This window comes from Pseudomonas sp. SST3 (assembly GCF_003325755.1).
In genome coordinates, this window is sequence record NZ_QORI02000011.1 from 56,700 (window position 1) to 110,911 (window position 54,212).

The 54,212-nt window shown below is 59.9% G+C and carries 61 protein-coding genes, 4 tRNA genes, 2 pseudogenes and 1 riboswitch (2 of these 68 cut by a window edge); of the genes and pseudogenes, 35 read left to right on the top strand and 32 right to left on the bottom strand.

What is annotated here, in order from left to right; all coding sequences use genetic code 11:
- A protein-coding gene (locus DQ405_RS12990) for a metallophosphoesterase family protein (RefSeq protein WP_168424600.1) crosses the window boundary here: on the bottom strand, nt 1–598 show its 5' portion. 206 nt of this gene lie to the left of the window's left edge; the window shows 598 of its 804 coding nt (coding positions 1–598); its start codon is at nt 596–598; the stop codon falls past the left edge of the window.
- A 222-nt stretch (nt 599–820) separates the two neighbouring features.
- A riboswitch (cobalamin riboswitch) is annotated at nt 821–1,032 on the top strand.
- A 118-nt stretch (nt 1,033–1,150) separates the two neighbouring features.
- Here DQ405_RS12990 and btuB point away from each other — a divergent pair.
- The 12 genes and pseudogenes from btuB to DQ405_RS13050 all read left to right on the top strand — a co-directional run bounded on the left by btuB (nt 1,151) and on the right by DQ405_RS13050 (nt 12,568).
- Entirely contained in the window at nt 1,151–3,022 is a 1,872-nt protein-coding gene (gene btuB, locus DQ405_RS12995; RefSeq protein ID WP_342030418.1) for a TonB-dependent vitamin B12 receptor, read from the top strand.
- A gap of 38 nt (nt 3,023–3,060) precedes the next feature.
- Nucleotides 3,061–3,630 (top strand): hypothetical protein, encoded by a 570-nt coding sequence (locus tag DQ405_RS13000; protein WP_168424602.1) that lies wholly within the window; start codon nt 3,061–3,063, stop codon nt 3,628–3,630.
- Nucleotides 3,627–4,238, top strand: a complete 612-nt coding sequence (gene cobO / locus DQ405_RS13005) for a cob(I)yrinic acid a,c-diamide adenosyltransferase (protein ID WP_168424603.1) — start codon at nt 3,627–3,629, stop codon at nt 4,236–4,238. Before DQ405_RS13000 ends, cobO begins: the two co-directional genes overlap by 4 nt.
- 154 nt (nt 4,239–4,392) lie before the next feature.
- On the top strand, nt 4,393–5,688 hold the full coding sequence (locus tag DQ405_RS13010; RefSeq protein ID WP_168424604.1) for a cobyrinate a,c-diamide synthase: 1,296 nt from the start codon (nt 4,393–4,395) through the stop codon (nt 5,686–5,688).
- On the top strand, nt 5,685–6,335 hold the full coding sequence (bluB, locus tag DQ405_RS13015; protein WP_168424605.1) for a 5,6-dimethylbenzimidazole synthase: 651 nt from the start codon (nt 5,685–5,687) through the stop codon (nt 6,333–6,335). The genes DQ405_RS13010 and bluB overlap by 4 nt, the downstream gene beginning before the upstream one ends.
- Entirely contained in the window at nt 6,332–7,243 is a 912-nt protein-coding gene (cbiB, locus tag DQ405_RS13020) for an adenosylcobinamide-phosphate synthase CbiB (protein ID WP_168424606.1), read from the top strand. Before bluB ends, cbiB begins: the two co-directional genes overlap by 4 nt.
- On the top strand, nt 7,236–8,237 hold the full coding sequence (cobD, locus tag DQ405_RS13025; protein ID WP_168424607.1) for a threonine-phosphate decarboxylase CobD: 1,002 nt from the start codon (nt 7,236–7,238) through the stop codon (nt 8,235–8,237). The genes cbiB and cobD overlap by 8 nt, the downstream gene beginning before the upstream one ends.
- Nucleotides 8,225–9,695, top strand: a pseudogene (locus DQ405_RS13030) (cobyric acid synthase). Before cobD ends, DQ405_RS13030 begins: the two are co-directional and overlap by 13 nt.
- Nucleotides 9,692–10,213 carry a bifunctional adenosylcobinamide kinase/adenosylcobinamide-phosphate guanylyltransferase gene (gene cobU, locus DQ405_RS13035; protein ID WP_168424608.1) on the top strand — a complete coding sequence of 174 codons (522 nt, stop codon included), beginning with the start codon at nt 9,692–9,694 and terminating at the stop codon, nt 10,211–10,213. Before DQ405_RS13030 ends, cobU begins: the two are co-directional and overlap by 4 nt.
- A complete protein-coding gene (cobT, locus tag DQ405_RS13040) occupies nt 10,210–11,262 on the top strand; it encodes a nicotinate-nucleotide--dimethylbenzimidazole phosphoribosyltransferase (RefSeq protein ID WP_241729982.1) in 1,053 nt (350 codons plus the stop codon). Before cobU ends, cobT begins: the two co-directional genes overlap by 4 nt.
- Nucleotides 11,259–11,852, top strand: coding sequence for an alpha-ribazole phosphatase family protein (gene cobC, locus DQ405_RS13045; protein ID WP_168424610.1), 594 nt, complete (start codon nt 11,259–11,261; stop codon nt 11,850–11,852). The genes cobT and cobC overlap by 4 nt, the downstream gene beginning before the upstream one ends.
- Nucleotides 11,837–12,568, top strand: coding sequence for an adenosylcobinamide-GDP ribazoletransferase (locus tag DQ405_RS13050; protein WP_168424611.1), 732 nt, complete (start codon nt 11,837–11,839; stop codon nt 12,566–12,568). Before cobC ends, DQ405_RS13050 begins: the two co-directional genes overlap by 16 nt.
- 5 nt (nt 12,569–12,573) lie before the next feature.
- Here the strand turns inward: DQ405_RS13050 and modC are convergent, their stop codons facing one another.
- From modC to DQ405_RS13070, 4 genes are read right to left on the bottom strand one after another with little or no spacing between them, the layout of a single operon-like run.
- Nucleotides 12,574–13,665 carry a molybdenum ABC transporter ATP-binding protein gene (gene modC, locus DQ405_RS13055; RefSeq protein WP_168424612.1) on the bottom strand — a complete coding sequence of 364 codons (1,092 nt, stop codon included), beginning with the start codon at nt 13,663–13,665 and terminating at the stop codon, nt 12,574–12,576.
- Nucleotides 13,662–14,345, bottom strand: a complete 684-nt coding sequence (gene modB, locus DQ405_RS13060) for a molybdate ABC transporter permease subunit (protein WP_168424613.1) — start codon at nt 14,343–14,345, stop codon at nt 13,662–13,664. Before modB ends, modC begins: the two co-directional genes overlap by 4 nt.
- 6 nt (nt 14,346–14,351) lie before the next feature.
- On the bottom strand, nt 14,352–15,107 hold the full coding sequence (gene modA, locus DQ405_RS13065) for a molybdate ABC transporter substrate-binding protein (RefSeq protein ID WP_168424614.1): 756 nt from the start codon (nt 15,105–15,107) through the stop codon (nt 14,352–14,354).
- Nucleotides 15,108–15,114: 7 nt separating this feature from the next.
- Entirely contained in the window at nt 15,115–15,927 is an 813-nt protein-coding gene (locus DQ405_RS13070) for a TOBE domain-containing protein (RefSeq protein ID WP_168424615.1), read from the bottom strand.
- 160 nt (nt 15,928–16,087) lie between these two features.
- Between DQ405_RS13070 and DQ405_RS13075 the strand changes: the two genes are divergently transcribed.
- Entirely contained in the window at nt 16,088–16,636 is a 549-nt protein-coding gene (locus tag DQ405_RS13075) for a glutathione peroxidase (protein ID WP_168424616.1), read from the top strand.
- Between the two features lie 42 nt (nt 16,637–16,678).
- On the opposite strand, the gene DQ405_RS13080 is transcribed toward DQ405_RS13075, so the two are convergent.
- Both DQ405_RS13080 and DQ405_RS13085 read right to left on the bottom strand, forming a co-directional pair.
- A complete protein-coding gene (locus DQ405_RS13080) occupies nt 16,679–17,995 on the bottom strand; it encodes an OmpP1/FadL family transporter (RefSeq protein ID WP_168424617.1) in 1,317 nt (438 codons plus the stop codon).
- Between the two features lie 170 nt (nt 17,996–18,165).
- Nucleotides 18,166–19,010: pseudogene (locus tag DQ405_RS13085) on the bottom strand (sulfurtransferase).
- 149 nt (nt 19,011–19,159) lie between these two features.
- Here DQ405_RS13085 and rnd point away from each other — a divergent pair.
- The 11 genes from rnd to DQ405_RS13140 all read left to right on the top strand — a co-directional run bounded on the left by rnd (nt 19,160) and on the right by DQ405_RS13140 (nt 28,546).
- On the top strand, nt 19,160–20,284 hold the full coding sequence (gene rnd, locus DQ405_RS13090; protein ID WP_168424618.1) for a ribonuclease D: 1,125 nt from the start codon (nt 19,160–19,162) through the stop codon (nt 20,282–20,284).
- Nucleotides 20,281–20,574 carry a YcgL domain-containing protein gene (locus DQ405_RS13095; protein ID WP_168424619.1) on the top strand — a complete coding sequence of 98 codons (294 nt, stop codon included), beginning with the start codon at nt 20,281–20,283 and terminating at the stop codon, nt 20,572–20,574. Before rnd ends, DQ405_RS13095 begins: the two co-directional genes overlap by 4 nt.
- Nucleotides 20,575–20,695: 121 nt before the next feature.
- Nucleotides 20,696–21,145, top strand: a complete 450-nt coding sequence (locus DQ405_RS13100; protein WP_168424620.1) for a YcgN family cysteine cluster protein — start codon at nt 20,696–20,698, stop codon at nt 21,143–21,145.
- Nucleotides 21,146–21,197: 52 nt separating this feature from the next.
- Entirely contained in the window at nt 21,198–22,424 is a 1,227-nt protein-coding gene (locus tag DQ405_RS13105) for a M1 family metallopeptidase (RefSeq protein ID WP_168424621.1), read from the top strand.
- Nucleotides 22,425–22,489: 65 nt separating this feature from the next.
- Nucleotides 22,490–23,494, top strand: coding sequence for a low-specificity L-threonine aldolase (gene ltaE, locus DQ405_RS13110; RefSeq protein ID WP_168424622.1), 1,005 nt, complete (start codon nt 22,490–22,492; stop codon nt 23,492–23,494).
- 179 nt (nt 23,495–23,673) lie between these two features.
- A complete protein-coding gene (gene alaS / locus DQ405_RS13115) occupies nt 23,674–26,298 on the top strand; it encodes an alanine--tRNA ligase (RefSeq protein WP_168424623.1) in 2,625 nt (874 codons plus the stop codon).
- A 155-nt stretch (nt 26,299–26,453) separates the two neighbouring features.
- The gene (locus DQ405_RS13120) at nt 26,454–27,689 is read left to right on the top strand and encodes an aspartate kinase (protein WP_168424624.1); all 1,236 of its coding nucleotides are present in this window, start codon (nt 26,454–26,456) and stop codon (nt 27,687–27,689) included.
- Nucleotides 27,690–27,871: 182 nt separating this feature from the next.
- A complete protein-coding gene (gene csrA / locus DQ405_RS13125; RefSeq protein ID WP_003283978.1) occupies nt 27,872–28,057 on the top strand; it encodes a carbon storage regulator CsrA in 186 nt (61 codons plus the stop codon).
- Nucleotides 28,058–28,119: 62 nt separating this feature from the next.
- Nucleotides 28,120–28,210 (top strand) — tRNA-Ser (locus DQ405_RS13130).
- Nucleotides 28,211–28,321: 111 nt separating this feature from the next.
- Nucleotides 28,322–28,398 (top strand) — tRNA-Arg (locus DQ405_RS13135).
- 71 nt (nt 28,399–28,469) lie between these two features.
- Nucleotides 28,470–28,546 (top strand) — tRNA-Arg (locus tag DQ405_RS13140).
- Nucleotides 28,547–28,593: 47 nt separating this feature from the next.
- On the opposite strand, the gene DQ405_RS13145 is transcribed toward DQ405_RS13140, so the two are convergent.
- A complete protein-coding gene (locus tag DQ405_RS13145; RefSeq protein WP_168424625.1) occupies nt 28,594–29,085 on the bottom strand; it encodes a DUF4124 domain-containing protein in 492 nt (163 codons plus the stop codon).
- Nucleotides 29,086–29,396: 311 nt separating this feature from the next.
- On the opposite strand from DQ405_RS13145, the gene mgtE reads away from it, so the two are divergent.
- The 4 genes from mgtE (at nt 29,397) to DQ405_RS13165 (ending at nt 34,183) form a co-directional block, all read left to right on the top strand.
- The gene (gene mgtE / locus DQ405_RS13150) at nt 29,397–30,845 is read left to right on the top strand and encodes a magnesium transporter (protein ID WP_168424626.1); all 1,449 of its coding nucleotides are present in this window, start codon (nt 29,397–29,399) and stop codon (nt 30,843–30,845) included.
- A 138-nt stretch (nt 30,846–30,983) separates the two neighbouring features.
- A complete protein-coding gene (locus DQ405_RS13155) occupies nt 30,984–31,232 on the top strand; it encodes an OadG family protein (RefSeq protein ID WP_168424627.1) in 249 nt (82 codons plus the stop codon).
- A 22-nt stretch (nt 31,233–31,254) separates the two neighbouring features.
- Entirely contained in the window at nt 31,255–33,036 is a 1,782-nt protein-coding gene (gene oadA / locus DQ405_RS13160; RefSeq protein ID WP_168424628.1) for a sodium-extruding oxaloacetate decarboxylase subunit alpha, read from the top strand.
- A 10-nt stretch (nt 33,037–33,046) separates the two neighbouring features.
- Nucleotides 33,047–34,183, top strand: coding sequence for a sodium ion-translocating decarboxylase subunit beta (locus DQ405_RS13165; RefSeq protein ID WP_168424629.1), 1,137 nt, complete (start codon nt 33,047–33,049; stop codon nt 34,181–34,183).
- A gap of 222 nt (nt 34,184–34,405) precedes the next feature.
- Here DQ405_RS13165 and DQ405_RS13170 read toward each other — a convergent pair whose 3' ends face one another.
- Nucleotides 34,406–34,732, bottom strand: a complete 327-nt coding sequence (locus DQ405_RS13170; protein WP_168424630.1) for an Arc family DNA-binding protein — start codon at nt 34,730–34,732, stop codon at nt 34,406–34,408.
- 217 nt (nt 34,733–34,949) lie between these two features.
- Nucleotides 34,950–35,432, bottom strand: a complete 483-nt coding sequence (locus tag DQ405_RS28280; RefSeq protein WP_342030415.1) for a PA3371 family protein — start codon at nt 35,430–35,432, stop codon at nt 34,950–34,952.
- A 236-nt stretch (nt 35,433–35,668) separates the two neighbouring features.
- Here DQ405_RS28280 and DQ405_RS13175 point away from each other — a divergent pair.
- A tRNA-Arg gene (locus DQ405_RS13175) sits at nt 35,669–35,745 on the top strand.
- 87 nt (nt 35,746–35,832) lie between these two features.
- Here DQ405_RS13175 and DQ405_RS13180 read toward each other — a convergent pair.
- Nucleotides 35,833–36,606: a hypothetical protein gene (locus DQ405_RS13180; protein WP_168424631.1), complete on the bottom strand. Its 774-nt coding sequence runs from the start codon at nt 36,604–36,606 to the stop codon at nt 35,833–35,835.
- Between the two features lie 24 nt (nt 36,607–36,630).
- A complete protein-coding gene (locus DQ405_RS13185; RefSeq protein ID WP_168424632.1) occupies nt 36,631–37,248 on the bottom strand; it encodes a recombinase family protein in 618 nt (205 codons plus the stop codon).
- A gap of 386 nt (nt 37,249–37,634) precedes the next feature.
- Between DQ405_RS13185 and DQ405_RS13190 the strand changes: the two genes are divergently transcribed.
- Both DQ405_RS13190 and DQ405_RS13195 read left to right on the top strand, forming a co-directional pair.
- Nucleotides 37,635–38,045 carry a hypothetical protein gene (locus DQ405_RS13190; protein WP_241729984.1) on the top strand — a complete coding sequence of 137 codons (411 nt, stop codon included), beginning with the start codon at nt 37,635–37,637 and terminating at the stop codon, nt 38,043–38,045.
- Between the two features lie 245 nt (nt 38,046–38,290).
- Nucleotides 38,291–38,527 (top strand): hypothetical protein, encoded by a 237-nt coding sequence (locus DQ405_RS13195; RefSeq protein ID WP_168424634.1) that lies wholly within the window; start codon nt 38,291–38,293, stop codon nt 38,525–38,527.
- Nucleotides 38,528–38,855: 328 nt separating this feature from the next.
- Here the strand turns inward: DQ405_RS13195 and DQ405_RS13200 are convergent, their stop codons facing one another.
- The 6 genes from DQ405_RS13200 to DQ405_RS13225 are packed head-to-tail and all read right to left on the bottom strand — an operon-like array spanning nt 38,856 to nt 43,694.
- Nucleotides 38,856–39,257 (bottom strand): terminase small subunit, encoded by a 402-nt coding sequence (locus tag DQ405_RS13200; protein ID WP_168424635.1) that lies wholly within the window; start codon nt 39,255–39,257, stop codon nt 38,856–38,858.
- Nucleotides 39,247–39,921, bottom strand: coding sequence for a hypothetical protein (locus tag DQ405_RS13205; RefSeq protein ID WP_168424636.1), 675 nt, complete (start codon nt 39,919–39,921; stop codon nt 39,247–39,249). The genes DQ405_RS13200 and DQ405_RS13205 overlap by 11 nt, the downstream gene beginning before the upstream one ends.
- A 24-nt stretch (nt 39,922–39,945) precedes the next feature.
- Nucleotides 39,946–40,566: a hypothetical protein gene (locus DQ405_RS13210; RefSeq protein ID WP_168424637.1), complete on the bottom strand. Its 621-nt coding sequence runs from the start codon at nt 40,564–40,566 to the stop codon at nt 39,946–39,948.
- Nucleotides 40,567–40,568: 2 nt separating this feature from the next.
- A complete protein-coding gene (locus tag DQ405_RS27495) occupies nt 40,569–40,895 on the bottom strand; it encodes a hypothetical protein (protein WP_241729985.1) in 327 nt (108 codons plus the stop codon).
- A 19-nt stretch (nt 40,896–40,914) separates the two neighbouring features.
- The gene (locus DQ405_RS13220) at nt 40,915–43,467 is read right to left on the bottom strand and encodes a hypothetical protein (RefSeq protein WP_168424638.1); all 2,553 of its coding nucleotides are present in this window, start codon (nt 43,465–43,467) and stop codon (nt 40,915–40,917) included.
- On the bottom strand, nt 43,464–43,694 hold the full coding sequence (locus tag DQ405_RS13225; RefSeq protein WP_168424639.1) for a hypothetical protein: 231 nt from the start codon (nt 43,692–43,694) through the stop codon (nt 43,464–43,466). The genes DQ405_RS13220 and DQ405_RS13225 overlap by 4 nt, the downstream gene beginning before the upstream one ends.
- A gap of 13 nt (nt 43,695–43,707) precedes the next feature.
- Between DQ405_RS13225 and DQ405_RS28095 the strand changes: the two genes are divergently transcribed.
- A complete protein-coding gene (locus DQ405_RS28095; RefSeq protein ID WP_274597416.1) occupies nt 43,708–43,839 on the top strand; it encodes a hypothetical protein in 132 nt (43 codons plus the stop codon).
- Nucleotides 43,840–43,886: 47 nt separating this feature from the next.
- Here the strand turns inward: DQ405_RS28095 and DQ405_RS13230 are convergent, their stop codons facing one another.
- From DQ405_RS13230 to DQ405_RS13270, 9 genes are all read right to left on the bottom strand, one after another.
- Entirely contained in the window at nt 43,887–44,066 is a 180-nt protein-coding gene (locus DQ405_RS13230) for a hypothetical protein (RefSeq protein ID WP_168424640.1), read from the bottom strand.
- Nucleotides 44,063–44,254 carry a hypothetical protein gene (locus DQ405_RS13235; RefSeq protein WP_168424641.1) on the bottom strand — a complete coding sequence of 64 codons (192 nt, stop codon included), beginning with the start codon at nt 44,252–44,254 and terminating at the stop codon, nt 44,063–44,065. The genes DQ405_RS13230 and DQ405_RS13235 overlap by 4 nt, the downstream gene beginning before the upstream one ends.
- Before the next feature lie 703 nt (nt 44,255–44,957).
- Nucleotides 44,958–45,440: a hypothetical protein gene (locus DQ405_RS13240; RefSeq protein ID WP_168424642.1), complete on the bottom strand. Its 483-nt coding sequence runs from the start codon at nt 45,438–45,440 to the stop codon at nt 44,958–44,960.
- A 196-nt stretch (nt 45,441–45,636) separates the two neighbouring features.
- On the bottom strand, nt 45,637–45,936 hold the full coding sequence (locus DQ405_RS13245; RefSeq protein WP_168424643.1) for a hypothetical protein: 300 nt from the start codon (nt 45,934–45,936) through the stop codon (nt 45,637–45,639).
- Nucleotides 45,933–46,190: a hypothetical protein gene (locus tag DQ405_RS13250; RefSeq protein ID WP_168424644.1), complete on the bottom strand. Its 258-nt coding sequence runs from the start codon at nt 46,188–46,190 to the stop codon at nt 45,933–45,935. The genes DQ405_RS13245 and DQ405_RS13250 overlap by 4 nt, the downstream gene beginning before the upstream one ends.
- A gap of 248 nt (nt 46,191–46,438) precedes the next feature.
- Nucleotides 46,439–46,906, bottom strand: coding sequence for a hypothetical protein (locus tag DQ405_RS13255; RefSeq protein ID WP_241729987.1), 468 nt, complete (start codon nt 46,904–46,906; stop codon nt 46,439–46,441).
- 54 nt (nt 46,907–46,960) lie between these two features.
- The gene (locus DQ405_RS13260; RefSeq protein WP_241729988.1) at nt 46,961–47,305 is read right to left on the bottom strand and encodes a helix-turn-helix domain-containing protein; all 345 of its coding nucleotides are present in this window, start codon (nt 47,303–47,305) and stop codon (nt 46,961–46,963) included.
- Entirely contained in the window at nt 47,302–47,442 is a 141-nt protein-coding gene (locus DQ405_RS13265) for a hypothetical protein (RefSeq protein WP_168424578.1), read from the bottom strand. Before DQ405_RS13265 ends, DQ405_RS13260 begins: the two co-directional genes overlap by 4 nt.
- Nucleotides 47,439–47,639: a helix-turn-helix domain-containing protein gene (locus DQ405_RS13270; RefSeq protein WP_168424645.1), complete on the bottom strand. Its 201-nt coding sequence runs from the start codon at nt 47,637–47,639 to the stop codon at nt 47,439–47,441. The genes DQ405_RS13265 and DQ405_RS13270 overlap by 4 nt, the downstream gene beginning before the upstream one ends.
- Nucleotides 47,640–47,791: 152 nt before the next feature.
- Between DQ405_RS13270 and DQ405_RS13275 the strand changes: the two genes are divergently transcribed.
- Nucleotides 47,792–48,502, top strand: coding sequence for a hypothetical protein (locus DQ405_RS13275; RefSeq protein ID WP_168424646.1), 711 nt, complete (start codon nt 47,792–47,794; stop codon nt 48,500–48,502).
- On the opposite strand, the gene DQ405_RS13280 is transcribed toward DQ405_RS13275, so the two are convergent.
- The 5 genes from DQ405_RS13280 to flgA form a co-directional block, all read right to left on the bottom strand.
- Entirely contained in the window at nt 48,474–49,685 is a 1,212-nt protein-coding gene (locus DQ405_RS13280; protein WP_168424647.1) for a tyrosine-type recombinase/integrase, read from the bottom strand. The two genes, DQ405_RS13275 and DQ405_RS13280, sit on opposite strands and share 29 nt — an antisense overlap.
- A 356-nt stretch (nt 49,686–50,041) precedes the next feature.
- Nucleotides 50,042–50,788, bottom strand: a complete 747-nt coding sequence (locus DQ405_RS13285; RefSeq protein WP_168424648.1) for a flagellar brake protein — start codon at nt 50,786–50,788, stop codon at nt 50,042–50,044.
- A 72-nt stretch (nt 50,789–50,860) separates the two neighbouring features.
- Nucleotides 50,861–51,331, bottom strand: a complete 471-nt coding sequence (locus DQ405_RS13290) for a flagella synthesis protein FlgN (protein WP_168424649.1) — start codon at nt 51,329–51,331, stop codon at nt 50,861–50,863.
- Between the two features lie 46 nt (nt 51,332–51,377).
- Nucleotides 51,378–51,707, bottom strand: coding sequence for a flagellar biosynthesis anti-sigma factor FlgM (gene flgM, locus DQ405_RS13295; RefSeq protein WP_168424650.1), 330 nt, complete (start codon nt 51,705–51,707; stop codon nt 51,378–51,380).
- A gap of 97 nt (nt 51,708–51,804) precedes the next feature.
- The gene (flgA, locus tag DQ405_RS13300; protein ID WP_168424651.1) at nt 51,805–52,545 is read right to left on the bottom strand and encodes a flagellar basal body P-ring formation chaperone FlgA; all 741 of its coding nucleotides are present in this window, start codon (nt 52,543–52,545) and stop codon (nt 51,805–51,807) included.
- Between the two features lie 94 nt (nt 52,546–52,639).
- Here flgA and DQ405_RS13305 point away from each other — a divergent pair, with 94 nt between their 5' ends.
- Nucleotides 52,640–53,572, top strand: coding sequence for a chemotaxis protein CheV (locus tag DQ405_RS13305; RefSeq protein ID WP_168424652.1), 933 nt, complete (start codon nt 52,640–52,642; stop codon nt 53,570–53,572).
- Nucleotides 53,573–53,609: 37 nt separating this feature from the next.
- Nucleotides 53,610–54,212: the 5' portion of a CheR family methyltransferase gene (locus DQ405_RS13310; RefSeq protein WP_168424653.1), read on the top strand. It continues 222 nt past the right edge of the window; 603 of the gene's 825 nt are visible here — the first part of the coding sequence; its start codon is at nt 53,610–53,612; the stop codon falls past the right edge of the window.

A 54,212-nucleotide genomic window follows, 5' to 3' on the forward strand; every position in this document is an offset into this window, starting at 1 on the left:
GCGGCAACACGTAGGGCAAATGGATGTGCCCACCCATCACCAAATCCAATCCCTGGTCGGCCCAGCGGTGCAACGCATCGTCGGCGTTGTGCTGCAGGTTGCTCAGGTCGCTCAGGACCATCGCACCGAACGGCTGATGCGCGACCACGATGCGAAGCTTGTTCGGGTCGGTCTGCTTGAGTCGTTGTGTGACTGCCTGCACCTGCTCTTCGGTGACCAGTCCATCCTTGTGTCGACGCGGATGCGTGGTGTTAAGGCCGATGATCAAGACTTCGTCGTTTTCGAAGGTGGGTTCGAGGTCATCGCCGAAATGCCGGCGGTAGTTTCGGTAGGGCATCAAGAAGCGCGCAAAAACGTTGTACAGCGGAATGTCGTGGTTGCCCGGAATCACCAGTGTTTTGGCAATGCCATGGCCGTGCAGGCGCTGAACGAACGCTTGCGCCGCGGCGAACTGCCCGGCCTTGGCACGCTGGGTAATATCCCCAGAAAAGATCAGTAGGTCGGCGCCATGCTCGCGCACGTGATCTTCCATGGCGTGCACCACCGCCGGTAGCTCGGTGCCGAAATGGGTGTCGGAGATCTGCACGATGGTCGTCATTGGGCTGGCGTCTTCTCGTTGGGGCCGATCGAAAGGGCATTGTTGCATTCGAAGCCGATCAGTGCTCGGCGTTCCGGTAAATTGCCAGCGAAGTGTGTTCGACCTTGTCTAGGCGCCGCTCAGGCGCGCTTCCAGTTGCGCTGCGCAGGGCCTTGGACTAACCTCCGCGCTGCTTCAGGTGCCCAAGGCCCTGGGGCTGTTGAGATGGCGCCGCGGCCGTGGCTATGGCGGAGTCTCAACAGCCTCAATGTCAGAGGGGTGAAACAGGGAAGCCGGTCCATTCTCATGAAGATTCCGGCGCTGCCCCCGCAACGGTAGGCGAGACAGGAAACCGCTCACAGCCACTGTGCCACAGGCACGGGAAGGCGCGGTTTCCGGATGCTGCTAGGCGTCCGCTCGTGAGCCCGGAGACCGGCCTGTCGCATTCCACGGCAGTGCGGCGGGCGCTGATCGGGGTGCGGCTGCCTGCACCTGCACTCCCTTTCTCTGCGATCTCCGTCTGCCTTTATCGACTGCATGTCGTGCGGCGGGCACGACGGAGACCTGAACTTGATTCGCAAGCCTTTTACCGCCTCTGCAGCCTGTGCGCTGCTGGGTTATTCCTCGCTGTCCTTTTCCCTGCCAACCCAACCGCTCGACCTCGATGAGCAAGTCGTCACGGCGACCCGTACCGAGCGTTCCTTCAGCCGCATCGCATCGAGCACGGTGATCACCCGTGAAGAGATCGAGCGCAGTCAGGCGGCCAGCGTGCTCGACGTGCTGCGGGGACTCGCAGGCGTAAGCGTTTCGGCTAATGGTGGGCGTGGCAAAACATCGTCGGTGTACGTCCGCGGCACCAGCAGCCAGCATCTCCTGGTACTGGTGGATGGCATCAAGATCGGCTCGGCCACCGCCGGCGGCGCTTCACTGGAAAGTATTCCTGTGGAGCAGATCGAGCGTATCGAACTGGTGCGCGGGCCACGCTCCAGTCTCTATGGTTCTGAGGCGGTCGGCGGCGTAATGCAGATCTTTACTCGCCAGGGCAATGGGGACGGACTCAAGCCCTATTTCTCGGTCGGCGCCGGCAGTCGCTCCAGCTTCGACGGCACCGCGGGCATCTCCGGTGGTCAGGGCGCTGGCTGGTTCAATCTCGGCATCGCCAGCGAGTCCACCGACGGCATCAGCTCACGTGCCTATCGGCCAACCGCGCCGCGTGCGTACGAGGCGGATGCCGATGGTTATCGTGAACTGTCCGGCTTGCTGCGCGGCGGTTATCGATTCGACAACGGACTGGAACTGGACGGCAGCTGGTTGCATGTCGAGAACCACAGTGATTACGACTCGAGGACGACCTCGGGTACCCGAGGTCGCTTCGCCTACAGCAACGGTGGTCAGCAGGTCGCGGCTGGACGGGCACGGTTTGCCCCGCTCGATCCCTGGCTGGTGACGCTGCAGGTCGGTCACAGTGAGGACAACGGTGAAAATTTCCGCGACGGCGCTTTCTATTCGCGTTTCGACACCCAACGAGACACCTTCGGGTGGCAGAACGATTTCAGCCTCGCCGACGAGCAGTTGCTCACGCTTGGTTTCGATTACCAGCAGGACCGCATCGACGTCAGCGACGATTACGCGATCGATTCACGCGACAACAAGGGTGCCTACCTCCAGTACCAGGCCCGCTTCGGCCGACATGGCGTGTTGGCGGGCGTGCGCCGTGACGACAACGAGCAGTTCGGCAACCATGACACCGGCAACCTCGGTTGGAGTTATGACCTGCGTGACAATCTGGTGCTCAGCGCTTCCTATGGCACCGCGTTCAAGGCACCGACGTTCAACGACCTGTACGCACCGGACACCGGCTTCACTGCTGGCAACCCGGACCTGAAGCCCGAAGAGTCGCAAAGCTATGAGCTGGGCCTGAAGGGCGGACAGCGGTGGGGCGAGTGGAGCCTGAACGCGTTCGAAACCCAGATCGACGATCTGATCATCTGGACCGGCAGCAACCCCATGCAACCGCAGAATGTCGATGTCGCCCGGATTCGCGGGATCGAAGGCAGCGCTGCCACCCGCCTGCTCGGGTGGGACGTCGCAACCACTCTGACGATTCTCGATCCCCAGGATCGCAGCAAGGCCAATCACGGACATCTGCTGCCACGCCGCGCCAAACGTGCCCTCAATATCGATCTGGACCGCACCATCGGTCGCTTCGCGGTCGGCACCACCTTCTATACCGCCAGCCAGCGTTATGACCGTGCCAGCAACGCCGATGCCGAGCGGCTGCCAGGGTATGCGCTGATGGACCTGCGAGGCGAGTACCGCATCGACGAGTCCTGGCGGCTGCAAGCCAGGCTGAGCAACCTGTTCGATCGCGAATACGAAACCGCGCAGACCTACGAGCAGCCGGGTAGGGCGGTTCATTTCACGGTCCGCTACCAGGCGCTTTAACCGCGCTACGGCGCACCGCACCTCCAAGGAGAACGCACATGATCAAACTGTCCCCACGGGCCCAGCTGGCTGTCGGCATTGCGCTGGTGGCGCTGATGGCGATGACTCGCGGCCAACACTTCGCTTCGGTGAATCTGCCGAGTGCTTCCTGGGCGGTATTTTTCCTCGCCGGTGTGCTGCTCGCACCACGCTGGGTGTTCCCCGCGTTGTTTGTCGAGGCTTCGCTGCTGGATTTCGCCGCTATCGAATGGAGCGGCGTGAGCAGCTATTGCATGTCGCCCGCCTACTGGATGTTGGTACCGGCGTACGGCTCGTTATGGTTCGGTGGTCGCATCTATGCGCGACTGCACCGCGACCAACTGACCAGCCTGGCCATACTGGCGGGGTGCGTGATGCTGAGCGCTTTCGTCTGCTATCTGTTTTCGGGCGGCGGCTTCCTGTTCTTCTCTGGACGCTACCCCGACCCGAGCCTGGCGCAACTGGCCGAACGCATCGGTACTTACTATCCGCGTTATCTTGGGACGCTGGCGCTCTACGTCGGTACCGCGGCGGCGTTATTCATTGGCCTGCGTGTCTGGGCCACTCAGCATGACGGGGCCCACGCATGACCGAGTCCAGCGAACGCGACGAACGCCACAAGGCGCGCATGCAGCGCAAGAAGGCGCTGGTCGATCAGAAAATTGCCGAAGCTCAGGAAGAGTACGGTCTGCTGCTGGTCCATACGGGCAACGGCAAGGGCAAAAGCAGCTCCGCCTTCGGCATGGTCGCTCGAGCGCTCGGCCATGGCATCAAAGTCGGTGTGGTGCAGTTCATCAAGGGCGCGGCCAGCACCGGTGAGGAGACCTTTTTCCGGCGCTTCCCTGACGAGGTCAGCTACCACGTGATGGGTGAAGGCTTCACCTGGGAAACCCAGGACCGTCAGCGTGATATCGCCAAGGCGCATGAAGCCTGGGCAGTGGCCGCCGAGTTGCTGGCTGACCCGAGTATTGGGTTGGTGGTGCTCGATGAGCTGAACATTGCGCTGAAATACGGCTACCTCGATCTCTACCCTGTGCTCGCCGACATCGAGTCCCGACCCATGCTGCAACACGTAGTGGTCACCGGACGAGGCGCGCCGCCGAAGCTGATCGAGGCGGCCGACACGGTCACCGAGATGAACCTCGTCAAGCATGCGTTCAAGGCTGGGGTGAAGGCGCAGAAAGGGGTGGAGTTCTGATGCCGATGCCCGAGACCGTTGCGGAGCGTTGTGCAGGGTGGATGACCTTTTATACCTCCGCCATTGCCGGCGGTGGATGGGTAGAGCGTCACCCACCCTACGGTGTCGCGCCGCTTGTACGTGAATCGACTCCCGTCAGGATCGGGGTCGCACGATGAACGCGCCGCGCCAGTGTCCAGCTCTGTTGATTGCCGCACCAGCCTCGGGACAAGGCAAGACGACGGTGACTGCGGGCCTTGCCCGTTTGCACCGACGCCAGGGCAAACGCGTGCGAGTGTTCAAGTGTGGTCCGGATTTTCTCGATCCGATGGTGCTGGCCCACGCCAGCAGCAATCCCGTCTACCAGCTCGATCTATGGATGGTCGGCGAAGCGCAAAGCCGGCGCTTGCTATGGGAAGCGGCGGGCGAGGCGGATCTGATTCTGATCGAAGGCGTCATGGGGCTGTTCGACGGTACGCCGTCAGCTGCTGATCTGGCGCGACATTTCGGCATTCCGATTCTGGCCGTGGTGGATGGCTCGGCCATGGCACAGACCTTCGGTGCGCTGGCGCATGGTCTGGCCAGTTATCAGCCGGATCTGCCGTTCGCGGGTGTACTCGCCAACCGGGTCGGCAGCAGCCGCCATGGTGACATTCTCCGCGATTGTCTGCCGGATCATATCGGCTGGTTTGGTGCGCTACCGCGCAGCGAGGCGGTCAGCCTGCCGAGTCGCCACCTCGGTTTGGTGCAAGCGCAGGAACTGACGGATCTGGATGCGCGTCTAGACGCCGGCGCCGATGCGTTGGAGACAAGTGCGGATTGCAAGCTGCCGGAACCGGTTTCCTTTGCGCCGCCCTGTGCTGTCGAGCTGTCGCCGTTATTGCAGGGGGTGCGTATTGGCGTGGCGTGCGATGCGTCGTTCGCCTTCGTCTACCAGGCCAATCTCGATCTGCTGCAGGCGCTCGGTGCCGAGCTGCGGTTTTTCTCTCCGCTGAGTTCTGCTCAGCTGCCGGTAGTGGACAGCCTGTACTTGCCAGGCGGTTACCCCGAGCTGCATCTGCGCGCACTCGCTGGCAACCGCGCCATGGGCGAGGCCATTCGCGCGCACCATGTTGCGGGTAAGCCGATACTGGCGGAATGCGGCGGCATGCTCTATCTGTTCGACCGGCTGACTGATCAGACCGGCGCCCGTGGAACGATGCTCGGCCTGCTGCCGGGCGAAGCGCAGATGCAAAAGCGCCTGACCGCGCTGGCGCTGCAGGAAGTTGAGCTGCCTGAAGGGCGTTTGCGTGGGCACACCTTTCACCATTCGTCCCTCGATTCGAGCCTGCAACCGGTTGCCCGCGGCGAATGCCCGAACTACAAGCGAACGGCCGAGGCGGTATACCGGCAGGGACGGCTGACAGCGTCCTATATCCACTTTTACCTGCCGTCCAATCCTGTGGCGGCTGCCGCTCTGTTCAAGCCATGAACGAGCACGCCTTTACCGAGGAGCAGCGCGCCGGGGTCTACCGGGCGATCGCCGAGCGTCGCGATATGCGCCACTTCAACGGCGGCGAGGTCCCGCCTGAGGTTCTGGCGCGCTTGCTCGAAGCCGCGCATCAGGGGCCAAGCGTTGGGTTGATGCAACCTTGGCGGTTCATCCGTATTCGCCACACAGAGTTGCGTCTGGCCATCGCTGAATTGGTCGAGCGGGAGCGGGTTCGCACAGCCGACGCGTTGGGAGAACGCGGTCGTGAATTCATGCAGCTGAAGGTCGAGGGCATCACAGAGTGCGCCGAAGTGCTGGTCGTTGCCCTGATGGACAATCGTGACGCGCACATTTTCGGCCGACGCACCATGCCGCAGATGGACTTGGCATCCGCCGCCTGCGCTATCCAGAATCTCTGGCTCGCTGCGCGGGCGGAGGGCCTGGGGATGGGCTGGGTTTCACTGTTCGATCCGCAGGCATTGGCCGAGCTATTGCAAATGCCGGCCGGCGCCGAGCCGGTGGCCGTGATCTGCCTCGGGCCGGTCGGGCGGTTCTACCCCGCGCCCATGCTCGCCTTGCAGGGTTGGGTCCAGCCGCGCCCACTTGCAGAGCTGCTGTTTGAAGACCGGTGGGAACAGTTACCGTGAGCCTGGTGCTGAGTTGTCTCGCCGGGATCGGGTTGGATGCATGGCTGGGCGAGCCGCGGCGCGCTCATCCATTGGTGATGTTCGGACAATTCGCTGACCGTTTGGAGCAGCAGTTCAACGGCCCGGCTGGTCGCGGCTGGCGAAGCCACGGCGTCACAGCCTGGTGCCTGGCGGTGTTGCCCCTAGCCCTTGCCGCCTGGTTATTGAGCCTGTTGCCTGGGATTGGCTGGCTGATCGAGATCCTGCTGCTATACGTTGCGCTTGGCCTGCGCAGCCTGGGCGAGCACCTGCTGCCGGTCGCGAACGCTCTGCGCAATGGCGACCTGACCGAGGCGCGTCGACGCGTCGGATTTATCGTCAGCCGCGACCCGAGCGGGCTGGACGAGCAGGGCGTGGCCCGTGCGGCGACCGAGTCGGCCCTGGAAAACGGAAGCGATGCGGTATTCGCCGCGCTGTTCTGGTTCGCGGTGGCCGGTGCGCCGGGCGTCGTGCTGTACCGCTTGAGCAATACCCTGGACGCCATGTGGGGTTATCGCAATCAGCGCTTCGAACGCTTTGGTTGGGCCGCCGCACGTATCGATGACGTGCTGAATTTCGTACCGGCCCGGCTGGTTGCCCTGACGTATGCCGTACTAGGGCAGACGCGAAAAGCCTGGCGCTGCTGGCGACAGCAGGCACCGTTGTGGGACAGCCCCAACGCAGGTCCGGTGATGGCGGCTGGTGCTGGAGCATTGGGCGTTTCGCTGGGCGGGCCGGCGATCTATCACGGTGAGGTGCACCATCGCCCAACGTTGGGTGTAGGCGAAGCACCGCAGGCGCGCGATATCGAGCGTGCACTGGATATGGTCTGGGCTGGCGTTGGCGTCTGGCTGTTGGTCCTGTTACTTGGAGATTGGCTACATGCTTGAGCACGGCGGCCGCTTGCGCGCGGCGGCGCAGGCGTTCGGCATCCCGCTGTCGGATTGGCTCGACCTGTCGACGGGCATCGCGCCTTATGGTTTCGAGGTGCCCGCCATTCCGGCGGACGTCTGGACACGCTTGCCCGAAACCGAAGATGGGCTGGAAGCGGCCGCACGTGATTACTACCACGCCAGATCACTATTGCCGGTCGCCGGCTCGCAGGCGGCGATCCAGATGTTGCCCCGGCTGCGACGGCAGCTGCAGGTTGGGGTCGTTTCGCCCTGCTACAGCGAGCACGCCGAGGCCTGGCGCCGAGAGGGGCATCGTCTGTTCGAGTTCAGCGAAGGCGGTGTGCCGCGAGCGCTCGATCAGCTTGACGTACTGGTGGTGGTCAATCCGAACAACCCCACCGGACGGCTGTTGGCTCCAGCGCAGCTGCTCGACTGGCACGCCCGGCTGGCGGAGCGTGGCGGCTGGTTGATCGTCGACGAAGCGTTCATGGACCCGACCCCGGGACAAAGCCTGGCGATGCACAGCCATCTCCCTGGTTTGATCGTGCTGCGTTCGTTCGGCAAATTCTTCGCCATGGCAGGCGCGCGGCTCGGGTTCGTGTTGGCTGAAGCCGAGCTGCTTGGCCTGCTCGATGAGGCGCTAGGGCCCTGGCCCATAGCCGGGCCGTCGCGGTTCATAGGCAGCGCATTGCTGGCGGACCGCCAGGCGCAACGCGACCAGCGCGAGCGCCTGCTGACCGATGCCGAGCGCCTAGCACAGTTGCTGACGGCGCGCGGCCTGCCGCCAGCGGGCGGTTGCGGATTGTTTCAATGGGTGCTGATCGAACAATCGAGCCGGCTATACGAATTCCTGGCCGAGCGGGGCATTCTGGTGCGCCGCTACCGACATCCGTCGAGTCTGCGCTTTGGCCTGCCGCCAGACGAGCAAGGCTGGGCTCGGCTCGAAATGGCGTTGGCCACATATAAGGGGAGCCGTGTATGGGCACCTTGATGGTTCAGGGCACCACATCCGATGCGGGGAAAAGCACACTGGTGACTGCGCTTTGTCGATGGCTCAGGCGTCAGGGCGTCGCCGTCGTGCCGTTCAAACCGCAGAACATGGCGCTCAACAGCGCAGTGACGGCCGAAGGCGGCGAGATCGGTCGGGCCCAGGCGGTACAGGCGCAGGCCGCCGGACTGCCAGCGCACACCGATATGAACCCCATCCTGCTCAAGCCCAACAGCGACATCGGCGCGCAGGTGATCATCCACGGACGAGCCGTCACTAACATGGATGCGGTGGCCTACCACGACTACAAACGCGTGGCGATGGAGGCGGTACTCCAGTCCTATGGCCGTCTCAGCGAAGCGTATGAGGTAGTGGTGGTCGAAGGTGCCGGGTCGCCGGCGGAGATCAATCTGCGCGCCAATGACATTGCCAATATGGGGTTTGCCGAGGCAGTCGATTGCCCGGTGATTCTCATCGCCGATATCGATAAAGGTGGTGTGTTCGCCCACCTGGTCGGCACCTTGGAATTGCTTAGCCCGAGCGAGCAGGCACGCGTCAAAGGCTTCGTGATCAATCGTTTCCGTGGTGACATAGCGCTCTTGCAGCCGGGCCTGGACTGGCTCGAGCAGCGCACCGGCAAACCGGTGCTCGGCGTGCTGCCGTATCTGATGGATTTCCACCTCGAGGCTGAGGACGCAATCGATGTGCGGCAGTCAGCGAAAGGCGAGCAGACGTTGAAGGTAGTGGTGCCGGTGCTGCCGCGTATCAGCAACCACACGGATTTCGATCCGCTGCGTTTGCATCCGCAGGTCGACCTGCGTTTCATCGGCCCCGGGCAGGCGGTGCCGGCTGCTGACCTGATCGTTCTGCCGGGCTCGAAAAGCGTACGTGCTGATCTCGCTTGGCTGCGCGAGAACGGCTGGGATCGGGCAATCCAGCGGCACCTGCGCTACGGCGGCAAGGTGCTAGGCATTTGTGGCGGACTGCAGATGCTCGGCGAGCGTATCGCCGACCCGCTTGGTCTGGAAGGCCCGGCTGGCCAGAGTGATGGGCTAGGGCTGCTGGAACTCTCCACGGAGCTGGCGGCCAGCAAGCAGCTGCGCAATGTGCGCGGTCGGCTGGCCTTCGGCGAAGCCGCGACCAGCGGCTACGAGATCCATGCCGGTGTAAGCAGCGGTCCGGCATTGGAACGCGCTGCGGTGAGACTCGACGATGGCCGATGCGATGGCGCGATTAGCGAGGATGGCCAAGTACTCGGCACCTATCTGCACGGCCTGTTCGAAGCGCCCGACGCCTGTCAGGCGCTACTGCGCTGGGCGGGGCTGGAGGCAGCGCAGCGAATCGATTACCAGGCAATGCGCGAACGCGATATCGAGCGTCTCGCCGATCTGGTCGAAAACCCATTTGGACACCACGCGCCTGCTCGCACTCTGCGGGTTGTCAACGGAGGCCGGCACGTGATCGAACTTATTCTCGGGGGTGCCCGTTCCGGCAAGAGTCGGCTGGCCGAGCGTCTCGCCAGCGACAGCGGTCTGGCTGTCACCTACATCGCCACGAGCCAGGCGCTGGATGGTGAGATGAGCGAGCGTATCGCACAGCACCGTGCCCGACGGCCGAGCGGCTGGGCGTTGGTGGAAGAGCCGCTGGAGCTGGCGCGCGTGTTAGCCGAACAGGCCAATGCCGATCGCTGCGTGTTAGTCGACTGCCTGACCTTATGGCTGACCAACCTGTTGATGCTGGACGACCCGGACCGGCTCGCAGCGGAGCGCCAGGCCTTGCTTGACTGCCTGGCCGAGTTGCCGGGGCGAGTGCTGCTGGTGAGCAATGAGACCGGCTTGGGCGTGGTGCCGCTGGGCGAGCTGAGTCGGCGCTATGTCGATGAGGCCGGCTGGCTTCACCAGGCCCTGGCCGAACGATGCGGACGCGTGGTGTTCACCGTGGCGGGTCTGCCCATGATTTTGAAAGGAGAGCCCATTTGAGCCGGCACTGGTGGCAAGAGGCATGTCGGGTGCCGGACGATTCGGCACGCGGGGCGGCATTTCAGCGCGACGCGCAATTGACCAAACCGCCTGGGGCACTGGGTCGAGTCGAATCGCTCGTCCCGCAATTGGCGGCACTGCAAGGCTGCCAGCGGCCCACACTCGAGCACATCTGGATCGCTGTATTTGCTGGCGATCATGGCGTGGCGGAGGAGGGCGTTTCGGCATTTCCGCAGGCTGTCACCGGCCAGATGCTCGGCAATTTCGTCAATGGTGGTGCGGCAATCAGTGTGCTCGCCGGCCAGCTCGGCGCGAGGTTGGAAGTAATCGACCTGGGAACCGCGACACGACTGCAGCCGCTACCAGCGGTGCGCCACCTGGCGCTAGGGCCCGGCACGCGTAATTTCACCCAGGCTGCCGCAATGAGCGGCGAGACGTGCCAGCACGCCATGGCGGCCGGACGTGACAGTGTGTTGCGGGCGCGGCAGCAGCAAACCGACCTGTTCATCGGTGGTGAGATGGGTATCGGTAATACCACCACGGCGGCGGCGCTGGCCTGTGCCTTGCTGGGTTGCAAGCCGCAGAGCCTGGCAGGCCCGGGGACCGGTTTGGACGCCGCGGGTGTAGCCCACAAATGCGCCGTCATCGAGCGCGCATTGGCATTCCATGCAGGCGCACACGACACGCTCGGCTGGATGCAGCGCCTCGGCGGTTTCGAACTCGCCGCGCTGACGGGCACCTATATCGCCTGTGCGCAGCAAGGCATCGTGGCGCTGGTCGATGGTTTCATCTGCAGTGTGGCGGCGCTTTGCGCGATGCGCCTGAATCCGGCCTGCCGGGAATGGCTGCTGTTCGCCCATCGTTCGGCGGAACCGGGACACGCCGCGGTGCTGGCAGAACTGGATGCGCAACCCTTGCTGGACCTTGGCCTGCGCTTGGGTGAAGGCAGCGGTGCGGCGCTGGCGGTTCCGCTGCTACGGCTGGCCTGCGCACTGCACGATGGCATGGCCACGTTCGCCGAAGCAGCTGTCGCGGCGAAGCAACGATGAGCCTGCACCTGGATCTGCTGCGCCATGGCGAGACGGTATCCGGCGGTGGCTTTCGCGGTCGGCTGGATGACGAGCTCAGTACCACCGGCTGGACTCAGTTGCGGGCGGCCGTCGCCGACAAAGGGCCTTGGCAACGTATCGTCAGCTCGCCCCTGCGCCGCTGCGCCGGTTTCGCTGCTGAACTGGCCGAACAACAGCAACTTCCGCTCGAACTGGAGCCTGACCTGCGAGAGCTGGACTTCGGCGATTGGGAGGGCCGTACTGCCGCCGAGCTGATGATCGAACACAGCGATGAGCTGGGCCGCTTCTGGCGCGACCCTTACGGGTATACACCGCCCGGCGGGGAGCCTGTCACTGCCTTCGAGAGCCGCATATTGGCGGCAATCGAGCGGCTGACGGACCGATGTGCAGGCGAACGCGTGCTGCTCATTACCCATGCTGGCGTGATGCGTTTGCTGCTGGCTCAGGCGCGTGGCCTGCTGCGTGAACGTCTGTTAGAGGTCGAAGTCGGCCATGGCGAACTGTTCGGGCTGAGAACCGGCTTCGCCGATGCCACGCTCTGGCTGGAGGAGCGATGCGGCCTTTCCTGATCGCATTGCAGTTTCTCACCTGCCTGCCGGTGCGCCTGGACGGCAAACCCGAACCGCAGCAGGTCGGCAAGTCGCTTCTCTATTACCCGCTAGTCGGGCTGCTGATCGGCAGCCTGCTCTGGTTGCTCGACATGGCGCTGGGTAGTTCGGCTGCGCCGTTGAAAGCGGCACTGTTGTTGGCTGCATGGGTTGCGCTGACCGGCGCTCTGCACCTCGATGGGCTGGCGGACAGCGCCGATGCTTGGCTGGGAGGCTTTGATGATCGCGAGCGCACGTTGGCGATCATGAAAGACCCGCGCAGTGGACCGGCTGCCGTGGTGGTGCTGGTGCTGTTGCTGCTGCTGAAGTTCGTTGCGCTCTGGGTGCTGCTTGCGGATGGAGGCGAGCTGGCGTTACTGCTCGCACCGGTACTGGGGCGTAGCTCGGTGCTGGGGCTGTTCCTCGGTACGCCCTACGTCCGTCAGGGTGGGCTTGGACAGGGGCTTGCCGAGCACCTTCCGCGAGGGCAGGTCACAGGGGCGCTGATCGCAGCTGTTTTGCTGTGTCTTGTGTTGGTGGGCACCGGCTGGCTGGCGCTGCTCGTTGCTGGTTGCGTCGGCTGGCTGGCACGAAGGGCGATGTGCCGGCGTATAGGCGGCACCACCGGCGACACCGCCGGGGCGCTGCTGGAACTGGTCGAGTGCAGCGTGCTGGTTGCGCTGGCCGCGCAGCTATGAGCGATTCAGCCCAGCAGCGCCACCGTCTTGATTTGTGCCCAGAGCGGCTTGCCCTCGATGACACCAAGCTGATCGGCCGAGCGCCGGGTGATGCGGGCCAGTAGCGGCGTGCCCTGAGCATCGAGCCTGACCAGAACGTTCGCGGGCGTATCGGCAGCGACTATCTGCTCGACGCGAGCGGGCAGCAGATTGCTGATGCTGGTGCCTTCTGCGCGTTCCAGGGCCAGGCTGACGTCCCTTGCGTGGACTCGAAAGCGCAACCGCTGACCGATCGCTTCGTCGCGCTGCGCCACCAGCACGTCGCCGCCGGGAAATACCAGTCGCGTCAGGTGATAGGCCGGATCATGTTCGGCGATCTGCGATTCGATGACCACGCCCGCGTCTTCGCTGAATGCGATCGGCAAATCGAGGCGGGCGAGGGTTTCGTGCAACCCGCCCTGGGCGATCACGCGGCCTTCTTCCAGCAGCACCACGTGATCGGCAAGTCGTGCCACCTCATCCGGTGAATGGCTGACGTAGATGACTGGAATTTCCAGTTCGTCATGCAGCCGCTCAAGGTAAGGCAGCACCTCTTGTTTACGCTTGAGATCCAGGGCGGCCAGTGGCTCATCCATCAGCAACAATCGGGGGCTGGTCAGTAACGCTCGGGCGATGGCAACGCGCTGGCGTTCGCCGCCGGACAGGTGCTCCGGCATGCGCTCCAGCAAATGCCCGATGCCAAGCAGCTCCACGGTCTGATCCCAGACGACGCGCCGCAGGTGGGCAGCGACGCGTTTCATGCCGAACTCGAGGTTGCGCCTGACCGTCAGGTGCGCGAAAAGGTTGGCATCTTGGAAGACGTAGCCGAGGGCTCGCCGGTGAGGCGGTACGAACACCCGGCTGGCCGAGTTCTGCCAGCATTCGCCGTTCACTTCGAGCAAGCCGGTGCCGGCACGTTCCAACCCGGCGATGCAGCGCAGGCAGCTGGTCTTGCCGGACCCCGAATGGCCGAACAGTGCGGTGACGCCGCGCCCCGGCAGTTGCAGGTCGACATCCAGGGTAAAGCCGGGATGCCTCAGTTTCAGTTTGGCGTTGATAGCTGTCTGGCTGGTGGTCATCCACGCCACCCCTGCCTGAAGCGACTGCTATAGAGAATGAGCAGCACCAGAAACGAGAACAGCAGCATCCCGCCGGCCAGCCAGTGCGCCTGGGTGTATTCCATCGCCTCCACATGGTCGTAGATCTGCACGGATACCACCCGGGTCCTCTCGGGAATGTTACCGCCGATCATCAACACCACGCCGAACTCGCCCACGGTATGGGCGAAGCCGAGAATGCTGGCGGTGATGAAGCCGGGTTTGGCGAGTGGCAATACGACGCTGAAGAAGCAGTCCAGCGGGGCGGCGCGCAAGGTTGCCGCAGCTTCCAGCGGCCTGTCGCCAATGGACTCGAAGGCATTCTGCAACGGCTGCACCACAAAGGGCATGGAATAGAACAACGACCCCACGACCAGACCCGCGAAGGTAAAGGGCAGCGTGCCGAGACCGAGAAACTGCGTCAGCTCCCCGACCGGGCCGTTGGGCCCCATGGCCACCAGCAGATAGAAGCCCAGCACGCTCGGTGGCAGTACCAGGGGCAGTGCCACCACCGCGCCGATCGGACCTTTCAGCCGTGAGCCTGTGCGTGCCAGCCACCAGGCGATGGGTGTCCCGATCACCAACAGCAACATAGTGGTGATACCGGCAAGTTTGAGCGTCAGCCAGATTGCCGAGAGGCTCGCATCATCCAAGGTTGGCATGGCGTGTCACTCCGGGTTATAGCCGTACGCCTTGATTACGTCAGCCGCCTTTGCGCTTTGCAGGTAGTCGAGCAATGCTTGCGCCGCCGGGTTGCCGCGACCTTTGGCCAGTAGCAGAGCGTCTTGTCGAATCGGTGGATGATAAGCGGCAGGGACGATCCAGGCCGATCCTTGCCGAATCTCGCCCTCTTCGAGCAACTGGGATAGGGCGACGAAGCCGAGCTCCGCGTTGCCGCTGGCAACGAACTGATAGGTCTGAGCGATGTTTTCACCCTGTACCAGCCTGGCTCGTACCGAATAGGCTAGACCGAGCCTTGCCAGTGTCGCCATCGCCGCGGCGCCGTAGGGAGCGGTTTTCGGGTTGGCGATGGCCAGGTGGCGAAAGGGTCGCTGCGTCAGCACTTTGGCCTGATCATCGACGTAACCCTCTTTGTCCGACCAAAGCACCAAGGTGCCGATGGCGTAGGTGAAGCGACTCCCGGCAACGCCCAGCCCTTCGCCTTCCAGTTTGCTTGGGATTTCTTCATCTGCGGCCAGCAGGACCTCGAAAGGTGCGCCGTTGCGGATCTGCGCATAAAGCTTTCCAGTCGAGCCAAAGGCCAGCAGCGCCTGGTGGCCTGTGTCTCGTTCGAAGCGTTCGGCGATGACGTGCATCGGCGCGGTGAAGTTCGAAGCCACCGCTATCTGCACCTCCGCCGCATGGCTGGGCAGGGGCAGCCATGCGGCTGCCAGCGTAATAAATATTCCGCGGATACTGTTCATCGTTTCCTTAATCCACAGCAATGATGACGTGTGACGCCTTGATCAGCGCGGTACAGGGCTGCCCAACAGCCAATCCGAGCTCCTCGGCGCTTTCGCTGGTGATGATCGCGCCCAGCGTCCGGTTGCCGGACAACATCAGCTTTACCTCGCAACTCACTGCGCCGGGAGTCAGGCCGCTGATAGTGCCGCTCAGCCGATTGCGGGCGCTGATCTTCACGGCCGGGTCCGGTGACAGCAGCACGAAGCTGGCCTTGATCAGCGCCATCGCGGTCTTGCCCGGCGCCAGCTGGAGTTCGTCGATGCTGTCGTTGGTCAGGGTGGCGGTGATCGTCTGACCTTCACCGATATCGAGGCTCAGGCTGCCGTTCACCGCGCCTTTCTCGACGTGGGTGATACGACCACGGAACTGGTTGCGTGCGCTGGTCTTCATGGCAATCGCTCGGAGAAGTTTGTCGATGTCGTCGAAGCCTTCGATGCCCTGCGCTACCTGCGCGAGAAAGCGTTCGTACTCGTGCTGCATGCGTTGCCAGACATGCAGCATTTCGCGGCCGAAGTCCGTTAGCTGGGTGCCGCCGCCTTTGGCGCCGCCCACGGCGCGAATCACCAGCGGACGTTCCGACAGATTGTTCATGGCATCCACCGCATCCCAGGCGGCCTTGTAGCTGAGATTGATGGCCTTCGCCGCGCGGCTGATGGAGCCGGTTGCCTCGATCTGTTCCAGCAGTTCAATGCGCTTGCCGCCGAGGTAGCCTTTCTCGCCGCGGTTGAACCAGAGTTGCCCGTCGATGCGCAACGGGGCGAGAGGTTCGGGGTTGCTCATGGTTGGCTCCTGGTCGAGAACGACTATTCTGCTGCCGCTATATAGATTTGTATATAACGAAGCTGTGCCCGCGCGATGAGTTTGCCGACGGGCGAGGCTAGACGTTGCCGGCTCGTCATGGCGGGAGTAGCGTGGTTGCGATCCTGTCTGGAGATGTCCCATGAGAATCCGTCTGTTTGTCGCCTCCCTTGCGTTGATTCTGCTGGCTGGCCCCGCTGCGGCGAATGAATGCCCGGCGTTGTTGCAGCATGAACTGCCGAAACTGCGCTCCAAGGAAACGATCGACCTCTGCCAGCAGTTTCAAGGCAAGGCGCTCGTCGTGGTCAATACCGCCAGCTTCTGTGGCTTCGCGCCGCAGTTCAAAGGGCTCGAAGCGCTCTATCAGCGATATCGGGAAGAGGGTCTGGTCGTGCTCGGCGTGCCGTCGGATGACTTCTTTCAGGAGTCCGATGACGCAGCGGAAACGGCGGAGGTCTGTTACGTCAATTACGGCGTGACGTTCCCCATGGCCCAGACCCAACCGGTGCGGGGCAGCGATGCGATACCGCTGTTCAGGGAATTGGCCGAGCAGGCAGGAGGGGCGCCACGCTGGAACTTCTACAAATACGTAGTCGATCGCAACGGCAAGGTGGTGGACTATTTTTCCAGCAAGGTCGAGCCGGACGATCCGAAGCTGATCGCGGCAGTAGAAAAAGCGTTGAGCAAGTAGCGAGGGGAAAGAAGCCCCGGCCGAGCGGCCGGGGCAGGTGCATCAGAAGCGGTAGCTCAGAGCAGCGCCAAAGCCGTGGGCGCTGTTTTCGTAGGTGGCGTTGTATATACCCTTGGATGGATGCTCGTGCCGTACTTTTGTTTCTTCTTCCCAAAGATACGAGTAAGCGAGGTCAACCGTAACGTCGTCAGTCGGGTTCCAGGCCAGGCCCACGCTTACCGCAGTTCGATCGCCCGTGGGGATGCGAGGCGAGCGGTCTGTATTGTTGGTTGGGCTTTGATCGAAGGCGAGACCGGTACGCAGGGTCCATTCCTTATTCACCTTGTATGCGGCGCCTAGGGCATAGGACCAGGTGTCATGCCAGTTCTGTTCTTCGACGATGGGGGCAAGGCTTGGCTGCAACGGGCCAGGAATTCCTTGGTTTTCAATCACGATGGCTTCGAAGCGGCTCCAGCGAGTCCACATGGCGCCGGCATACAGGGTCCACTGGTCGTCGAGATCGTGAGTGATCGACATATCCACCGATTCCGGCGTGTCGAGGTCCAACGATGCGTCGTATTCGCCGGAAGCCTGTAGGCCAACGGCTGCAAACTGGTCAAAGCCTGCGCCCGAAAGCTTGGTCTCGCCTTCGAGTTTGTATTTGACCTTGGAATGATACGTAACGCCTGCACGGGTTTGTGGCGAAAACTCATAAAGCAAGCCGGCGTTGAAACCTAGCGCCGTGTCGTCGCCTTTGACCTTGACCCGCCCATCATTGATCCCGGGAGTGAAGCGGCTTAGCGAAGCGCTTTCTAGCTGGCCATCGATACGGTTAATTGTCGGCCCAAAGCCGATCGACAGCTTTTCGTTGAAGCGATAACTGACAGTCGGCTGAACTGTAATTACGCGCACTTCGCTGTAATCGCCGTGGTAGCGTCCTTGGAAGCCACTTTCATAATCGGCGATAAGGCCGAATGGCACGTAGACACCAACGCCGATTGCCCATTTATCATCGATCGGTTTGACGTAGTAACCCATCGGTACAGCCGTGACCGGCACCATGTCGCCGTCGTTGCTTCCGCCGACTGGGCCGCGTAGGCCGCCAGGACCCTGTGGGGTAAACGCAGAGGTATCTTTAATATCGGTCTTGGCGCTGATCGCCGCCATCCCGAAGCTAACTTCCTCACGCTTGAGGCGCGACATGCCGGCTGGGTTGCCGAACAGGGTGGTGGCGTCGTCGGCAGAAGAAGAGCGGCCTGCGAAAGAGGTGCCCATGCCGCTGATGCTTTGCTCATTGAGCGCGAAGCCGGCGGACATCACCTGAGTGGAAAGGGCGCCTACGGCTATTGCAATGGCGGTCTTCAACCAAGTTGTTTTCATTGTTGTACTCCAAGGGAAAAAGCGGCTCGGACCCTATCAAGCTTCTCTGATCCCTCGCAAATGAAAGAGTGCAATTTTTCGTAAAGGAACGACGATTGGCGGCGATAAGCGATCGATTAGTCGATAAAACCCCTAAGCCGAATCCTGACCATTCAGTCATTTTTCCCTTTTCAAGCGACAGGTCGGCTTGGATCTGTAATCCACTCACTCCAGGAGCCTGAATAAAGTCGCGCCAGCGGGTATCCCGCGAGGCACAGCGCAAACAGGTTATGGCAGGCCGTCACGCCGGACCCACAGTAGGCCACCAGGGTGTCGGTCGATCGGCCCGCTAGTTGCTGGTCGAACCGTGAGCGCAACTGCTCGGGTGGGAGAAAGCGCCCGGTGGCGTCGAGGTTTTCGGTGAACGGTACGCAGCGAGCGCCTGGAATATGTCCGGCCACCGGATCGATGGGCTCGTGCTCGCCGAGAAAACGGGGAAGGGCACGAGCGTCAAACAGGGCCAGATCGGTCTGCTGCAGGCGCGTGAGCAGTTGCTGAGCATCTATCAGCAGGTCTTTATCCGGAGCTCGTCGAAATTGCCCGGCTGAATGCGGGTCTGTTCGCCGGTCATCACACCTCCGGCTGCGCGCCAGGCTTTGAAACCGCCATCCAGCAGACACACGCCGCTGCGCTTGCCCAGCCATGCCAGCAACCACCAGGCCCTTGTTGCAAACGCGCCGGGACCGTCGTCGTAGAGCACTATTTCACTGTCGCTGCTCAGGCCTGACGCGCGAAGGCGCTCAATCAGCCTGTCAGGCTGCGGCAAAGGGTGGCGGCCCGTCTGGCCAGGTATTACCGGATCTGACAGGTCTTTTTCGAGGTCGAGGTATATCGCGCCGGGAATATGGGCCTGCTCGTAGCTGCGTCTGCCGTACTCGGGATCTTCCAGGGCAAATCGGCAATCGAGAATCCGCAGATTCGGCTCTGAGAGCCGTGCGGCCAGTTGGTCGGTATCGATCAGTTGGGCAAGCGGCATGGAGGGGCTCCGTTCGGATTGTTGGGCCAGACGTTATCACGCGGAGGCGACGCTACCGATGAATGCGCTGCGAATAGCGGGGCACGATATATACTGCGCGCCTTTTCGCCCGTACGCCGGTCGTAATACCGAACAACAAGGAGGGCCTAGTGGCCATCGAAACTCAATGGGTGCTGGATGATGCGCATCTGGCCCGCCTTTGTGCCGAGTGGCGCCAGCTGCCTTATGTAGCGGTGGACACCGAGTTCATGCGGGTCGATACTTTTTATCCTATCGCCGCCCTGTTGCAGGTCGGTGATGGACGTTGCGCCTATCTGATCGATCCATTGCTCATTACCGATTGGACCGCGTTTGCCGGACTGCTGCAGGACCAGGCCGTTGTCAAGGTCCTGCACGCCTGCAGCGAGGACCTGGAAGTGCTTTGGCGCTTGACGGGTAGCCTGCCGATGCCGTTGTTCGATACGCAACTTGCTGCCGGATATTTGAACATTGGCTTTTCCATGGGCTACTCACGCTTGGTACAGAGCGTTCTGCACATCGAGTTGCCCAAAGGCGAAACGCGTTCCGACTGGCTTCAGCGGCCACTGAGTGAGATGCAGGTGCGCTATGCGGCCGAGGATGCCCAGCATCTGGCCGAGCTGTACGAGGCCTTGCTGCCGAAGCTGTCAGACGAAAAGCGTGCCTGGGTGCAGGAAGACGGCGCCGAGCTCGTGGCGAATCTTCAGCGCGAAACGGATCCTGACGAAGCCTATCGTGACGTCAAGCAAGCCTGGCGGCTCAAGCCGAAACAGCTCGCCGTGCTGCGTGTTTTGACCGCTTGGCGCGAGCGCCAGGCGCGGGCGCGAAACCAGCCACGCAATCGCGTACTGCGCGAGCACAGCCTGTGGCCGCTGGCACGCACCCAGCCAACCGATCTGGTGAGTCTGGCGCGCATCGACGACATGCACCCGCGCACCGTGCGTCAGGATGGCGAAACCCTGCTCGAACTTATCCGTATCGCTGCCGCCACACCTGAGCAGGACTGGCCTGAGCCTCTGCCAGAGCCGTTGCCGCTAGAGGCCTCGGGGCTGCTGAAAACGCTGCGGGCGGTCGGCCAGCGCGAAGCCCAGGCCCTCGATATCGCCCCCGAACTGATGCTGCGTAAGAAAGTGCTCGAAGCCTTGTTGAAAACCGGTTATCCGGATGGCCCCTACGAGCTGCCCGATTCGCTACGTGGATGGCGTCGCGAGCGGATGGGCCAAGCGCTCCTTGATGTACTGGAAGAGACTTCATGAAACGCATCTGCTCTATCTATAGAAGCCCACGCAAGAACGAAATGTACCTGTACGTCGAGCGTAGCGAGGCGTTAGCGCGCGTGCCTGAAGCGCTGCTTGCCGCGTTCGGTCCACCGCAGCACGCCTTCGATATGGTCCTAACGCCCGAGCGTAAATTGGCTCGGGAAGACATCGTGACGGTGCTCGATAACCTGGAAAAGCAGGGTTACCACCTTCAAATGCCGCCGCCTGAGGAGGAATACATCGAGCACCTGCCGGACGAGTTGCTGCGTCGCAACGATCCCATGTGAAAACCATGATCCGGTGGCCGCTGGTCGCCTGGCCGTCTGTTGAATCGCCGCCGGCCGTGCCGCGCTTGGCCGGCCGGGCGGCAGTGGCTAGACTCGCAACTTTGATTCGAGATGACATGTCATGGCGGCAAAAGTCGAACCTTTTTGGAAGCGCAAAGCCCTCGCCGAACTGGATTCGGCCGAGTGGGAGTCGCTGTGCGACGGTTGCGGGCTGTGCTGCTTGCAAAAGCTCGAGGATGAGGAAGACGGCAGCGTTTACTACACCCGCATCGCCTGCAAGCTGCTCGATCTAAAGAGTTGTCGCTGTACGGACTACCCCAACCGGCGGGCCAGTGTGCCTGACTGTGTTCAGCTGACCGCGGTGGATGCGGCGCAATTCAAATGGCTGCCGCCCACCTGTGGCTATCGCCTGGTGGCCGAAGGCAAGGATCTCCCGCTCTGGCATCACCTGGTATGCGGTGATCCGGATGCAGTGCATGCCGAGCGTATCTCCCAGTCCGGCCGGATGCTTGCTGAGGGTTCCGTCGCTGAAGATGACTGGGAAGATCATCTGATTTTTCGGGCCGGTTGAATCTACCTTCAGTCGCACCGTCATAGCACTGAACCCAATCTGGAGCCGCTCGATGTCCCTCCGTCAGTTACCGCTGCTAGCTGTTCTGTTGTTGCTGTTCATCGCTCCGACCCAGGCTGCCAAGCGGGTCGACCTTGATTTCATCGTCAGGTTCGTCCCCGAGCGGGACGTTGCTGAGGTCGAGTTGCACCTCGAGGATGGCAGCGCCATCAGATACCTCGATTTCAATCTTGGCGATGCGGGACTTTATAGCGATTTCGAAACCGATGGCGAAGGCGCCTGGCAGCAGGAGGGCGATCGCGGTGTCTGGCGACCGGCTGCCGGCAAGGCGCGGCTGAGCTATCGGGTTAAAGTCAGCCATCAGCGCAAAAGCGGCCGCTTCGATGCGCGGATGACCGATGACTGGGCGTTGCTTCGCGGTGACGATCTGGTTCCGAGCGGTCGCCTTGATCAGCAGGACGGCATGCGGCTGGTCTCGCGGTTGAAAGTTGAGCTTCCGAAGGGGTGGAAGAGTGTCGAGACGGGCTGGCCGCGCATCGGCAAGAACCGCTTTCGCATCGATAATCGTGAGCGCCTTTTCGACCGCCCTACGGGTTGGATTCTTGCCGGCAAGCTTGGCAGCCGCCGGGCCAGGCTGGGTGAGACGGATGTGACGGTGGCGGGCCCGGTAGGCGAGGGGCTGCGGCGCATGGATATCCTTACGCTGCTGACCTTCGTCTGGCCTGAAGTGCAGAACGTATTTCCCCGTGATCCGAAGAAGCTGCTGGTCGTCGGCGCCGGTGATCCAATGTGGCGGGGCGGCCTGTCCGGCCCGAATTCACTATTCATGCACGCTGATCGTCCGCTGGTCAGCGAGAACGGCACCAGCTCTCTAGTGCATGAACTGGTCCATGTGTTCAGCCGTATCACCGATGCCGATCGCAGCGACTGGATCAGCGAGGGCTTGGCCGAGTACTACGCCATCGAACTGATGCGCCGTGCTGGCGGCATGAGCGAAGACCGCTACCAACGCGTTCGTGAGCATCTGACCAAATGGAGTCGCAAGGTGGACAGCCTGCGTACGGAACGCTCCAGTGGCCCTGTTACGGCCAGGGCGGTGTTGCTGCTGCAGGAGCTCGATCGCGAGATCCGTCAGCGCAGCAAGAGCCGTCACTCGCTGGACGACGTCGCGCGGGGTCTGATGCGTCTCGACAGGGTCACCACCGAAGATTTCATCGATATCACTGAAACCATGCTGGGCGGCGGCTCGGCCGTTCTGGATACTCGCCTGCTGCGTTGAGGCGCCGGGCGGTGTCTTGCAGCAGGCGCGCTTGCGGCGCGGAGTTTCAATCCACAGGAGTTGCCATGCGTCTTATCGATCTTCGCAGCGACACGGTTACCCAGCCTACGGCGGGTATGCGCGAGGCCATGTTGACGGCAGCCACAGGCGACGATGTTTACGGCGAAGATCCGACTGTCCGGCAACTGGAACAGACGCTCGCTGCGCAGCTGGGCCTGCAGGCCGGATTGTTCGTCCCCAGCGGCACCATGAGCAATCTGCTCGCGCTCATGGCGCACTGTGAGCGTGGCGACGAATACATTACCGGCCAACTGGCGCATACCTACAAATACGAGGCCGGCGGCGCCGCGGTGCTCGGTTCGATTCAGCCACAGCCGGTCGAGATGGAGCCTGACGGCACTCTGGACCTGGAACGAGTCGCCGCGGTGATCAAGCCGGACGACTTCCATTTCGCCCGTACTCGCTTACTGGCGCTGGAAAACACCATGCAGGGCAAGGTCCTGCCGCCCGCGTACCTGGCCGAAGCAAGGGCCTTTACGCGTGAGCGCGGGCTTGTGCTGCATCTAGACGGCGCTCGGCTGTTCAATGCGGTCGTCAAGCTGGGTTGCACGGCCGAGGACATCAGTCGTCACTTTGACTCGGTATCGGTGTGCCTGTCGAAAGGGCTGGGCGCGCCGGTCGGCTCGGTGCTGTGTGGTGACGAAGCCTTCATCGGCCGGGCACGGCGGTTACGCAAGATGGTCGGCGGCGGCATGCGTCAGGCCGGTGTGCTGGCCGCGGCCGGACTCTATGCGCTGGAGCACCAGGTGCAACGCCTGGCCCAGGATCATCAGCGCGCTCGTGAGATTGCTGAAGGGCTGGAGGGGCTGGGCTACGCGGTCGAGCCGGTGCAGACCAACATGGTCTATGTACAGATGGGCGAACGTGCAGGGGCGCTGAAGGCGTTCTGCGCGGAGCGTGGCGTCATTCTGACTGCGGCTTCGCGGCTGCGGATGGTGACACACCTGGACGTACAGCCAGAGCATGTCGAGCCGATCTTGGAATGCTTCGCCGCATTCGTCAGGTCATAGGCTCGAATCGCTGTCGAATAGCTTGATTCAATCTTATTTATCCCCTATGCGCGCGGCGTGGGCCCGATATAATGCGGCCCTTTGCCGGCTATCCGTTTGGATAGTTGCGAACCGGCTCCGGGCGCTGCTTCGCCGTGTCGTTTTGCAGCCGTTCGGCCGCTGTCTTCTGGAAGAAATCTATGAAAAGCGCAGAAATCCGTGAAGCCTTCCTCCGCTTCTTCGAAGAGAAGGGCCACACCCGTGTGGCTTCCAGTTCGCTGATCCCGGCGAATGACCCGACCCTGCTGTTCACCAACGCTGGCATGAACCAGTTCAAGGACTGCTTCCTTGGTCTGGAGAAGCGGACCTATACCCGCGCGACCACCAGCCAGAAGTGTGTGCGGGCCGGTGGCAAGCACAACGATCTGGAGAACGTTGGCTATACCGCGCGCCATCACACGTTCTTCGAGATGCTCGGCAATTTCAGCTTTGGCGATTATTTCAAGCGCGACGCTATCTCCTACGCCTGGGAATTCCTGACTTCGGAAAAATGGCTGGGTCTCCCCAAGGACAAGCTGTGGGTCACCGTCTATGCAAGCGATGACGAGGCTTACGATATCTGGACCAAGGAAGTCGGTGTGCCGGCCGAGCGTATGGTGCGCATTGGCGACAACAAGGGTGCCCCCTACGCCTCGGACAACTTCTGGGCGATGGGTGATACCGGGCCTTGTGGCCCATGCACCGAAATTTTCTTTGACCATGGCGAGCACATCTGGGGCGGCCCGCCCGGTTCGCCGGAAGAAGATGGCGATCGCTACATCGAGATCTGGAACAACGTCTTCATGCAGTTCAACCGCACCGCTGATGGCGTGATGCATCCGCTGCCGGCGCCTAGCGTCGACACCGGGATGGGGCTGGAGCGCATCAGCGCAGTGTTGCAACACGTCAACTCCAACTACGACATCGACCTCTTCCAGAGCCTCCTCAACGCCTCCGCTCAGGCCATTGGTTGCAGCAACGACGGACAGGCCTCGCTGAAAGTTGTGGCCGACCACATCCGTTCCTGCGGCTTCCTCATCGCTGACGGAGTGACCCCGTCGAATGAAGGTCGCGGCTATGTGCTGCGCCGAATCGTCCGTCGCGCCTGCCGCCACGGCAACAAGCTGGGCGCCAAAGGTAGCTTTTTCCACAAAATCGTCGCCGCGCTGGTGGCGGAGATGGGCGATGCCTTCACCGAGCTGAAAACTCAGCAGGCGCACATCGAGCGTGTGCTGAAAACTGAGGAAGAGCAGTTCGCTAAAACCCTCGAGCAGGGCCTGAGGATTCTTGAGCAGGATCTGGCCGAGCTGAAGGGCAGTGTCATCCCGGGCGAGTTGATCTTCAAACTCTACGACACCTACGGTTTCCCGATCGACCTCACCGGCGACATCGCGCGCGAGCGCGAGCTGACGCTGGACGAGGAGGGCTTCGAGCGGGAAATGGAAGCTCAGCGTGAGCGCGCGCGTTCGGCCAGCGCTTTCGGCATGGATTACAACAGCCTGGTCAAGATCGAGGGCGAGACCCGCTTTACTGGCTATTTGGGAACGTTCGGCAACGGCAAGGTGCTCGCTCTGTTCAAGGAAGGCATGGCGGTGCAGAGCCTGGCGGCCGGCGAGGAGGGCGTTGTTGTTCTCGACGAGACGCCGTTCTATGCCGAATCCGGTGGTCAGGTTGGTGATTGTGGTTATCTGTCCGCCGAGGGCTTGCGTTTCGATGTGCGCGATACCAGCAAGGCAGGTGGCGCATTTCTGCATCATGGCATCCTCGATAACGGCAGCCTGCAGGTCGGCGCGACCGTCGAAGCCACTGTCGACGCCTCGGTTCGTCAGGCGACGGCGCTGAACCACTCTGCTACGCATCTGCTGCACGCGGCGTTGCGCCAGACCCTCGGCGAGCACGTTACTCAAAAGGGCTCGCTGGTCGATAGCCAGCGGCTGCGCTTCGACTTCAGCCATTTCGAGGCGATCAAACCTGAACAGCTGAAAGCGCTGGAAGACAAGGTCAACGCTGAGATTCGCAGCAACACGCTGGTGGATATCGAAGAAACTGACATCGAAACGGCCAAGAGCAAAGGCGCAATGGCTCTGTTCGGCGAGAAATATGGTGATCAGGTGCGGGTGCTGACCATGGGTGACGGCTTCTCGGTCGAGCTCTGTGGCGGGACCCATGTCAAGCGTACCGGTGACATCGGCCTGTTCAAGATTGTCAGCGAAGGCGGCGTTGCGGCGGGCGTAAGACGTATCGAGGCGGTTACCGGCCAGCAGGCGTTGGCCTACCTGAACGGTGCCGAGGAACAGCTGAAAGAAGCGGCTGTGTTGGTCAAAGGTAATCGCGACAATCTGCTGGACAAGCTGAGTGCGATGCTGGAACGCAATCGGCAGTTGGAGAAAGAACTCGAGCAGCTCAAGGCCAAGGCGGCCAGCGCCACCGGCAACGATCTTGCCGGCTCCGCTGTGGACGTGAAGGGCGTGAAAACGCTGGCTGCGCGGGTCGATGGCCTCGACGGCAAGGCGTTGCTGGCATTGGTCGATCAGCTGAAGAACAAGCTTGGTAGTGGCGTTATTCTGCTCGGTGGTGTGCAGGATGAGAAAGTCGTGCTGGTGGCGGGCGTCACGCAGGATCTCACTGGTCGTTTCAAGGCTGGAGATTTGATGAAGCAGGCTGCTGCGGTCGTCGGCGGCAAGGGCGGCGGTCGTCCGGACATGGCTCAGGGCGGCGGAAGCGACGCTGGGCGACTCGACGAAGCGTTGGCTCTTGCCGCGGCGTTCGTTGAGCAGGCTGTGTAGTCAGGGCGATGGTGAGCTCGTCCGGTTGCAGTCAGATGCAGGCGGAGGCGTATCACGATGTCTCGCGATCCGGGCAGGCCGCTGTCCGGACGCACCTTGCGCTGCTTGGGTAGATTATTTAATAAGCGCCCGTGATGGGCTTAGGCGGCTATGAAATGGCTTTGATCGTACAGAAGTTTGGTGGTACGTCGGTGGGCTCCGTCGAGCGCATCGAGCAAGTGGCGGCAAAGGTCAAGAAATTCCGTGATAACGGCGACGATATCGTCGTGGTGGTCTCGGCCATGAGCGGTGAAACCAATCGCCTGATCGAGCTGGCTAAACAGATCAGCGAACAGCCCGTGGCTCGCGAGCTGGACGTGATGGTGTCAACCGGCGAACAGGTCACCATCGCTCTGCTGGCGATGGCATTGATCAAGATTGGCGTGCCGGCAGTGTCCTACACAGGCGGCCAGGTTCGCATTCTGACCGACAGCGCTCATACCAAGGCGCGCATTCTGCAAATCGATGCGCAGCACATCCACAAGGAGCTCAAGGCCGGTCGCGTCGTCGTCGTCGCAGGGTTCCAGGGGGTGGACGACTGCGGCAACATCACCACGCTCGGACGTGGTGGTTCGGACACCACAGGCGTGGCGTTGGCCGCTGCGTTGAAGGCTGATGAATGCCAGATCTATACCGATGTCGACGGCGTCTATACGACCGACCCTCGTGTTGTGGCCAAAGCTCAGCGCCTCGACAAGATCACCTTCGAAGAAATGCTTGAAATGGCAAGCCTGGGTTCCAAGGTGCTGCAGATTCGTGCCGTGGAGTTCGCCGGTAAATACAGCGTGCCGTTGCGCGTGTTGCACAGTTTTCAGGAGGGTCCTGGCACCCTCATTACCCTTGATGAAGAGGAATCCATGGAACAGCCCATCATTTCCGGCATCGCTTTCAATCGTGACGAAGCCAAGCTGACCATTCGTGGTGTGCCGGATACGCCCGGGGTAGCGTTCAAGATTCTCGGGCCGATCAGCGCGGCGAACGTCGAGGTCGACATGATCGTGCAGAACGTCGCGCACGATAACACCACGGATTTCACCTTCACTGTTCACCGGAACGACTACCATAACGCGTTGCACGTGCTCGAAAGTATTGCGCGAGACATGGGCGCTCGAGAAGTTATTGGCGATGTAGACATTGCCAAGGTATCGATCGTCGGCGTTGGCATGCGCTCGCATGCGGGCGTTGCAAGCCGGATGTTCGAGGCGCTGGCGAAGGAAAATATCAACATACAGATGATCTCTACCTCAGAAATCAAGGTTTCCGTAGTGATCGAAGAAAAGTACCTGGAGTTGGCGGTGAGGGCTCTGCATACCGCGTTCGAGCTGGATGCTCCCGCCGGAAAAGGCGAGTAATCGACGGAATTGCGATTAATTCGCACCTTCCGTCGATTGTATGGGAATAAAAAGGAACTTTAGAGTCGCCCCCACTGGTCAATAGCTGGTGAAAGGCTCTAGGCCCGATGTCTCACGGAACATTATCCGTTTTTATCTTTGCAGACTGTTTACTGAATTGAATCCGTTTTAAGGAGAAAGGAATGCTGATTCTGACTCGCCGGGTCGGAGAGACCCTGATGGTGGGTGACGACGTGACTGTCACCGTGCTGGGTGTCAAAGGAAATCAAGTGCGCATAGGAGTGAATGCACCCAAAGAGGTAGCGGTGCATCGCGAGGAGATTTATCAACGGATCCAGAAAGAGAAAGACCAAGAACCAAGCCATTAATATTTATGTGATTTTTGGCTTTGCAAGCGGGGTAAAGATGGGTATCATGCGCCCCGTGTTGCGGAGAGGTGGCCGAGTGGCCGAAGGCGCTCCCCTGCTAAGGGAGTACATCTCAAAAGGGTGTCGGGGGTTCGAATCCCCCCCTCTCCGCCATTTTGCATAGGTTAGTTGGTGGGCTGGTTTAGCATTGCGGTTTGGTGAGAATTCATTGAATCAAAAGGGCTTGACCAGCAAATTCACAAACTTATAATGCGCACCCTCAGTGCACTCATAGCTCAGCTGGATAGAGTACTCGGCTACGAACCGAGCGGTCGGAGGTTCGAATCCTCCTGAGTGCACCATATTACAAAGAGCTGCAAAACTGCGGTTCGATGTTGTAACCAGCGGTGATCTGGTTTATCAAGCGCCTAATGCACTCATAGCTCAGCTGGATAGAGTACTCGGCTACGAACCGAGCGGTCGGAGGTTCGAATCCTCCTGAGTGCACCAAATCAGAAAGGGCCTGCAGCGATGCAGGCCCTTTTTTGTTTACGGTTTTAGCGCTTGCCGCGAACACATCCTTGTTCATCAAAGCTGATGGTTCGTGTTTGTCCCTTGTCGCTGACGTAGCGATACTGTGTTCGTCCGTTGCGGCTGGTAACGGCATCGGGTGTGCCGAATGCGCTATCGATATCGGAGCGCGTCATTCCGGGGAGGACTTGCTGGCTGATTATCGCATTACGTCTCGCGCTGCCCGTTACTCGGTTTCCACAACCGTCATCCTTCTTGCCGATAACGGTTAACTGCCTGCTAGGTTGTTTTTCGTGCCTCGTGCGTCGCTCTCTTGGTTTAGCCAGAGGGACTGCTTTGCCTGAGCTTGGTGTTGGGTTCTGCGCTGTTTGGATCTGAGCGGTCTGATTAGTTGGGCAGCCCTGCCGGGTGAAGGTGAGGTTGCCGGCTTCATCAACGCAGCGATAGATATTCGCGGCAAACGCTGGGGCAGTTGTGAGAAGCAGGGTGTAGCAGCTCGCGATGAGCAACTTGTTCATGTCGTCCTCCTTGACGATTGGTCGGGCCAGCCTAGCTAATAATTTCCTGTCTGGCAGTCGTGCCTTCTCGCAACGTGAAGGCGTCGACATTGATAGCCAGTCACCACTAAGGCTGCCGCAAGCGGTTGTATTGCCTGTATTTGATAGTCTGGCTTGCTGGTTGCGGTGGTATTATTGCGTGGTCCGCCCTTCCGGGCTCCTGGATCCCCCTCATGGATTTGCCCTGTAGTCGTATAAAACTTTCGCTTGCCAATCACGTATCGAATGATTGATCCCCTGGCGCACTCCGATTGCTGGGGGTGGAGTGCGCCATGACCGAAGTAGAAGCAAAAAAGCCGCAGGAGAGTCTCCAGGATCGTCTGGCGCAAGTCGTCGAGCTGCTTCATCGACATAGGATCGTTGAAGACCTGGCGTATCGTCAGGGGCAGGAAGGGCAGCACCGGGAGGTGGTCGAGAATCTGGTGCATCGCCAGAATCTCGTCGAGCTACAACGCAAGTTGGAGGCGCTGCACCCGGCTGACATCGCCCACATCCTTGAAGCTCTGCCTCTCGACGATCGGCTGACAGTCTGGCAGCTGGTCAAATCGGATCGCGACGGCGACATTCTGCTCGAAGTTTCCGACGCCGTTCGCGAGACGCTGATCGCCGACATGGACGATCACGAACTCCTTGCGGCTGCCAAGGAAATGGATGCCGACGAGTTGGCGGATCTGGCCGCTGAGTTGCCGCGCGACGTCGTGCATGAGTTGATGGAGACGCTCGATGCGCAGCAGCGCGAGCGTGTTCGCTCGGCTCTGTCCTACGAAGAAGACCAGGTCGGTGCGCTGATGGACTTTGAGATGGTCACGATCCGTGAGGATGTGAGTCTTGAAGTTGTGCTGCGCTATTTGCGGCGCCTGAAGGAGCTGCCGGGGCACACCGATAAGCTGTTCGTCGTCGATTATGATGGCGTGCTGAAGGGTGTTCTGCCAATCAAGCGGTTGCTAGTCAACGATCCGGAGCGTCATGTTTCCGAGTTTATGGCCAGCGATCCGGTGACGTTCCATCCGGACGAGGATGCCTATGAGGCGGCGCAGGCGTTTGAACGCTACGACCTGGTGTCGACTCCCGTTGTGGACAAGAGCGGGAAGCTCATCGGGCGCCTGACCATCGATGAGATGGTCGACCTGATCCGAGAGGAAAGTGAAACCGAAGTGCTCAACATGGCAGGTTTGCGCGAAGAAGAAGATATCTTCGCGTCGGTCTGGAAGTCGCTGCGCAACCGTTGGGCCTGGTTGGCGGTCAATCTGATCACGGCTTTTATTGCCTCGCGTGTTATCGGTCTGTTCGATGGGTCGATTGAAAAATTGGTAGCACTCGCCGCCTTGATGCCAATAGTCGCCGGTATTGGCGGTAACTCCGGAAATCAGACTATCACGATGATTGTTCGAGCCATGGCGCTGGATCAAATGGGCACTGGTAACAGCGCTCGCTTGCTGCGCAAGGAAGCCGGTGTCGGCATGCTGAATGGTCTGATATGGGGCGGGGTTATCGGCATTGTGGTCTATTGGCTATACGGAAGCTGGTCGCTGGGTGTCGTGATGACCGCAGCTATGACCTTGAACCTGCTGCTCGCGGCCTTGATGGGGGTGCTGATCCCGGTGACGCTGGCACGCATGGGTCGCGACCCTGCGTTGGGTGCTAGCGTCATGATCACCGCTGTGACCGATAGCGGTGGTTTCTTCATTTTTCTCGGTCTTGCGACCCTTTTTCTGCTCTGATCCCTTCCATCTGCGACGGCTTGGCGTTTGCCTTGCACTTGTATTTCGGGCTACTGTTCGGAGGTTTCGCTTCGGCGAAGCCTTTGAACTCGATGCGAATAACAGGCGGCCCGAGCTGCTGACTGAAAGGGAATCCCGATGACCCCCAGCGAACTCCTGCTTGAAGGCGTCGAACTTATGCTATTCGGCATAGGTTCTGTCTTCGTCTTCCTCGTTTTGTTGATTGTTTGCATTCGCCTGATGTCCTTTGTGATCGGCCGCTTCGACAGTACGCCGGCAGCTCAGGCTATCTCCATCAGGCCTGCGTCTGTCGCGGCCGACATCGACGCCGACCTTCTTGCAGCCATTCAGGCCGCCGTCCATCAGCACCGCGCTCGTCGCGGTTGATTCAGAATAGAGAGCTCTCCTCATGACTTCTGTCAAACAGCCGCTCGGCATTACCGATGTGGTGCTTCGTGATGCGCACCAATCCATTCTGGCCACCCGCGTTCGTCTTGAAGACATGCTGCCGATTGCCGGCAAGCTTGATCAGGTTGGCTTCTGGTCCGTCGAATCCTGGGGCGGCGCGACCTTCGACGCCTGCATTCGCTATCTCGGTGAAGACCCATGGGAGCGCATCCGCGAATTGAAGAGAGCGATGCCCAACACTCGCCAGCAGATGCTGCTGCGTGGTCAGAACCTGCTGGGTTATCGGCATTACGCCGACGATGTGGTTGAAAAATTTGTCGAGCGGGCGGCGGTCAACGGCGTTGATGTGTTCCGCGTGTTCGATGCGATGAACGACCCGCGTAATCTGGAAACTGCGCTGCGTGCCGTCAAGCAGCAGGGCAAGCATGCTCAGGGTACGATCTCCTACACCACCAGCCCGGTGCATACCCTGGAGATGTGGGTCGATCTGGCCAAGCAGATCGAGGACATGGGTGCTGACTCAATCGCCATAAAGGACATGGCCGGCATTCTCGCGCCCTATACGGCCTTTGAGCTGGTCTCGCGATTGAAAGCGAGCCTGTCCATTCCTATTCATATGCAGTGTCATGCCACGGCCGGGCTCTCGACCGCTGCGATTCTCAAGGCGGTTGAAGCAGGCATCGATAATGTTGATACCGCCATTTCGTCGCTGTCGATGACCTACGGGCATTCGCCGACCGAATCGGTGGTGGCGATTTTTCAGGGTACTGAGCGCGACACAGGGCTCAATCTTGAATTGTTGGAAGAGATCGCTGCGTATTTTCGCGAAGTACGCAAAAAGTATGCAAAGTTTGAAGGCACGCTCAAGGGCGTCGATTCGCGCATTCTCGTGGCTCAGGTGCCCGGCGGCATGCTGACCAACATGGAAGGGCAATTGAAGGAGCAAGGGGCGCTCGACAAGTTCGACGAGGTACTCGCCGAGATCCCTCGCGTCCGCGAAGACCTCGGCTTCATTCCGCTGGTCACGCCTACTTCTCAGATCGTTGGCACTCAGGCCGTGATTAATGTGCTCACTGGCGAGCGCTTCAAATCCATCACCAAGGAAACCGCCGGCATTCTCAAAGGTGAGTATGGCTCCGCGCCAGCTCCCTTCAATGCCGAACTGCAGCAGCGTGTGCTCGACGGTGCGGACGTCATCACCTGCAGGCCTGCTGATCTGCTACAGCCAGAAATGGACAAGCTGACCGCCGAGCTGAAAGGACTGGCGCAGGAAAAAGGCATCAAGCTAGCCCCGAACGAGATCGACGACGTCCTCACTTATGCGTTGTTTCCTCAGATAGGCCTCAAGTTCCTTGAGAACCGGGGCAACGCCTCTGCTTTCGAACCAGTGCCTACTGGCAAGGAGCAGGCGCCGCGCGTAGCCGACGTGCCCGAAACCTACACCGTCGAGGTTAATGGCAAGTCGTTCGTCGTCCAAGTCAACGAGGGTGGCGATATCGAGGGGATCAAGCCGGTCGGCGGTGGGGCAGGCGTACCACCAACAGCTGCTAGCGCACCGGTCTCAGGTACAGGCGAGCCTCAGCCGGCGCCGCTTGCAGGCAATATCTTCAGGGTGCTCGTACAGCCCGGTCAGCTGGTCCAGGAGGGTGACTTGGTAATCATCCTCGAAGCCATGAAGATGGAAACCGAAATCCGTGCATTCAAGGCCGGCACCGTCTCGGGTGTGAACGTCAAGGTCGGCGACGCGGTGTCGGTGGGCGATAGCCTGCTGACCATCGCTTAAGGAGTGCTGCATGGATAAGTTGCTCAAGCTGTGGCACAGCACCGGCTTGTATCACCTGGAGCCCGGTCAGCTGCTGATGATCGTGGTGTGCCTGGCATTGATCTATCTGGCGATTCGCAAGGGATTCGAGCCCTTGCTGCTGATCCCGATCGGGTTTGGTGGCCTGCTCGCCAACATCCCGGTGGCCAACATGGCCGAAGGTGCCGGTATCTTGCATCTGTTCTACGAAGTCGGTTTGCCGACCAGCGTGTTCCCGCTGTTGATCTTCATGGGCGTCGGTGCGATGACCGACTTCGGGCCAATGCTGGCGAATCCGAAGACGTTGCTGCTTGGCGCGGCGGCACAGTTCGGCATCTTCGCCACCTTGCTTGGTGCGTTGTCGCTGGCCGCGATGGGTATCCCGGGGATGGAGTTCACCCTTCGAGAGGCGGCTTCGATCGCCATCATCGGCGGTGCCGATGGCCCCACCTCGATCTTCGTCACCGCGAAGCTCGCGCCGCATCTGCTCGGTCCCATCGCCGTGGCGGCCTACTCGTACATGGCGCTGGTTCCGTTGATTCAGCCACCGATCATGCGCGCGCTGACCACCAAGGAGGAGCGCGCCATCGTCATGACGCAGCTGCGCCATGTTGGCCAGGCCGAAAAGATCGTCTTCCCGCTCATGCTTGCGTTGATGGTCGGCATGCTATTGCCGGATGCCGCTCCGCTGGTGGGTATGTTCGCGTTCGGCAATCTGCTCCGCGAATGTGGTGTGGTTGACCGCCTGGCTGATACCTCGCGAAACGCCTTAATCAACATCGTGACCATTGGTTTGGGGCTGACCGTCGGTTCCAAGCTATCTGCTGAAGCCTTCCTGCAGATGAAGACGCTTGGCATTCTCCTGCTCGGCATGGTCGCGTTCTGCGGCGGTACCGCGGCAGGTGTGCTGATGGCCAAGGTGATGAACATGTTCAGTACAAACAAGATCAACCCTCTGATTGGTTCTGCAGGTGTCTCGGCGGTCCCCATGGCGGCACGGGTATCGAACAAGGTAGGGCTTGAGGCGAACCCGCAGAACTTCCTTCTCATGCACGCGATGGGACCGAACGTGGCGGGGGTTATCGGCTCGGCGGTGGCTGCAGGGGTGCTGCTGAGCTTTGTAGGCTAGACGAGCTTGTTCAACAGCGGTATGCGCGACGGGAGCTGACGCTACGAGGACGATGCCTGTATCGATAGATGCAGGCATTTTTTTGCGTATCGGTACTTGTCCGCTCGGTCGACAGCAAGTGGGGGTCAGGTACGCAGGATCGCTTCAGTTCGGAGCGGGAAAGGACAAACGCCCCGACTGGTGTCGAGGCGTTTGAAGTGCTCTGCAGGGCTGTCGATGACGTCAGTCTTCGTCTTTCGCGGCTTCGGTATCTTGGGCGATCAGGGCGATCAAGGCGTTCTGCTGGCGATGGGCAAGCTGGCGGAAGCGCTGAAGTAGCTCGCGCTCGTGAAGTGTCAGTTCCGGGCTGTCCAGGCGCATATTCAGATCGTCATCGAGCGCGCCTTCCTGCAAAAGGCTTTGCTCTAGACGAGCGATGATCTCCGAGTTCATGCTGCGATGATGGTTGCGCGCAACCTCAGCGATCCGCTCACGCATTCCGTCTGGTAGCCGAACCACGAACTTGTCAGCCGTGCGGCTGGAATAAACTGCCTGCTTCATAGGGCGCATATTAAACCGGTTAGTCAGGTGGGCGATGGTGGCTTATTGCCGTTCTAGTCACCGGTCTGACAACCAAACAGCGCTCGCTGTTCCACGACCTGCAAAAAAGATACTAGGCGGCTTAATGACGTCAATTATACGACGTCATGACTGGGAGTAAAGGCTCACTGATAGCAGTTGGCCTTTACTGTGATCCACCGCTGATCTTTATGTGCTAACGGCGATGCTAGCGGAGCACAGGATCGAATTTGATTCGACGACCGATCAGTAGAGAGATCATGAATAGGATCCCGAAAAACACCGTACCACCTTCGACCAAAGTGGCCCACATGCCTGGTAGGCTAGTGCCAACGCTCAGAGCCCCGCAAGCGACGCTGAGTAAAAGAAACAAGCATGCATAAATCGACATTGGTTCGCTCCTTGATAAGACCTTCGGCTGCTGAAAACCGCTCCTTAAAAGACCCAGCGCTGTGGCTGCGCGGGCTTGCGTAGTTCTGTTCCGCTGATGGTCTGTGCCGAAGCAGAGGGCATCTGACTGCGCAGGATTTGGCTTTGTGTCGACAATGCCGTGGTTTGCGAGTGATCTGTGGCTGCGGTCGTGTCCTGCCAGTGGACCGCAGCGACAGCAGCCAAAACCGCGGTGCTGAAGAAATAGGCTGGGCGTAGCATCGGCGTCTCCTTCGCATAATGATCCCAGAGACTTAAGCATTCGGCGTGCCAGTTTTTTCTTAAAAAATATCTTTTAAAATCAGTAACTTATCGAGGAGAGTTTGGAGCTCTTCATGCGCTTTGCATGATAAAGGCAGCGCGCCTCGTGCAATTTGCAATGCATATGGTTGGGGTCTGTATGGCGGCCTTAATTGTTTCTGACTGACCCCATCTGCGCAGGGTTGTGTAGGCATGACAAACGGGCCAAGGCTCGCTAACATGCCTGCCGTCTTATGCGTCCCAGTAGCTCAATTGGATAGAGCATCCCCCTCCTAAGGGGAAGGTTGTGAGTTCGAACCTCGCCTGGGACGCCAGTTATGTCGCGCCTCTCCTCAATCTCTCCTAGCCCACGCCACCTTCTCATGGGTGCAATGTGGGTGCACTAGCTAATGAAATCTCGGTCACCACTTGGCCGCAATGTCCCGAAGAGTGCGTTCAGGAATCCTATGCAGCTCAAGCAGATTGGATAATCTCAAGCCTAGGCCAGAGATGATTGCCTGGCAGGGTACAAGAAGGTTGGCTTCGTAAATGTTGGCGCCGCGGCCCCTTTCATTACTAAAGCTGACTATTAGCTGCCGCTGGTATAGGTATAACGCTTGTTGGGTTGTGTGAAATGACTCAGGGTCAACGTTGACTCCGTTTTCCCATGCTTTACTCCTGAGCTGGAAGCCGGTGATCTGGTCTACAAGCGCCAAGATGCAAAATTGGTGATAGGTCAGCGCCTCCGCCAAACTCAAAAGATAGTTGGCGTCCTGTTTTTTGATGGTCGGAGAGAAAACGAGATTCGTGTAGAAGTGTGCAAGGTACGGAAGCTTGAGCTGCTCATGTTCCTGCTTTGCGGCTAACAGAGTGCCCTCAAAAAGCTCCTCCGCAGGCGATGGACAGTCAACGTCCCCATCGAAGAAGTCATCGGCCCTTCTTTGCTTCCACAGCAATCGCTCGCGTATACCGTCGATCGCAAGTGCCGCAACACCTGCTACACGCTGCTCTTCTCTCGGCGAAAGGAACCTCTGAGCAAGATCGTCCAGAACGACCACGCAAGCCTCTCCAACTGCGGCACCGATCGCTGCGCCTGTGGCTGTACCGGCCGGTCCCGTGAGTGACCCAATGGCACCCCCAACTGCGGCTCCCCCGATTTTGCTGCCATGGTTCAGTAGCGTTAGATAGTTCTTCACTGGTTGGCTCATATATCTGCAGGTTTAACCGAATAGCTGGTCTCGAATGCGCAGCACTGTAGTGGTCGAACAGCTTGCGTGCCGGGCTGTAGCACGAATTCCAAGGCCGGCGCCGAGCAGTTCGGTTATGCGCTTGTGCAGATCCTCGTCAACCGGGCGCCCTTTGTAGCGGCCTTCGGCCTTGGCCTTCTCGATGCCTTGGGCCTGGCGTTCACGGCGCTGTTCGTAATCCTTGCGAGCAATCGCGGCCATCATGTCTACCAACATCGAGTTGATAGCGGCCAGCATCCGATTGGTGAACTCGTCGCCCTTGGTGTCGGCAATGCCTTGGTGGCTGGTCGGAAGATCGAGCGCGACGATTCGCAGCCCCTTGGAGTCGATAGCGCCGCGCAGCTTCTGCCAGTCATCGGCCGGCAGGCGAGAGAGGCGGTCGATTGATTCGATCAGAAGGACGTCGCCCTTCTTGGCATCCTTCAGCAGACGCAGCAGCTCGGGGCGGTCGGCCTTGGCGCCGCTCTCGTTCTCCAGGTACTCGCACGCGATGTGCTGGCCGTGTTCGGCGGCGAACTGCTCCAGGGCGTCACGGGCGCGGCTGGCGTCTTGCTCGCTGGTGGATGCGCGGAGGTAGGTGCGGACGAACATGGCTTTCTCTCCTTGGTGTTCCATTTAAAGTGTTCACTTAACGTCGTTTCACTTTAGGCGTATCACAAAAGGAAAGAAAGCCCTTATTGCTCGTATTTTTCCGTATTCGCTCAGCTATGCCCAAAGAGAACACGTGTATAGCTGGCGTGCAGCAGGTTATCCAGCATCAGAGGTTTGATTGCGCGCATGACACAATAGCCAGCATCGGAACATGAGCAAGCGATCGAGAGATGGGAAAACCGACGTCAGGGCTAGCCTGGAGGCCGATAACGATTGAAGGCACGACCTACGAACTCGCGCACCTTCACCCCTACATTTGGGAAGTCGTGATTCCAGGAAAGGAGGCGACCAGTAAGCAACCTGCCCAGCCGGAGAGAAGGCTGCGCGTGAACGTTTCGTTCGGGCTTCATTGCTTCGCGCGTGATCGCTTGCCAGGCGAGGAGGTAAGTGACGAGTACTGGTATGCTGACAACCGAGAACGCAGGGTGTTTTGTCTGGATCGCTGGCAGCTGTCGCAGCAGCTTCCCCGTATCATTGGAACGCTCACAGAGCGGCGCTGTATGCATACGGGACGGGAAGAGTTCGTAACGCTAGAGGTTCCGTTCAACGGGAGGACGTTGGAATATGCCGTGTTCTTCACAGTGACGAAGGCGGGCAAGGCAACGCGTGCGGACCTGAATCTGTTCGTCAACAGCGCACATGAACGATTCGATCCGCTCCGGTACACGAAGCCGATCAAATTCCATTTCATCCTACTGAATCGCTTTCAAGGGAAGGAGATAAAACCTCCTCGCTGAAAAAACAAAACCCCGCACATGGCGGGGTTTCAATCCGGAGCCTCTTGGTTATCCCACTCTAGGGTGCGGGCCTCTTTCGAGGTGGGCGGGCGCTTTCACCGGTCGGCGCTACCTGTTGCAAGCCCATACTGCAACAAATTGGACCCGTTTTAAAGTGTCATTGATCATTTTTGTTCATCCGTAATCACTGCAGATACTGGAAAAACACACCATCAGGCTTATTGGCTAGCCGCTACGAGGGCCGCATGGGCAAGGAATTAGATGAGGCGCTGAACAGGAAGGCTTGGATGATGGCTATCGTTGCCTGGTTGGCCGGGGCGGTGGTGCTTTACGCGGTCCATATCCTGGCTGGGGAGATCAGCAGTCGCGATCTGCGCTGGTGGATCGATGCCGCCCTATACGCCGTGGGGTTCCTATACTTCTTGGCGATCGGCGCGCTGCATGACCTGTTTTTGAAGTGGGTCTACCGCCACGCCGCTTGATTTCCGGTGATTGTTTTTTCAGAGACTGAGCTGCTGAACAATCGCTGCAGGGTCTGTACCACGCTGCAGAGCGCGCCGGGCGTCGCGCTGCATTGTGTCGATACACTCGTTCTCGAACTTCTCTGCCATTCGACACGCTTTCTTCACGATCATGACAGCGAGTTCTCTAGGAAATGGGATAGATTCTTGCGCTGGGCGTCCGTAAGCAATCGACACTGATTCTCTCCGCTGGTCTTTGGTATGCCTGCCACCGCCCAACCAATGAAAGGCGCGCAGGCTGTCGGGGTTTTGGCCCTGGCACTAGCCGACTGATCCAGTTTTGCCCCACCTAAACCCGGCCGGCTCGCTCTCGTGCGGCCTTCAGCTTGTCAGCCAAGCCAATCTTGAAATCGACGGTCACGTCCAACTGCTGCCGATCGAGGCCCAGGAGGCGCGCCTTACCCATCGTGGCCGATACCGCTGCTGATGGTCGATCAACCGCGAGAGCGCGTGATCTAGCGGCCTCAAGCTCTCCTAGCAGGCTATCCACGGTGTCGCCGTGACGCTCCAGGATGGGCTCGCGCAACTCGGCAAGCCTCGCCCTGATCTCACCCTTCTGCAGCAGCTCATAGCCCTTGTTGTTCACCGTTTCCGGCTTCATGTTTTCCGCGCTGAAGGCCCGTCGATAGGCCTCGCTGGCATTACCTGTCTCGATGTAGGCCAGACAGAAAGCCTCTCGCTTAGGCGTCACCCTGAATCACCTTCACAGCGCGCTCGGTGTGGCGATTCACGTTCTGCTTGAGCTGACTCAGCGAGTAATCAATTCGCTCTCGAACCTCTGCCGGGGTGGCCGGTGCGTTTCCGAAGCGATGGTGATTAGGCTCGATCTTGTCGTTCGTCTCGATCCATAGCAGCTTTCCGGCCAGCTCTTGCAGCATGGTCAGACGCAGACCATTGCTCAACCCATCACGGTTCGGCATAGCTCCTGCTGTCTGGCACTTGTGGGCGAGCTCGTTCGCGGCTTGGGTGGCGCTCTCAAGCTCACGCCAGGCGCTACCCATGGCACTCATCGTGTCGGCGAACTTGTCCCATGCGGCCGATATTGCTTCCGCTGCTTTGGGTGTGGCGGCCTCGGCTGCCTTCACGTCATCGATGCGGGTTTGAATCTTCGCGGCGTGCTTTCGGCGATCGAGCGCGGTTTCAGCCGCATTGAGGGCAGCGAGTTCATCCTGGATCTCGCGCAGCTCCTGGTTGATAGCTGGAATGCGCTTGGTAGCGTCCGATACACCTTCAGCGGCAGCGAGTGCGGCGGCGCCGTGTTGCTCGGTCAGCTTGGCGTGCTGCTGGCGGAGTGCTTCACGGCGGGAATACAGGCTGCTTTCGACGTCGATGATGTTGCGGGCGACGTTGGTCATGGTTTGTTCCTCGTCGGGTTTGGATTATTTGCGGCGTGCCCGGGTGCGGCCGGCGTCGGCCAGCAGCTTCACCAGGGCGGGGTCAGACCCGGCGCCCATGTCCAGCACCTTGCCGGCGTTGGGAACGGTGTTGATCAAGCGCGCCGCTTCGGTTTTGGCGTACGCCATGTTCTGGTCGAACTCGCCCCCCCAGGACGTCCTCAGAGAAGACAGGCAACGCTCGTTGCGGGCCTGTAGCTGCTCAAGGGAGGTAATCGGGGCGGTGACGGTGTCGTTCACAGTCGTCATCAGCGCTCGCATGTGATCGCGCCCAAAGCCTGCATCTGCCGCGAACTGCTGCAGAGCGGTGCTGCTGGCGTGGAATGCAGCGCTGTCGACTTCCTCGCCGTTGATCCGGTCTTCCCGCTCCATGTTTTCGTAAAAGTCGGCCAGTTCCGGGTAGTGCTGATCGGCGGGGACCTGGTGCGCGCTCATCCCATAAAACGCTTCAGCGATGCTCTCGGTTGAGGACGTTTCCTCGATGTGGGCGTCTGGCGCCTGGCTGACTGGTTCGGGAACCTTTCCGCTCCCCAGCAGAGAATCAGGCGCGTCCGGTGGAGTGACAGGGGTACCATAGAAGGCGTTGGCGATGCTTTCGTAATCCATGGTCAGACCCCCAACAGAGTTTTGCGGCCAGTGGGAGCAGCGCCCAGGTTGCTGCTCAGAATCGTGCTGCTCTGGCCTGCAGCGGCAGCGCGGCGGCGGCGCTCGTCTTCGCGGGCCGCCAGCACACCGCTATCGACTTCGGTCGGCGCAGCGTTGGGGCCTGCAACGGTTGATCCTGTGAGCGCAGCAGGCTCATCAAGAAGGTCAGGCATAAGGCCGTGGTCTTTGCCTGCCAGAGATGGCAATCCCAGCTTGTCCAGCAACTTGTTATCAAGGTCGAGGGGATCGTGGATTGTGTGAATGGCCTTGATCAGTTTGCTTCCGCACATGATGTTTTCTCCGAAGGGATCAACGCTCTAACCCGAATGGGTCGAGGTGTGTTTTTGATGGGGCCAGCAGGTAGCGCTGGGCGTTCTCTTTCTCGATCCGGCGCTCCATACGGCGTAGCGATCCGGGGTTGAGCGATTCCTGCACGCTGTACAGAACGAGGTAGTCCAGCGCGGCGCGGGTATAGAACAGGTTGAGGAAAGGGGTCTGCTGGATGCCAAACCGGACGGCGGCAGCTGCGGCATCGTCTCCATCGCGAACGCGGTAGAGCACGTCGGCCAGGCCTTCAATTGCGCCTGCTGTCGGACCTGCCAGTGAGCCAATCAGCCCGCCGCCGAAACGGTTTGCCTCACCGAACAGGAAGTCGCCATAGATGCCCAAGGCACCGCCTTGGAGCATCGCAGCGGTCCACGTCTTGGCGTCATCAGCGGGACGGGGCTCGCGGCCTTTCAGGAGGTCTTTCGCGGTCATGGCGCCGTACCCGAACAGGGTCGTCCAGACCAGAAGTTGAGCGATGCCCAATTTCTCCCCGTTGCCGCTGCGCAACGCTTGGTAGATCTCGCGCCCCGCGCCTTGTCCATACGCACCCGGGGCATATCCGCGCCCGTACAACTCTCGGCCGGCTGCCTTCTGCAGCACTGCGACCGGAAAGGCCTTGAACTGACCAACGAACCGGAGCAGTTCGCCGGCGACGGTGCCCGGCTGGGTACCGCGGCGCATGATGGCCCGCGTCCTTGCGTCCGGTTCAATCACCGCATAGCTCGCCCGATCCGTGATGTAGCTGCGCAGCTGGGCGCCAAGCTCTTCTCGAAGCTCTGCTATCGCTGTGTCGTTCGCTGTGCGGCCCTTGCTGGCGAGGTATGCGGCCAGGTCGGCTTCCGGAATGTCATCGATGCCCTGAGTGGTCATGTACTCCCGGCCATCCGAGAGCTTGGAGGCGGTACCGCGTACTAGGTCCCAGCGGCCGGCGTCGAAGTCGAATAGCTCAAGCGTGCGCTGTAGGTCGGGATTCATCTGATCCCAGCTCATGGCCCGGTTATATGCCAGGTGATGACTCATCATTAGCGCGGCCGTGCTGCGCATGGTGTCGGTCCACCAGGTGAGGCCGTTCAGCTTGAAAAACTTCTGCTGCAGCCCGCTCATCTTCCCGCCCAGGGAATCGTCGGCGCTGAACTTGGAAACCACATCGCCCCGGACGTTATCGAAGAACACGCCCAGGCTGGACAGGATCTCGCGCTGCTCCGCTGGCTTGCGCCCCTTCACCATCCCACCGATCAGCGTACCCATCGAAGACAACATGCCTTTGCCCTGGTAGCGCATCTCACTGGCGGCGACCGGAAGGTCCGTCACGGCCGAAATTACAGCGCCCCCGAGTTTGGCCATCGACTGCAGGGCGCGGATGTTCGAGGCGACTCGCGCGGCCTGCTGGTTCACTGCCAAGCGGGCGGTCCCGTCCACTTCCGCGAAACGGGTCTTCATCCAGCCGCGGCGATCGGTTTGGAAGCGGCGCAGCTCAGCCGGTTTGTCCATCCAATCGCGCTGGAGATCGTCGAGAATCGCTTCCCAGTTGCTTTCGGGATTAGTGCCCAGGCGGCGCATCAGTCCGGTGTTCTGGCCGGCCTGGTCCAACCCGCCCAAGAACGCCTCACGCAGCGAACCGGTGCCGTAGGCATTGTTGTATTGGTGCCAGGAAAGACCGTCCTTGAAGTGCAGCACACGCTCTGCGCTGACTTTCTTAGCCAGGTTGCGCGGCCCTTTGAAGCCAGAGGCTTCGGGCGTGGATGCCTTCAGGTGAACGCCAGAGACCAGCCCGTTATAAGCGGCCAGCAGGAACTCGTTGCGGTCGGTCACTCCCTCGAAGGTGCGCTCATCGAGAAAGCCGCTAATCTCGTCTCGCCATTGGGCGAAGCCGGCCCGCTCCAGTTTGTACGGGTCGTGGGACTGGCGGACGATGTAGCCGGGCAGATCGCGAATGAAGGCCCCGGCCCGGTTTGCATCAGTCCTGGTGGCGGTCTGGTACTTCTGCATGATCGTGGCGATATCGACGGCGGGCTTGCTCAAACCATCGACCGAGCGGCCAGTACCCAAACGCCAGAGCGCGTCGGCAATGTCAGCGTCGTTATCCCCGCGGGTCAGAAACGGCAGCAGGTCGGCCTGCTCCATGTCGTTCAGAAAGCCGGCGATATAGGCGTTCGAAAGCTGTTTCTGCTCAGCTGCGACCGACCGGCGAGCACCGGGGCGAGCGACGTTGGTGCCGACAAGGAAAGACTCAAGGCCGAGGTCTGGACGGTCTGACCAGGTGCTACGGATGTAGCCAGTTGCCTCAAGCCGCCTCCGAGCGTTCAGCAGGGCATTACGCCTCTCGATAACGGCAGCCAGCTTGACCTGATTGCCCATCTCGTCGGCGGCACGCATGGCAGCGTCTTCAAGGCCGAGCATTCCATCAGCGGCCTGGAGCTGCTTGATGCGCGCCTGAAGATCTCCAACTAGCTCGACCATCTCCTCTTCGTTCAGCTCGCGCCCTGCAGCCTTGGCGGCGGCCTGGATTGTGTTGATGCAGGCGAGGGCGGTCATTCGGTCACCAGCCCAGCGATCCCGCTCAACAAGGCATCAGCGTTCGCGCTGATCTCGGCCAGGTCATGATCGATCTCGTCCATATCGATACCGAGGCTTTCGGCGTCACGCTCGAGCAGGCTGTATTCCTCTGCCATCAGCTCCAAGGCTGTCTCCAGATCGGTGCCGTCTGGTCCGTTCGCATAATCGGCTGTGCTTTGCACCGCACGCAGGTCAGGCTGGCTCAATGGTCCACCCTCCTTGATTGCTGAAAAGGGCGTCAGCGAGCCGCTGAGCGCGTTCGTGTGCTTCTTGCTCGGTGTCGCCCTGCAGAACCACCAACGTGCGGCCCTGCTGTTTCAGACGGACATGGAATTTCTCGGGAAGGCCTAAGGCGGCGCGGTACAGGCGAGGGCCGGTTTCGAGCTGGACGGGATGCATCACCACGCCCCTCTGAAATCGGATTCCTGCAGCGTTGCCAGATCCCGCACGGTTACGTCCAGGCCGCGACCGTGAATGTGGATCAGCCCGTTCGGCTTGGCCGTCATCTTCAGGCCCATCGCCTGGATGGTCTGGCGCGCCTCTTGGCGGCGCAGTTCCTTGAACTCTTCGGGGGTCATGCGTTGCCGGCCTGAAGGGGCTGGCAGGGGAGTCGTTCCGCTAAGGCGATCAGCGCAGCACAGGCTTGGAGATCCCCGGCCGCGGCAGCATCGCGCAGGCGATTACGGGCGGCCTCTACCTCTCGCTTGGTCACGTCCTTGGCACGTCCGCGGCGCTTGGTCGGCTGCTGAAATTCTGTGAATGCCATTTTCTGCCCCTACTGTGTAGTCAAAGACGACACGTCGTCCTAATTGACATGATATGCCGATTCGAGCAGATGGCAAGCTTTTAGTGTGTATTCATACAGTAGTTTTTAGGTGTGCTTCAGGTGATACGGAAGGGCCGAGCAAAACGGCGGGCGTTCAAGGCATCAGCCCGACCTGGTTCGTTGCACTAACTTCAGATAACCCGAAGTGATACGGCATAACTTGCTACGCCTGGACGGGTTCGGCGAGTGAGACGATTTGGTCTCAGTGAGCAAGCGTGGTCTCACTGAGATATTCCCCAATTCTGGTGAAACCCGCTGCCTTGATAGCGGGAAACCCACAATCTTGATCAGGGGAAATCGCCAATCTGGTCCGACTCGGACAGGTTGGTCTGTCTCGCGTGTTGAAAACTACACAGTGTGTTGATTTCGACACGGTGGCAGATCGGGAAATAGTCCGGATAGGCGGAGTAACTCCTGCTGCTTCCAGTTGGGGGCACTACGAAACGTTGTCGGAACTACCAACTTTGGTAATTTCGACTGATGTTGGCTGGGTGAGGGTGGCTCCACCGTGGCGCTTTCGCCACTCTGGAAACCCAGCGATAACCTAGCCGGTTAGGGTTTGGTTTCAGTGGACGTTTAGCCGGTGTTGAGCGGACGTACATAAAAGGGGGAATGGCCCGCCGCAGCGGGTCTTGTCGTGCGGCTAGCTGCTGTGCGTTCTCATGTATTCAAGTGCATCGAGGAATTGCTTGGCCCGCTGCTCGTTCGTGGTGCTGACGCGCCGGATGTGGGCGCCTTCTCGATTCCTGATAAGGATGGCGAACCGATTATTGCGGGCGCGCTTGGTATGCAGGGTGCTGCGTCCCAGAGAGTTGTAGTAGATCCGCAGACCGGCTTGCTTTGTGATGTACTTGGAGCTGCCTGTCATCAGCGCACCGCTGCCGATCAGGGTCGCGCCCCCGACGCTGGTTCCGTGCGTGACTAGACCGTCTGCAAGCAGTATGTAGTCATCATCGAAAAGGACTGCATCTGGCCGTTGGTTTTGGTCGTAGTCTTCAAGGAAGACTTGTTCAATGATCCGTTCGGCCTGTGCCCGGTTCATATCAGGCATTGGCGAGTAATCGACGAGCGCGTGACCGCACCCGGTCGACAGTAAGGCGACCATCCCAATCGCTGGTAGCTTCATGTAACCTCCGTTTCGTTCAGCGCAATATACATCGGGGCGCCGCGGTTGCGCTGCCGCCGCGAAGCCGTCTGGCAGCAGCGCTCTTGCGTCATGGTTCGTATCGCTCCAGTAGCTTGCCAAGCCGTTCGGTGGTGCCATCCAGGGTTGCGTCCAAAACCGGAAGCATAAAAAACCCCGCTCGGTGCGGGGTCTGGCGTTACTCGGCTGCTGGCTTTCGTCGCTCAAGCTCATATTCGACGCCGTTCGCGATATCTACGATCCGGCCGGACAGCGTGCCCAGCGATTTAATCAGCCAGCCGATATTTCGGGCAGTATCATCTACAAGTTCGCCAGCGTCAGCCGTGAACGCCAGCAGCTCACCGATGGAGGCAATTCCGTGCGCTACGGTCATCGCCTCGCATTCGGCGGTGCGCCCGATGGCTTGCAGTTCATCGGTGGCCAGGTGGTTGAGCCGCGAAGGATCGGGCAGCAGATGGCTCCAGCACACGGCGCTCATTGCTTATTCAACCCGTGCTTGATGGCTAGGCTTTCGGCCTGGCAATCGAAGTGATTCGCCCAGTCGTTCCCCAGGTATGACGTCAGGCCGGCTAGGGCCTTGGCGCGTGACAGGTCGTTGGTCTTTAGTGCGTCACTCGTCGCGGCCCCTAACGCCTCCATCCATTGGAGAATCTCGCGGGCTTGGGTCACGTTGTCGTACGCGTCGATTGGGCAAACGGTTGTTTCGATGGCTGCGTTCATTGATGCGGTCATTGGTGTTCTCCTTGTGCGGCACCGGTCCCCCTCCCTAGGTTCTCGGTGCCGCGTGAATGTGTGTTGGTTATCTGTTGGTCCTGGCCTTACTTGATGCAGCTCGTCGGAGAGCTAAGCCGTAGTGGGTGGTATATATCTAAAAGGGTGTGCACTTTCTGCACACGCAGAACCTCGATTACGGTGCACTTTCTGCACATATAGAAGGGCGCCCGAAACAGAGCCATACGAAACCGTACGGACGCGGTTTTCTACTTGTGCAGTTTCTGCACCGGTACGTGTGCATTTTCTGCACTGGAAGAAATCGAACCGAACAGGGTTGGCAATGGGCGCAACGGAGCTCGGCGCGGCGCTACTTCCAGATCCTTGCCTGGACATTCGTCGATCGGCAGCCAGGCAACTGCATACAGGGCGCACCTGGCGCCGTGCCGGTTGAACAGGCTGCTTCTGGTCTGAATGATCCATCCGCCTTCCTCCAGGTCGGCCAGCGCCTTCTGTAACGTATGCGCTGAGCCGATGCCCCAATCTCTCGCCATGGTTCGAGTGGCGGACAGGTCGCCGTTGTTCTCGCCGTTGTACTGCGCTAACAGCTCCACCAGAACGCCACGCGCTACAAAGCTGAGCGATCTGTAGCCGGCCGACTGGATCATGGCCTTCTGCAGCATCGCGAACGGCGGCGCCTTCGTTTTGGTGTTGCCTTTGCCTTTGCGAATAGCCATTCCTGTCATCCATCAGAAGGCCGGCAGAGGCTTGCTCTGCCGGCAGTCAGGCCGTTAGGCAGCTTCTGCTATTAGGACGTACAGGCCGACCCTATGCGGCTTCCGGCCCGCTTCGGTGGGGATATAGGTCCATTCGGTGACTATTCCCCACCCGTCGCGGCGCAAGCGGCGCACTGTCGATGGCGGATGGACTATGTCCAGATCCTTAGCGGCGGTGATGGTCGAGACGGGGCCCGCCCGCAAGGCGGCGACGAGCCTGGCGGCTTGGGCCTCTGCGGAGTGGTCGACAAGATCGGAAGTGGGTGCCACAATCCGTGCTGTCATGCTCATGACGTTTTGGTAATTGCCCTGGCGGAGTTGCAGCTCCGCTTCGGGTTTACTGTCTAGTTCCTCTCTCATACAACCTCCAAACGATACGCTCCAAAATTCCGGAGCTGTTCGAGATCCGCCAACTTGGCGGTCCCAGGTAGGTTCAGCCAGCCCAGCACGGCGCCGGCCCTCCCAATCAATTTCACTTTCAGCGTTTTGGTGTTCACCGGGCGTTCTCCTTCGCCATCCGATTCAGCCAGGCGCGCAGTTCCTCGATCAGGATCAGCCGACGCTTGCCTGCTTTGAAAGAAACAAGCTCGCCGCGGGCAATGGCTTCGTAGATAGCGGAGCGGGTGGTACCGGACGCGCGGGCGGCTTCTTCAGGGCCCACGGCGAGGGGTTGCAGCGTTGCGAGTTGGGACATTTGGACCTCTCCTCTGGCCTGGTGTGGGTTGGCCAGTGAGGAGATGCTAGAACGCAAATCCGGTTACTGCAAGCAATTACTGCACGAAACTCAATGGTACATTTGACAGCGGATGCGTTCAGAGCCAGTCTTTGCGTTCAAAGGAGCAATGTATGGCAAGGCCGAAGAAAACAGCAGACCAAGCAGCGACAGTAAGCGTGTCGCTGAGAATCGATCCACGAATCAAATATGGGATCGACTTAGCGGCGCGTGTGCAGAAGCGCACCGTAACCGGCGTAGTGGAATGGGCTGTCGAGAGAGCTCTAAACGATGTGAAGATGCCGATCGACTTTATGGTTGAAGGTCACCAAGGCAAGCCCGAACTGCCAGAACCTCAAAGTGTCCTGGATGCCGTGAAAGAGAGACTTTGGTCCCCGGATGAAGCAACCAGATTGATGCGTCTTGCTTTTGAATGCCCGAGTCTGTTGACCTTTGAGGAAGGGCTTATTTGGGAGTCTATTCGTCTTTCCCCGCCGTTCTGGCGGTTCACGCCTCGCGTTGTTACCGAAGCAAGCCCTTGGAAAAACGCGAGACTTGAGGTCGTATCGAAGTATTGGGATACGCTTGTTGAAAGGGTTCGGGCCGAGGGCGGGATAGTTCAGGTGTCATTTGAGGACGTTGGATTACCCACGCCTTTAGAGCTGGAAGAAAGAAAAGCGCAGGCTCTTCAAGATTCCGCTGGATTCCTTCAGGATCTCGCGCGAGAAAACGACCAGTTGCGCCGGGAAAACGAGGCGCTGAGAAACTTAACAGGCAGTCTTAAGACGATTCTGATGAAGATCGATCCACAGACTCTCATACAAGACTCACAGCCAAAGCCTTAGAGTCTGGCGCAAGGTGGGCATAGCGGAGCGTCATCTTGATATCCGCGTGCCCCAACAGATCGCGTACCGTGTTCAGCGGTACGCCAGCCATCACCAGCCGCGACGCGAAGTCGTGGCGCATATCATGCCAGCGGAAGCCGATGATGCCGGCGTTCTTCAGCAGCTCCAGCCAGGCGGTTTTCACGTCCGCCATGGGTTTGCCTTCCGCGCCAGGGAAGACATAGCCCGTCCCGCTCCCTTGCTCCTTCCAGGCTTTGAGAGTCGCCAACGCCTCGGCGTTGAGTGGGATATGCCGCGTCTCGCTGGACTTCGCGCCTTCGCCTGCAACCGTCAGAATCTTGCCGGCTAGGTTTACATCCTGCCATCGCAGGTTGAACACCTCACCGCGGCGCATCCCCGTATTGAGCGAGAGCAGAACCATAGGCTTAAGATGATCCGTAAAGGCAACTTCCTGCAGGCTTGGCAGAAGCTTTCTGCGCCGCTCTAAGCGCCATTCGTTCGCACTGTTACGCTCCGCTTTGGCAATCCGCTCGCGTGCGTCTAGCGCGCCCCTGAGGGCCATACTTTCCTCTTTCGACAGGTAGCGGATACGGCCAATGGAATCGACCTTAAGTTGCTTGATCTTTTCGAGAGGGGAGGCGGGCAAGTAGGCCCATTCTACGGCGCGGCTGAATACGCCGCTGATGCTGCCCATCTTGCGGTTCGCGGTGGCGGGCTTGTTGCCGCCGTTGAGCCAAGCGGTGCGGATCTGCTCCAGATCGCGGCCGGTTATCTCATCGAGGCGGCGGTGCATGATCGGCTCGAAGCTGGTGTCGAGCGTGTGTAACGTCTTCTCGTGGCCTTTGTGGTGGGCCTTGAACCACGGCATATAGTGGTCATCGATGAAGCTGCGCAGGGCCGGGGTGCCGGCGCCGCGGCGGCCTTGTGTGACCGCCAGCGGTTCGCCGTGCTTGCGGGCCTCGTTGAGGTACTGCAGCGCCTCTTCGCGGGCCTGCTCAAGCGTCAGGATGCCGACACGGCCGAGCGTCTTCTTGCGGCCACGCGCCCAGGTCACGACGTACGACTTTGCCCCGGCAGCCGTCACGCGCACGAACAGGCCGGGCACGATGGTATCGTGAACTTCGTATTCCTTGCCGGTGACTTCCAGGCTATTCAGTCGGCGCGCTGTCAGCTTCTCTCGCACGGTGTCCCCATGGGTGCAGTGTGGGTGCAAAAGTGACTATACGGGGCTGATTTACCGGATGCAACGGGACGATAAGTGCTTGATGTAAAAGGTAAGTGTTTGATTTGGAAGGGGTCCATTTCCCCCTCCTAAGGGGAAGGTTGTGAGTTCGAACCTCGCCTGGGACGCCATCTTCTATGCCCAACTACAGCTGCAGCGTCAGTCCGTAGCTACTAGCTATCCGCGGGGCAGGGGAATTCAGATCCGCTCCGCTCGGTAATCCGGCATTTTATGACGGATGCTGTCGGTGGGTATTCGTTACGTTGATTTTTGGGGGATGCGACCACCGCCCGGCTATGCCGAGCCACTATCGAAAGTCAGCTAAAGCGGCCTGCCTGGTCGCGCCGTGCTTCGCGCTGGAGTTGATAGACGAATCGCTCGACCTGTCGTTGCGTCAGGCCGCCGATACGATAGAAACGCATCCCGCAGAACGTTAGGTCGAGCTTCTCATCGAAAACTACATGTCGTAGCTCGGCTGCGGTTGTGATGGTGCCAAAGGGGAGTTTGGCCGAAAGGTTTTCGTAGACCTGGCCTGCTTGCAGGCTATTTTGCAGGTCGCCCGGAAAACTAAGCTTGCAGCCCGTCGCCGACATGTCCAGCACCTTGCCTTTCAGAGGCTTCTTGATGCTTTTTCCACTTAATTCGACGGCGACGGGCTGCGCGCTTAGTGGGGCGCGGTAAGCGTTGCGTCGCTGGTGATAGAGAATTTGATCAGGCAAATGAGCCCAATAACAGGGCGCGCCATCCAGCTCGTCGCGATGTACCGGGTGGCCATTGTTCCAGGCTATGCGCACTCCCTCGTAGTAACCCTCAACCTGAAATGGCTCTGCGGAAGCCATCAAGCGCTCGCCATCACTGGGAATGAGCTCGTCGAATGCAATCCAGCCTTTTTCGCGGCTAATCTCGACCAGGTAGGTCTGATACCGCTGATTACGCTCGGCGAAACGGATCAGCAGAGGAATATGGTTATCCAGCAGGAGTCGCAGGTTCGCCTGGATCTCAACTGCAGTCTTCAGGATTTGAGGAGGCTGGGGACCTTCATCCTCAGCAAAGGGATTAGACACTTAGCTTTGCTCTCCGGCATGTAACGACGTCGGCCGCATAGTAGCATTTTGCCTTTATTCGACTGCGTGTTTTCAAGCCTGGCTGAGCGGGCGGTGATTCGCGCTTTTGGCGGCTGCGCCTCGGCGGTCGTAAAGATCGGGCGTTTGGTTGCTGCCTTGCAATACCTGCAGCATGTTGCCGATGGCGCTTTGGTTCGCACGGATTAGCTTGCCGTTGCGCTCATTGGCATTTCGGCAGGCCTCAAGAACCTTGTCGAGCTGCTCTGCCTGGGCAAGGATCTCTTCGCCTATTGCGGAGCTCGCGGCAAATGCCGCCAATCCGTTCCGGTCGGCGCTAAGTTGCGCCTTGGCAAGCGTCTGGCTGCGAGAGGTGCCGTGCTGGCCCAGCAGCGCTAGCAGCGTCTGCTTCTGCGTGAGCAGTTGTTCCAGATCTGCTAGGTTGCGCTCGGCTAGCGCCTGATACTCAGCATCGGTCAGCTCAAGAAGCTTGCGAGCGGTGCCGATATCGTCAACGAGCTGCTGAAGCACTTCGGTATCTTGCATAGTGGCCTCTAACGCGTTGACGCCTGGCTACCCTTTATTACCAGGATCAACGCTGGCTTTCGAATGCGAGCAGCTTCGATGCAACTCGCTGGTTATCTACTTGGTAGCTGCCGTCGGCGATGGCCTGCTTGATCTGAGCGACGCGCTCCTGATCGACTGCAGGCTGCTGATTCAGCTTTTCGGTAGTCTGCTGAAGACGCTGCGCTTCCGGGCTCAGTTGGACGCTCTCGCCGGATGCTACCGTAGCTTCGCCGCTCTTCACTGCGTCAGTAGGCGCTTGCTGAGCGGCTGCTCGCTCGCTGTTTTGAACGCTACTGCTACGCCCGCTGTTGGGTGAATTGACGGCGCTGTTAGGCCGGTTGAAATCGATAGCCATGATCGAAACCTCGAATAAGTCAGGACGCTTGCCTGCTTTTCGGCAAACCTACGAGAAACTTTAGCCTTTTTTCGTTGGGATGGCTGTGTCAGCGACTTTACATCATGACTTCCACCTGTCCGGGGCCGACGACGCGGGCTCTGATGGTGCGTCCGGATCGCTGGTTTTTGACTCGGATCTGGGTGCCAAGTGCGCCGTCGGACAATGCCTCTCCCGGCATTCTCACATTTATCGTCGAATTTTTCGCGCTGATTACTACCTGATCACCTCTGCGTATTACTTCGGCAGGTGAGACATAAGCAGGCGGAAGGACCTGGTCGGGCAGGGCGCTGCGAGTGAGTTTGTTCCCCAGAACTTGATCAAATGCCGTCAGGTAACCCTGGGTCAGTAGGCTGACGTCCCGCTCGGCGAGGGTGACATCAGCCTGCTCGAGGACGCTTTCACGCGCCAGCGGCCGCCGGGCGACGATCACCTCACGGAACAAATGGACCTGCGCGGGGACGAAAACGGACCAGGGCGATGAGCCCTCGCAGCTGACCCGTACAGTCGCTCGGCCGACCGGTTGCGCCGGGCTTTCCAGCTTGGTCGTAAACGGGCGGTCGCAGGGCGCCAGGCGCAGGCGCGGATCGAGCCTGTTGATATCGACCTCGTAGCGCGCCTGGATTTGACTACGCTGCAAATAGTCAGTCACTTCACGCTCAAGAAACCCACGGGTCGCGTCGATAAGCTGTTCAGGTCGTGTCACGCTTGCCGAGTCAGCAAACCGGCTTAGCCCGCACAAGGTCGGTATCAGGATTGCCAAGCAAAGCACCTTGCATGGACGCCGGAAAAAAGTCATCTGTCTGCTCATGGCACGGCAGAAGCAAAGGGCGTGCCGTTAGGTCCAAACAACTGGCGTCCAACACTCATTTCGCAAGCAAGAGGAAACTGGCATGGCCGGTGTATTGGATTCGGTTAACCAGCGTACCCAGCTGGTTGGGCAGAATCGTCTGGAGTTGCTGTTGTTCCGACTGGAGGGCAAGCAGCTCTACGGCATAAACGTATTTAAAGTGAAAGAAGTGCTGCAGTGCCCTCGGCTCACCGTCATGCCTCGGTCCAATCCGGTTGTACGTGGGGTTGCAAACATCCGGGGCAGCACGCTTTCAATCCTCGACTTGTCGCTGGCCACTGGAAAGCCTGCGCTGCAAGACTTATCCAACAGTTTCGCCATCATCGTGGAATACAACACGAAGGTGCTCGGATTTCTTGTGCACTCGGTAGAGCGTATCGTCAATATGAATTGGGAAGATATCCTGCCCCCTCCCAAGGGTGTCGGCCATGATCATTATTTGACCGCCGTGACCCATCTCGACGGACAAATGGTCGAGATTATCGACGTGGAAAAAGTACTGGCCGAAGTGGCACCTGTTTCAGAACACCTATCGGTCAGCATTGCGGACGAGGAAACCAGTAACAAGGCATCAGTCAGCCGCGTCCTGATTGTCGATGATTCGTCAGTAGCGCGAAAACAGATTATTCGTTGTCTACAGAATCTGGGAATTGAGGTGGTCGCACGCAACGATGGCCGCGAGGCGCTGGCCTACCTTCGAGAGCTCGTCGCTGATGGTAAAAAACCATCCGAAGAGTTCGTAATGATGATTTCCGATATCGAGATGCCGGAGATGGATGGGTACACGCTGACTACCGAGGTGCGTCAGGATCCGGTTATGCGAGACATGCATATACTGCTGCATACTTCACTCTCCGGTGTGTTTAACCAGGGCATGGTCAAGCGAGTAGGCGCTGACGATTTTCTCGCCAAATTCCAGGCGGACGATCTGGCCAATCGAGTGATAGAGCGAATCCGGTCTTCGGATCAAAATTGAGGCGTGGTCCTCACAACATGACTGGTGGGCATAATTAGTGTCAGGTGATCCGGATTTCGATCAGTTCCGAGTATTCCTCGAAAAGACTTGCGGCATCTTGTTGGGTAACAACAAGCAATACCTGGTATCCAGCAGGCTGAACAAGCTGATGGAGCAGCAGGGCCTCAAGAGCCTGGGTGATCTGGTCCGCAAGATTCAGACTCAGCCGCGTAGCGGCCTGCGCGAGCAGGTCGTGGATGCGATGACGACCAATGAAACGCTTTGGTTTCGCGACACCTATCCATTCGAGGTCATGAAAAGCCGGGTTCTGCCTGAGCTACTCAAAAGTGCACCAGGGCAGCGCTTGCGTGTGTGGTCGGCGGCCTGTTCATCGGGGCAGGAACCGTACTCATTGTCGATGACCATCGATGAACTCGAGCGTGCGAGCCCAAGCCAGCCGAAACCGGCGGTGCAGATCGTGGCTACCGAACTGTCAGGGGCTATGCTCGCGGCATCCAAGGCGGCGGAATATGACAGCCTTGCCATAGCTCGAGGTTTGTCCAGCGAGCGTCTACAGCGTTATTTCGACGTCAAGACACCCGGTCGTTGGGTAGTCAAACCGGCCATTCGTACCCGCGTTGAGTTTCGCGTTCAAAACTTG

Excerpts from the sequence above, each read along its gene's own strand:
- DQ405_RS27495 (WP_241729985.1), bottom strand. The coding sequence starts at position 40,895 with ATGTGCGGAAGCAAACTGATCAAGGCCATTCACACAATCCACGATCCC.
- DQ405_RS13245 (WP_168424643.1), bottom strand. The coding sequence starts at position 45,936 with ATGAGCGCCGTGTGCTGGAGCCATCTGCTGCCCGATCCTTCGCGGCTC.
- mgtE (WP_168424626.1), top strand. The coding sequence starts at position 29,397 with ATGACCGAAGTAGAAGCAAAAAAGCCGCAGGAGAGTCTCCAGGATCGT.
- DQ405_RS13255 (WP_241729987.1), bottom strand. The coding sequence starts at position 46,906 with ATGGCTATTCGCAAAGGCAAAGGCAACACCAAAACGAAGGCGCCGCCG.
- DQ405_RS13170 (WP_168424630.1), bottom strand. The coding sequence starts at position 34,732 with ATGCGCCCTATGAAGCAGGCAGTTTATTCCAGCCGCACGGCTGACAAG.
- DQ405_RS13095 (WP_168424619.1), top strand. The coding sequence starts at position 20,281 with ATGAAACGCATCTGCTCTATCTATAGAAGCCCACGCAAGAACGAAATG.
- DQ405_RS13145 (WP_168424625.1), bottom strand. The coding sequence starts at position 29,085 with ATGAACAAGTTGCTCATCGCGAGCTGCTACACCCTGCTTCTCACAACT.
- DQ405_RS28280 (WP_342030415.1), bottom strand. The coding sequence starts at position 35,432 with ATGCTTAAGTCTCTGGGATCATTATGCGAAGGAGACGCCGATGCTACG.
- flgA (WP_168424651.1), bottom strand. The coding sequence starts at position 52,545 with ATGACTTTTTTCCGGCGTCCATGCAAGGTGCTTTGCTTGGCAATCCTG.
- DQ405_RS13275 (WP_168424646.1), top strand. The coding sequence starts at position 47,792 with ATGGCAAGGCCGAAGAAAACAGCAGACCAAGCAGCGACAGTAAGCGTG.
- DQ405_RS13195 (WP_168424634.1), top strand. The coding sequence starts at position 38,291 with ATGGGCAAGGAATTAGATGAGGCGCTGAACAGGAAGGCTTGGATGATG.
- DQ405_RS13010 (WP_168424604.1), top strand. The coding sequence starts at position 4,393 with ATGAACGCGCCGCGCCAGTGTCCAGCTCTGTTGATTGCCGCACCAGCC.
- ltaE (WP_168424622.1), top strand. The coding sequence starts at position 22,490 with ATGCGTCTTATCGATCTTCGCAGCGACACGGTTACCCAGCCTACGGCG.
- DQ405_RS13220 (WP_168424638.1), bottom strand. The coding sequence starts at position 43,467 with ATGACCGCCCTCGCCTGCATCAACACAATCCAGGCCGCCGCCAAGGCT.
- DQ405_RS13100 (WP_168424620.1), top strand. The coding sequence starts at position 20,696 with ATGGCGGCAAAAGTCGAACCTTTTTGGAAGCGCAAAGCCCTCGCCGAA.
- csrA (WP_003283978.1), top strand. The coding sequence starts at position 27,872 with ATGCTGATTCTGACTCGCCGGGTCGGAGAGACCCTGATGGTGGGTGAC.
- modA (WP_168424614.1), bottom strand. The coding sequence starts at position 15,107 with ATGAACAGTATCCGCGGAATATTTATTACGCTGGCAGCCGCATGGCTG.
- DQ405_RS13260 (WP_241729988.1), bottom strand. The coding sequence starts at position 47,305 with ATGAGAGAGGAACTAGACAGTAAACCCGAAGCGGAGCTGCAACTCCGC.
- DQ405_RS13000 (WP_168424602.1), top strand. The coding sequence starts at position 3,061 with ATGATCAAACTGTCCCCACGGGCCCAGCTGGCTGTCGGCATTGCGCTG.
- DQ405_RS13155 (WP_168424627.1), top strand. The coding sequence starts at position 30,984 with ATGACCCCCAGCGAACTCCTGCTTGAAGGCGTCGAACTTATGCTATTC.
- modB (WP_168424613.1), bottom strand. The coding sequence starts at position 14,345 with ATGCCAACCTTGGATGATGCGAGCCTCTCGGCAATCTGGCTGACGCTC.
- DQ405_RS13250 (WP_168424644.1), bottom strand. The coding sequence starts at position 46,190 with ATGACCGCATCAATGAACGCAGCCATCGAAACAACCGTTTGCCCAATC.
- alaS (WP_168424623.1), top strand. The coding sequence starts at position 23,674 with ATGAAAAGCGCAGAAATCCGTGAAGCCTTCCTCCGCTTCTTCGAAGAG.
- flgM (WP_168424650.1), bottom strand. The coding sequence starts at position 51,707 with ATGGCTATCGATTTCAACCGGCCTAACAGCGCCGTCAATTCACCCAAC.
- DQ405_RS13105 (WP_168424621.1), top strand. The coding sequence starts at position 21,198 with ATGTCCCTCCGTCAGTTACCGCTGCTAGCTGTTCTGTTGTTGCTGTTC.
- DQ405_RS13305 (WP_168424652.1), top strand. The coding sequence starts at position 52,640 with ATGGCCGGTGTATTGGATTCGGTTAACCAGCGTACCCAGCTGGTTGGG.
- DQ405_RS13070 (WP_168424615.1), bottom strand. The coding sequence starts at position 15,927 with ATGAGCAACCCCGAACCTCTCGCCCCGTTGCGCATCGACGGGCAACTC.
- DQ405_RS13205 (WP_168424636.1), bottom strand. The coding sequence starts at position 39,921 with ATGACCAACGTCGCCCGCAACATCATCGACGTCGAAAGCAGCCTGTAT.
- cobC (WP_168424610.1), top strand. The coding sequence starts at position 11,259 with ATGAGCCTGCACCTGGATCTGCTGCGCCATGGCGAGACGGTATCCGGC.
- DQ405_RS13290 (WP_168424649.1), bottom strand. The coding sequence starts at position 51,331 with ATGCAAGATACCGAAGTGCTTCAGCAGCTCGTTGACGATATCGGCACC.
- DQ405_RS13080 (WP_168424617.1), bottom strand. The coding sequence starts at position 17,995 with ATGAAAACAACTTGGTTGAAGACCGCCATTGCAATAGCCGTAGGCGCC.
- DQ405_RS13075 (WP_168424616.1), top strand. The coding sequence starts at position 16,088 with ATGAGAATCCGTCTGTTTGTCGCCTCCCTTGCGTTGATTCTGCTGGCT.
- DQ405_RS13050 (WP_168424611.1), top strand. The coding sequence starts at position 11,837 with ATGCGGCCTTTCCTGATCGCATTGCAGTTTCTCACCTGCCTGCCGGTG.
- DQ405_RS13165 (WP_168424629.1), top strand. The coding sequence starts at position 33,047 with ATGGATAAGTTGCTCAAGCTGTGGCACAGCACCGGCTTGTATCACCTG.
- DQ405_RS13230 (WP_168424640.1), bottom strand. The coding sequence starts at position 44,066 with ATGACCCCCGAAGAGTTCAAGGAACTGCGCCGCCAAGAGGCGCGCCAG.
- bluB (WP_168424605.1), top strand. The coding sequence starts at position 5,685 with ATGAACGAGCACGCCTTTACCGAGGAGCAGCGCGCCGGGGTCTACCGG.
- modC (WP_168424612.1), bottom strand. The coding sequence starts at position 13,665 with ATGACCACCAGCCAGACAGCTATCAACGCCAAACTGAAACTGAGGCAT.
- DQ405_RS13120 (WP_168424624.1), top strand. The coding sequence starts at position 26,454 with ATGGCTTTGATCGTACAGAAGTTTGGTGGTACGTCGGTGGGCTCCGTC.
- cobO (WP_168424603.1), top strand. The coding sequence starts at position 3,627 with ATGACCGAGTCCAGCGAACGCGACGAACGCCACAAGGCGCGCATGCAG.
- DQ405_RS13185 (WP_168424632.1), bottom strand. The coding sequence starts at position 37,248 with ATGTTCGTCCGCACCTACCTCCGCGCATCCACCAGCGAGCAAGACGCC.
- DQ405_RS13235 (WP_168424641.1), bottom strand. The coding sequence starts at position 44,254 with ATGGCATTCACAGAATTTCAGCAGCCGACCAAGCGCCGCGGACGTGCC.
- oadA (WP_168424628.1), top strand. The coding sequence starts at position 31,255 with ATGACTTCTGTCAAACAGCCGCTCGGCATTACCGATGTGGTGCTTCGT.
- DQ405_RS13240 (WP_168424642.1), bottom strand. The coding sequence starts at position 45,440 with ATGAAGCTACCAGCGATTGGGATGGTCGCCTTACTGTCGACCGGGTGC.
- cobD (WP_168424607.1), top strand. The coding sequence starts at position 7,236 with ATGCTTGAGCACGGCGGCCGCTTGCGCGCGGCGGCGCAGGCGTTCGGC.
- DQ405_RS13210 (WP_168424637.1), bottom strand. The coding sequence starts at position 40,566 with ATGGATTACGAAAGCATCGCCAACGCCTTCTATGGTACCCCTGTCACT.
- DQ405_RS13270 (WP_168424645.1), bottom strand. The coding sequence starts at position 47,639 with ATGTCCCAACTCGCAACGCTGCAACCCCTCGCCGTGGGCCCTGAAGAA.